56 protein-coding genes (2 of these 56 only partly in view) are annotated in these 55,777 nt (G+C 67.3%); 46 read left to right on the top strand and 10 right to left on the bottom strand.

The genetic code is table 11. The annotated features are described in order from the left end of the window. The 6 genes from PO78_RS21190 to PO78_RS21165 form a co-directional block, all read left to right on the top strand. Nucleotides 1-129: the end of an MmoB/DmpM family protein gene (locus PO78_RS21190; protein ID WP_004265988.1), read on the top strand. 141 nt of this gene lie to the left of the window's left edge; only the last 129 of its 270 coding nucleotides appear in the window; its start codon lies beyond the left edge, outside the window; it ends in the stop codon at nt 127-129. 20 nt (nt 130-149) lie between these two features. Then, nucleotides 150-1,703, top strand: coding sequence for an aromatic/alkene/methane monooxygenase hydroxylase/oxygenase subunit alpha (locus PO78_RS21185; protein ID WP_043746704.1), 1,554 nt, complete (start codon nt 150-152; stop codon nt 1,701-1,703). A gap of 62 nt (nt 1,704-1,765) precedes the next feature. Next, nucleotides 1,766-2,125, top strand: a complete 360-nt coding sequence (locus tag PO78_RS21180) for a phenol hydroxylase subunit P4 (RefSeq protein WP_004265975.1) — start codon at nt 1,766-1,768, stop codon at nt 2,123-2,125. Nucleotides 2,126-2,200: 75 nt separating this feature from the next. After that, nucleotides 2,201-3,256 carry an NADH:ubiquinone reductase (Na(+)-transporting) subunit F gene (locus tag PO78_RS21175; RefSeq protein ID WP_004265972.1) on the top strand — a complete coding sequence of 352 codons (1,056 nt, stop codon included), beginning with the start codon at nt 2,201-2,203 and terminating at the stop codon, nt 3,254-3,256. Nucleotides 3,257-3,275: 19 nt separating this feature from the next. Further along, a complete protein-coding gene (locus tag PO78_RS21170; protein ID WP_043746700.1) occupies nt 3,276-4,190 on the top strand; it encodes an alpha/beta fold hydrolase in 915 nt (304 codons plus the stop codon). Between the two features lie 127 nt (nt 4,191-4,317). Beyond that, nucleotides 4,318-5,247, top strand: coding sequence for a catechol 2,3-dioxygenase (locus tag PO78_RS21165; RefSeq protein ID WP_004265966.1), 930 nt, complete (start codon nt 4,318-4,320; stop codon nt 5,245-5,247). An 87-nt stretch (nt 5,248-5,334) separates the two neighbouring features. On the opposite strand, the gene PO78_RS21160 is transcribed toward PO78_RS21165, so the two are convergent. Further along, complete coding sequence (locus PO78_RS21160) at nt 5,335-6,054, bottom strand: GntR family transcriptional regulator (RefSeq protein ID WP_004265939.1); 720 nt, start codon at nt 6,052-6,054, stop codon at nt 5,335-5,337. A gap of 160 nt (nt 6,055-6,214) precedes the next feature. Between PO78_RS21160 and PO78_RS21155 the strand changes: the two genes are divergently transcribed. From PO78_RS21155 to PO78_RS21130, 6 genes are all read left to right on the top strand, one after another. Beyond that, entirely contained in the window at nt 6,215-6,652 is a 438-nt protein-coding gene (locus tag PO78_RS21155; protein WP_004265936.1) for a GlcG/HbpS family heme-binding protein, read from the top strand. A gap of 138 nt (nt 6,653-6,790) precedes the next feature. Next, nucleotides 6,791-7,714, top strand: coding sequence for an acetaldehyde dehydrogenase (acetylating) (locus PO78_RS21150; protein WP_004265933.1), 924 nt, complete (start codon nt 6,791-6,793; stop codon nt 7,712-7,714). Nucleotides 7,715-7,738: 24 nt separating this feature from the next. Further along, nucleotides 7,739-8,770, top strand: a complete 1,032-nt coding sequence (gene dmpG / locus PO78_RS21145) for a 4-hydroxy-2-oxovalerate aldolase (RefSeq protein ID WP_043746696.1) — start codon at nt 7,739-7,741, stop codon at nt 8,768-8,770. 98 nt (nt 8,771-8,868) lie between these two features. Beyond that, on the top strand, nt 8,869-9,060 hold the full coding sequence (locus PO78_RS21140) for a 2-hydroxymuconate tautomerase (RefSeq protein WP_043746693.1): 192 nt from the start codon (nt 8,869-8,871) through the stop codon (nt 9,058-9,060). 104 nt (nt 9,061-9,164) lie between these two features. Beyond that, a complete protein-coding gene (locus tag PO78_RS21135) occupies nt 9,165-10,091 on the top strand; it encodes a SphA family protein (RefSeq protein ID WP_043746689.1) in 927 nt (308 codons plus the stop codon). A 224-nt stretch (nt 10,092-10,315) separates the two neighbouring features. Next, complete coding sequence (locus PO78_RS21130; RefSeq protein WP_004265913.1) at nt 10,316-10,882, top strand: antibiotic biosynthesis monooxygenase; 567 nt, start codon at nt 10,316-10,318, stop codon at nt 10,880-10,882. A 71-nt stretch (nt 10,883-10,953) separates the two neighbouring features. Here the strand turns inward: PO78_RS21130 and PO78_RS21125 are convergent, their stop codons facing one another. The 6 genes from PO78_RS21125 to benA form a co-directional block, all read right to left on the bottom strand. After that, nucleotides 10,954-11,352, bottom strand: coding sequence for a RidA family protein (locus PO78_RS21125; RefSeq protein ID WP_004265912.1), 399 nt, complete (start codon nt 11,350-11,352; stop codon nt 10,954-10,956). Between the two features lie 106 nt (nt 11,353-11,458). After that, nucleotides 11,459-12,430 carry an AraC family transcriptional regulator gene (locus tag PO78_RS21120; RefSeq protein ID WP_043746979.1) on the bottom strand — a complete coding sequence of 324 codons (972 nt, stop codon included), beginning with the start codon at nt 12,428-12,430 and terminating at the stop codon, nt 11,459-11,461. Between the two features lie 306 nt (nt 12,431-12,736). Beyond that, on the bottom strand, nt 12,737-13,513 hold the full coding sequence (locus tag PO78_RS21115; protein WP_012585811.1) for a 1,6-dihydroxycyclohexa-2,4-diene-1-carboxylate dehydrogenase: 777 nt from the start codon (nt 13,511-13,513) through the stop codon (nt 12,737-12,739). 27 nt (nt 13,514-13,540) lie between these two features. Further along, nucleotides 13,541-14,551, bottom strand: a complete 1,011-nt coding sequence (benC, locus tag PO78_RS21110; RefSeq protein ID WP_043746686.1) for a benzoate 1,2-dioxygenase electron transfer component BenC — start codon at nt 14,549-14,551, stop codon at nt 13,541-13,543. Between the two features lie 68 nt (nt 14,552-14,619). Beyond that, nucleotides 14,620-15,108: a benzoate 1,2-dioxygenase small subunit gene (gene benB, locus PO78_RS21105; protein ID WP_043746683.1), complete on the bottom strand. Its 489-nt coding sequence runs from the start codon at nt 15,106-15,108 to the stop codon at nt 14,620-14,622. A 15-nt stretch (nt 15,109-15,123) separates the two neighbouring features. Next, the gene (gene benA / locus PO78_RS21100) at nt 15,124-16,458 is read right to left on the bottom strand and encodes a benzoate 1,2-dioxygenase large subunit (protein ID WP_043746680.1); all 1,335 of its coding nucleotides are present in this window, start codon (nt 16,456-16,458) and stop codon (nt 15,124-15,126) included. 273 nt (nt 16,459-16,731) lie between these two features. On the opposite strand from benA, the gene PO78_RS21095 reads away from it, so the two are divergent. From PO78_RS21095 to PO78_RS21040, 12 genes are all read left to right on the top strand, one after another. Further along, nucleotides 16,732-20,274, top strand: coding sequence for an indolepyruvate ferredoxin oxidoreductase family protein (locus PO78_RS21095; RefSeq protein ID WP_043746677.1), 3,543 nt, complete (start codon nt 16,732-16,734; stop codon nt 20,272-20,274). A 1-nt stretch (nt 20,275) separates the two neighbouring features. After that, nucleotides 20,276-20,635, top strand: coding sequence for a 2Fe-2S iron-sulfur cluster-binding protein (locus PO78_RS21090; RefSeq protein WP_004265891.1), 360 nt, complete (start codon nt 20,276-20,278; stop codon nt 20,633-20,635). A 97-nt stretch (nt 20,636-20,732) separates the two neighbouring features. Next, the gene (locus PO78_RS21085) at nt 20,733-21,662 is read left to right on the top strand and encodes a catechol 2,3-dioxygenase (RefSeq protein WP_004265889.1); all 930 of its coding nucleotides are present in this window, start codon (nt 20,733-20,735) and stop codon (nt 21,660-21,662) included. A 145-nt stretch (nt 21,663-21,807) separates the two neighbouring features. Continuing rightward, nucleotides 21,808-23,268 (top strand): 2-hydroxymuconic semialdehyde dehydrogenase, encoded by a 1,461-nt coding sequence (locus PO78_RS21080; RefSeq protein ID WP_004265886.1) that lies wholly within the window; start codon nt 21,808-21,810, stop codon nt 23,266-23,268. A 14-nt stretch (nt 23,269-23,282) separates the two neighbouring features. Next, on the top strand, nt 23,283-24,065 hold the full coding sequence (gene dmpE, locus PO78_RS21075) for a 2-oxopent-4-enoate hydratase (RefSeq protein WP_043746672.1): 783 nt from the start codon (nt 23,283-23,285) through the stop codon (nt 24,063-24,065). Nucleotides 24,066-24,094: 29 nt separating this feature from the next. Further along, nucleotides 24,095-24,883, top strand: a complete 789-nt coding sequence (gene dmpH, locus PO78_RS21070) for a 2-oxo-3-hexenedioate decarboxylase (RefSeq protein WP_004265878.1) — start codon at nt 24,095-24,097, stop codon at nt 24,881-24,883. A gap of 155 nt (nt 24,884-25,038) precedes the next feature. Continuing rightward, a complete protein-coding gene (locus PO78_RS21065) occupies nt 25,039-26,211 on the top strand; it encodes an ABC transporter substrate-binding protein (RefSeq protein ID WP_043746669.1) in 1,173 nt (390 codons plus the stop codon). A gap of 106 nt (nt 26,212-26,317) precedes the next feature. After that, complete coding sequence (locus PO78_RS21060; protein WP_004265873.1) at nt 26,318-27,184, top strand: branched-chain amino acid ABC transporter permease; 867 nt, start codon at nt 26,318-26,320, stop codon at nt 27,182-27,184. Between the two features lie 4 nt (nt 27,185-27,188). Then, nucleotides 27,189-28,154 carry a branched-chain amino acid ABC transporter permease gene (locus PO78_RS21055; RefSeq protein WP_012585808.1) on the top strand — a complete coding sequence of 322 codons (966 nt, stop codon included), beginning with the start codon at nt 27,189-27,191 and terminating at the stop codon, nt 28,152-28,154. Further along, nucleotides 28,151-28,927 carry an ABC transporter ATP-binding protein gene (locus PO78_RS21050; protein ID WP_004265868.1) on the top strand — a complete coding sequence of 259 codons (777 nt, stop codon included), beginning with the start codon at nt 28,151-28,153 and terminating at the stop codon, nt 28,925-28,927. Before PO78_RS21055 ends, PO78_RS21050 begins: the two co-directional genes overlap by 4 nt. Then, a complete protein-coding gene (locus PO78_RS21045) occupies nt 28,920-29,633 on the top strand; it encodes an ABC transporter ATP-binding protein (protein ID WP_004265867.1) in 714 nt (237 codons plus the stop codon). Before PO78_RS21050 ends, PO78_RS21045 begins: the two co-directional genes overlap by 8 nt. 20 nt (nt 29,634-29,653) lie before the next feature. Beyond that, on the top strand, nt 29,654-30,229 hold the full coding sequence (locus PO78_RS21040; RefSeq protein ID WP_004265854.1) for a hemerythrin domain-containing protein: 576 nt from the start codon (nt 29,654-29,656) through the stop codon (nt 30,227-30,229). Nucleotides 30,230-30,431: 202 nt separating this feature from the next. Here PO78_RS21040 and PO78_RS21035 read toward each other — a convergent pair whose 3' ends face one another. Next, entirely contained in the window at nt 30,432-31,145 is a 714-nt protein-coding gene (locus PO78_RS21035; protein ID WP_004265851.1) for a GntR family transcriptional regulator, read from the bottom strand. Nucleotides 31,146-31,446: 301 nt separating this feature from the next. On the opposite strand from PO78_RS21035, the gene PO78_RS21030 reads away from it, so the two are divergent. Next, complete coding sequence (locus PO78_RS21030) at nt 31,447-32,298, top strand: 3-hydroxybutyryl-CoA dehydrogenase (protein WP_004265849.1); 852 nt, start codon at nt 31,447-31,449, stop codon at nt 32,296-32,298. A 76-nt stretch (nt 32,299-32,374) separates the two neighbouring features. Here the strand turns inward: PO78_RS21030 and rho are convergent, their stop codons facing one another. Both rho and trxA read right to left on the bottom strand, forming a co-directional pair. Further along, the gene (gene rho / locus PO78_RS21025) at nt 32,375-33,634 is read right to left on the bottom strand and encodes a transcription termination factor Rho (protein ID WP_040828237.1); all 1,260 of its coding nucleotides are present in this window, start codon (nt 33,632-33,634) and stop codon (nt 32,375-32,377) included. A 178-nt stretch (nt 33,635-33,812) separates the two neighbouring features. Beyond that, nucleotides 33,813-34,139: a thioredoxin TrxA gene (gene trxA, locus PO78_RS21020; protein ID WP_004265846.1), complete on the bottom strand. Its 327-nt coding sequence runs from the start codon at nt 34,137-34,139 to the stop codon at nt 33,813-33,815. Nucleotides 34,140-34,513: 374 nt separating this feature from the next. Between trxA and fdxA the strand changes: the two genes are divergently transcribed. From fdxA to folC, 21 genes are all read left to right on the top strand, one after another. Continuing rightward, on the top strand, nt 34,514-34,837 hold the full coding sequence (gene fdxA, locus PO78_RS21015; protein ID WP_004265844.1) for a ferredoxin FdxA: 324 nt from the start codon (nt 34,514-34,516) through the stop codon (nt 34,835-34,837). Between the two features lie 92 nt (nt 34,838-34,929). Then, nucleotides 34,930-35,379 (top strand): CBS domain-containing protein, encoded by a 450-nt coding sequence (locus tag PO78_RS21010; protein ID WP_043746666.1) that lies wholly within the window; start codon nt 34,930-34,932, stop codon nt 35,377-35,379. 213 nt (nt 35,380-35,592) lie between these two features. Further along, nucleotides 35,593-37,254 (top strand): long-chain-fatty-acid--CoA ligase, encoded by a 1,662-nt coding sequence (locus PO78_RS21005; RefSeq protein ID WP_043746663.1) that lies wholly within the window; start codon nt 35,593-35,595, stop codon nt 37,252-37,254. 328 nt (nt 37,255-37,582) lie between these two features. Then, complete coding sequence (gene ilvB, locus PO78_RS21000; RefSeq protein WP_012585806.1) at nt 37,583-39,250, top strand: acetolactate synthase large subunit; 1,668 nt, start codon at nt 37,583-37,585, stop codon at nt 39,248-39,250. Further along, on the top strand, nt 39,250-39,567 hold the full coding sequence (gene ilvN, locus PO78_RS20995) for an acetolactate synthase small subunit (protein ID WP_004265834.1): 318 nt from the start codon (nt 39,250-39,252) through the stop codon (nt 39,565-39,567). The genes ilvB and ilvN overlap by 1 nt, the downstream gene beginning before the upstream one ends. 95 nt (nt 39,568-39,662) lie before the next feature. Next, nucleotides 39,663-40,793, top strand: coding sequence for a chorismate synthase (gene aroC, locus PO78_RS20990; protein WP_004265816.1), 1,131 nt, complete (start codon nt 39,663-39,665; stop codon nt 40,791-40,793). 87 nt (nt 40,794-40,880) lie between these two features. Continuing rightward, complete coding sequence (locus PO78_RS20985) at nt 40,881-42,050, top strand: MFS transporter (protein WP_004265815.1); 1,170 nt, start codon at nt 40,881-40,883, stop codon at nt 42,048-42,050. 7 nt (nt 42,051-42,057) lie between these two features. Continuing rightward, nucleotides 42,058-42,873, top strand: a complete 816-nt coding sequence (locus PO78_RS20980; RefSeq protein ID WP_004265813.1) for a M48 family metallopeptidase — start codon at nt 42,058-42,060, stop codon at nt 42,871-42,873. Nucleotides 42,874-42,949: 76 nt separating this feature from the next. Further along, nucleotides 42,950-44,356, top strand: coding sequence for a 3-isopropylmalate dehydratase large subunit (gene leuC / locus PO78_RS20975; protein WP_043746659.1), 1,407 nt, complete (start codon nt 42,950-42,952; stop codon nt 44,354-44,356). A 28-nt stretch (nt 44,357-44,384) separates the two neighbouring features. Continuing rightward, on the top strand, nt 44,385-44,513 hold the full coding sequence (locus PO78_RS20970) for an entericidin A/B family lipoprotein (RefSeq protein ID WP_043746653.1): 129 nt from the start codon (nt 44,385-44,387) through the stop codon (nt 44,511-44,513). Beyond that, nucleotides 44,513-45,151 (top strand): 3-isopropylmalate dehydratase small subunit, encoded by a 639-nt coding sequence (gene leuD / locus PO78_RS20965; protein ID WP_004265805.1) that lies wholly within the window; start codon nt 44,513-44,515, stop codon nt 45,149-45,151. The genes PO78_RS20970 and leuD overlap by 1 nt, the downstream gene beginning before the upstream one ends. Nucleotides 45,152-45,187: 36 nt before the next feature. Next, nucleotides 45,188-46,252 carry a 3-isopropylmalate dehydrogenase gene (gene leuB / locus PO78_RS20960; protein ID WP_004265802.1) on the top strand — a complete coding sequence of 355 codons (1,065 nt, stop codon included), beginning with the start codon at nt 45,188-45,190 and terminating at the stop codon, nt 46,250-46,252. Nucleotides 46,253-46,306: 54 nt separating this feature from the next. Next, the gene (gene asd, locus PO78_RS20955) at nt 46,307-47,440 is read left to right on the top strand and encodes an aspartate-semialdehyde dehydrogenase (protein ID WP_004265800.1); all 1,134 of its coding nucleotides are present in this window, start codon (nt 46,307-46,309) and stop codon (nt 47,438-47,440) included. Between the two features lie 206 nt (nt 47,441-47,646). Then, nucleotides 47,647-50,724, top strand: a complete 3,078-nt coding sequence (locus tag PO78_RS20950; RefSeq protein ID WP_043746650.1) for a FimV/HubP family polar landmark protein — start codon at nt 47,647-47,649, stop codon at nt 50,722-50,724. A 59-nt stretch (nt 50,725-50,783) separates the two neighbouring features. Continuing rightward, nucleotides 50,784-51,401, top strand: coding sequence for a CbiQ family ECF transporter T component (locus tag PO78_RS20945; protein WP_043746647.1), 618 nt, complete (start codon nt 50,784-50,786; stop codon nt 51,399-51,401). Next, the gene (gene truA, locus PO78_RS20940; RefSeq protein ID WP_043746644.1) at nt 51,398-52,195 is read left to right on the top strand and encodes a tRNA pseudouridine(38-40) synthase TruA; all 798 of its coding nucleotides are present in this window, start codon (nt 51,398-51,400) and stop codon (nt 52,193-52,195) included. Before PO78_RS20945 ends, truA begins: the two co-directional genes overlap by 4 nt. Beyond that, the gene (locus PO78_RS20935; protein WP_043746640.1) at nt 52,196-52,819 is read left to right on the top strand and encodes a phosphoribosylanthranilate isomerase; all 624 of its coding nucleotides are present in this window, start codon (nt 52,196-52,198) and stop codon (nt 52,817-52,819) included. Further along, on the top strand, nt 52,806-54,017 hold the full coding sequence (trpB, locus tag PO78_RS20930; protein WP_004323339.1) for a tryptophan synthase subunit beta: 1,212 nt from the start codon (nt 52,806-52,808) through the stop codon (nt 54,015-54,017). The genes PO78_RS20935 and trpB overlap by 14 nt, the downstream gene beginning before the upstream one ends. A gap of 55 nt (nt 54,018-54,072) precedes the next feature. Further along, a complete protein-coding gene (trpA, locus tag PO78_RS20925; RefSeq protein WP_004323341.1) occupies nt 54,073-54,894 on the top strand; it encodes a tryptophan synthase subunit alpha in 822 nt (273 codons plus the stop codon). After that, nucleotides 54,891-55,766 carry an acetyl-CoA carboxylase, carboxyltransferase subunit beta gene (gene accD, locus PO78_RS20920; RefSeq protein WP_004323343.1) on the top strand — a complete coding sequence of 292 codons (876 nt, stop codon included), beginning with the start codon at nt 54,891-54,893 and terminating at the stop codon, nt 55,764-55,766. Before trpA ends, accD begins: the two co-directional genes overlap by 4 nt. Then, nucleotides 55,766-55,777, top strand: partial view of a bifunctional tetrahydrofolate synthase/dihydrofolate synthase gene (gene folC / locus PO78_RS20915; RefSeq protein ID WP_004323345.1) — the 5' portion only. It continues 1,302 nt past the right edge of the window; the window shows 12 of its 1,314 coding nt (coding positions 1-12); the start codon lies at nt 55,766-55,768; its stop codon lies off the right edge, out of view. Before accD ends, folC begins: the two co-directional genes overlap by 1 nt.

Below are 55,777 nucleotides of genomic sequence, written 5' to 3'. Positions count from 1 at the left end.
CGTCGCGAGACCATCGAGGAGCTCATCGGCCGCGACTACGACCTGCAGGAGCTGCAGGTCAACATGATCACCATGTCGGGCAACCTCGATCAGACCGACGACGAAATCACCCTGTTCTGGAAATCCTGAGACCCCGAGGAGACACGAAAATGGACATGCAAGTCGCCAAGAAGAAGCTCGGCCTGAAAGAGCGCTATGCCGTGATGACGCGGGGCCTGGACTGGACCCCGTCCTACCAGAAGATGGAAGACATCTACCCCTACATCGCCTACGAGGGGATCAAGATCCACGACTGGGACAAGTGGGAAGACCCCTTCCGCCTGACCATGGACGCGTACTGGAAGTACCAGGCCGAGAAGGAGCGCAAGCTGTACGCGATCATCGACGCCTTCAATCAGAACAACGGCCACCTCAACGTCACCGACGCGCGCTACATCAACACCATCAAGCTCTTCATCAGCGGCATCAGCCCGCTCGAGTACGTCGCCCACCGCGGCTTCGCCCACGCCGGCCGCGCCTTCCCGGGCCCGGGGCCGCGCGTCGCCTGCCTGATGCAGTCGCTCGACGAGATCCGCCATGCGCAGACGCAGGTGCACTCGATCTCGAACTACAACAAGTACTACAACGGCATGCACGACTTCCACCACGCGCACGACCGCGTGTGGTTCCTGTCGGTGCCCAAGAGCTTCTTCGACGACGCGATCACCGCCGGCCCCTTCGAGTTCATGGTCTCGATCGGCTTCTCGTTCGAGTACGTGCTCACCAACCTGCTGTTCGTGCCCTTCGTCTCGGGCGCGGCCTACAACGGCGACATGGGCACGATGACCTTCGGCTTCTCGGCGCAGTCCGACGAGGCGCGCCACATGACGCTGGGCCTGGAGGTGATCAAGTTCATCCTCGAGCAGGACCCCGCCAACGTTCCGATCGTGCAGCGCTGGATCGACAAGTGGACCTGGCGCGGCTACCGCGTGCTGACGCTGGTCGCGATGATGATGGACTACATGCTGCCCAAGCGCACGATGAGCTGGAAGGAGGCCTGGGAGGTGTATTTCGAGGAGAACGGCGGCGCGCTGTTCAAGGATCTCGCGCGCTACGGCATCAAGATGCCCAAATGCGCCGAGCAGATCGCCCTGGAGAAGGATCACCTGTCGCACCAGGCCTGGAGCACCTTCTACAACTACGCCGCGGCCGCCAACTTCCACACCTGGATGCCGGACGAGGACGAGATGGCGTGGCTGGCGGCGAAGTATCCGGCGAGCTTCGACAAGCACTACCGTCCGCGCTACGAGTTCTGGCGCGAGCAGGCCGCCAAGGGCAACCGTTTCTACAACAAGACGCTGCCCATGCTGTGCCAGACCTGCCAGATCCCGATGATCTTCACCGAGCCGGGCGACGCGACCAAGATCTGCTACCGCGAGGTCGATTACAAGGGCGACAAATACCACTTCTGCTCCGACCACTGCAAGGAGATCTTCGAGCACGAGCCGGAGAAGTACGTCCAGGCCTGGCTGCCGGTGCACCAGATCTACCAGGGCAACTGCTTCCCCGAGGGCACCGACCCGACGGTGGAGGGCTTCGATCCGCTCGCCGCGGTGCTGGAGTACTACAAGCTCGAGCACGGTCGCGACAACCTCGACTTCGACGTGTCCGAGGACAAGAAGAACTTCGCCGAGTGGCGCGGCCAGGCCACGAAGAACATCTGAGCCAGCGGTGCCGCGGGCCGGCTCCGGCCCGCGGCCTTCGACAAGACACCAGGAGACAAGACATGAGCGTTGCCGCCCTCAAGGCCTACGATTTCCCCGCCGCCGACACCCAGGACAAGTTCCACGGCGCCCAGCTGCTGTACATCGGCTGGGAAGACCACCTGCTGTTCTGCGCGCCCTTCGCCTTCCCCTTCCCGCCGACCATGCGCTTCGGCGACGTCGTCGCCGGGCCGATGCAGGCCGCCTTCGGCTACCACCCCGACTACGCACAGATCGACTGGGCGAAGGCCGAGTGGTTCAAGTCGGGCAAGCCGTTCGCGCCCGACTTCGACAAGTCGCTGGCCGAGAACGGGCTCAGGCACAAGGACGTGATCCGCTTCCGCACGCCCGGCCTCACCGGCATCAAGGGCTCCTGCAGCTGATCGCCCCCCACGGGGTGCGGCGCGCGCCGCACCCCGCGCACCCCGCCAGAGAACGCACAAGAACGGAAGCGCACCATGAGCTACGAACTGACGATTGAACCGATCGGCCAGACGATCGAGGTGGAGGAGGGCCAGACCATCCTCGACGCCGCCCTGCGCGCGGGGATCTGGCTGCCCCACGCCTGCTGCCACGGCCTGTGCGCCACCTGCAAGGTGCAGGTGCTCGACGGCGAGATCGACCACGGCGAGGCCTCCAGCTTCGCGCTGATGGACTTCGAGCGCGACGAGGGCAAGACGCTGGCCTGTTGCGCCCGCCTCGAGTCCGACGTGACCATCGAGGCCGAGATCGAAGAAGATCCCGACGCCGAGTCGATCCCGGTGCGCGACTTCCCCGGCACCGTGACGCGGATCGAGGCGCTGACGCCGACGATCAAGGCGGTCTTCATCGAGACCGACGAGCCGATGCATTTCCAGGCCGGCCAGTACATCAACTTCTTCCTCGAGGGCGGGGAATACAGCCGCGCCTTCTCGCTCGCCAACCCGCCGTCCACCGGCCGCGAGGTCGAGCTCAACATCCGCATCGTGCCCGGCGGCCGCGGCACGACCTGGGTCCACGAGCAGCTTCAGGTCGGTGAGCGCGTGCGCCTGTCCGGTCCCTACGGACGCTTCTTCGTGCGCAAGTCGGCGCCCGAGGCGCTGCTGTTCATGGCCGGGGGCTCGGGTCTGTCGAGCCCGCGCTCGATGATCCTCGACCTGCTCGAGGCCGGCGACACACGGCAGATGACCCTGGTGTACGGCCAGCGCAACCGCGCCGAGCTCTACTACCACGACGAATTCCTCGCCCTCGCGGCGAAGCACTCCAACTTCACCTACGTGCCGGCGCTGTCCGACGAGCCCGCGGATTCGGGCTGGGAAGGCTTCCGCGGCTATGTGCACGAGGCGGCGACGGCACACTTCGACAACGACTTCCGCGGCCACAAGGCCTACCTGTGCGGCCCGCCGCTGATGATCGACGCCTGCATCACCGCGCTGATGCAGGGACGCCTGTTCGAGCGCGACATCTACATGGAGAAGTTCTTCTCCGCGGCGGACGTGCAGCAGGTACGCAGCCCGCTGTTCAAGAAGATCTGAGACGGGCGAGGACGGACGGATGAGCATCATGTCCAGCGCGCAACCGGCGGCGCCAGCGACCGCTGCGGACGATCCGGAGATCGGCCGCAGCATCCACGCGGCCGGCATCCTGACCAACTACCACGACCTCGGCGAGGGCTTTCCCGCGCTCTTCATCCACGGCTCGGGTCCCGGCGTCTCCGCCTGGGCCAACTGGCGCCTGGTGCTGGCGCCGCTCGCGCAGCGCATGCGGGTGATCGCGCCCGACATGGCGGGCTTCGGCTTCACCGAGCGGCGTGCCGACCTGCGCTACGACATCGACACCTGGGTCGCGCAGGCGCTCGGGCTGATGGATGCGCTCGGGCTGGAGCGGGCAGACGTGGTGGGCAACTCCTTCGGCGGCGCGCTCGCGTTGGCGCTGGCGATCCGCCACCCGCAGCGCGTGCGCCGGCTGGTGCTGATGGGCAGCGTGGGCGTGCACTTTCCGATCACGCCGGGGCTGGACGCGGTGTGGGGCTACACACCCTCGTTCGAGAACATGCGCCGGATCATGGACTGCTTCGCCTGGGACCGCAGCCTGGTGAACGACGAGCTCGCCGAACTGCGCTACCGCGCCAGCGTCCGCCCGGGCTTCCAGGAGTCCTTCGCGAGCATGTTCCCCGCGCCGCGCCAGCGCTGGGTCGATGCGCTCGCCAGTCGCGAGGAGGACATCCGCGCGCTGCCGCACGAGACCCTGATCATCCATGGCCGCGACGACCAGGTGATTCCGCTGCAGACCTCGGAGACCCTGCTACGCTGGATCGAGCGCGCACAACTTCACGTGTTCGGCCGCTGCGGGCACTGGACGCAGATCGAGCACTCCGCGCGCTTCGTGCGTCTGGTCGGCGACTTCCTCTGCGAGGAGGGCGAGCGCCGAGCCTGGCCGGCGGCAGGGCGGGCTGAAGGCGGTACTTGAAGGCTTCGTGGCGCGCCCGCAGGGCGGCACGGGCCACGGCAGGATCCGTCGAACGACGGATGAAGATCGAGCAAACCGACCCGGGCGGGCGTGCCGTCCCGGGCATATCAAGAGAGGAGCAGACAACATGGCAATGACAGGCGTACTTCGTCCGGGACACATCTCCCTGCGTGTCCTCGACCTCGAGGAAGGCATCAATTTCTACAAGAACACCCTCGGCCTGGTCGAAACCGGCCGCGACGGCCAGGGCCGCGTCTACTTCAAGGCCTGGGACGAGCGCGAGCACAACAGCGTACTGATCCGCGAGGCCGAGAGCGCCGGCGTGGACTTCTTCGCCTTCAAGGTCGCCGACAAGGCGACGCTCGACAAGCTCGACGCCGACCTGCAGGCCTTCGGCCTGAAGACCGAGCGCATCCCCGCCGGCGAGATGCTCGAGACCGGCGAGCGCGTGCGCTTCGAGGTGCCGTCGGGCCACCTGATCGAGCTCTATGCCGAGAAGACCGACATCGGCAACGGCCAGTCCTATGTGAACCCGGACCCGTGGATCCCGGATGCCGAGCGTGGCATCGCGCCCTCGCGCATGGACCACTGCCTGCTGTACGGGCCGGATATCGAGAAGGTGCAGGAGATCTTCGAGAAGGTGCTCGGCTTCTACCTCGTCGAGCACGTGGTGATGGAAGACGGCAAGACCGACCTGGCGATCTGGCTGTCGTGCTCGACCAAGGCCCACGACATCGCCTTCGTGCGCCACCCCGAGCCGGGCAAGCTGCACCACATCTCGTTCAAGCTCGACAGCTGGGAGAAGGTGCTGCGCGCGGCCGACATCATGTCGATGAACCGCATCTCGATCGACATCGGCCCGACCCGCCACGGCATCACCCGCGGCACCACGATCTATGCCTTCGACCCCTCGGGCAACCGCTTCGAGACCTTCTGCGGCGGCTACGACACCTACCCCGACTACAAGACCATCACGTGGACCTGGGACGAGGTGGGCGCCGGGATCTTCTATCACGACCGCAAGCTCAACGAGCGCTTCCTGAGCGTGGTGTCCTGACCGCGGCCGCGCCGGCGCTCCCTGCCGATCGGGCAGGGGCGCCGGTGGGCGCGCAGGCAGGTTGAACGGGGCGTGCGTCCGGCGAACTCAGGACTTGTGCTTGCCGGCGAAGAACTCCGCCGGAAGCAGCTTCACCGCGTCGAGCGTGCGCAGCACGTGCTCGGTGAGGATGGAGGTCGCGCGCGTGGTGTCGCGTGCCAGGCTGGCGTTGAACAAGGCCTGGTGCTCGGCGTGGATGTCGCGCGGGATCGGATGGCTGAACAGGCTCAGGCGCCGGTAGCGCTCGGACTGCTGGTAGAGGATGTGCTGGAAATGACGGATCCAGCGCGAGGGCGACGCGGCGATCAGTGCCTCGTGGAAGGCGCGGTTGCGCCGCTCCCACTCCTCGGCGGCCAGCGAGTCGTGGTCGCCGAGCTTTTGCTCGGCGCGAGAGAGGCGGTGGAAAGCCGCGACCACGGAGGCCTCCCAGTCCTCGCCGCCGAGCTGCAGCGACTGGCGCAGGGCTTCGGTCTCGAGCAGCAGGCGGGTGCGGGTGATGTCCTCGAAGTCCTCGATGGAAATCGGCGAGACGCGGAAGCCGCGTTGTCCCTGGGCGACCACCAGGGCGTCGGTGACGAGCAGGAGGAGGGCCTCGCGCAGGGTGCCGGCGCCGACCTCGTAGCGGTCCTTGAGATGTTCGACGCGAAGTTTCTCGCCGGGCGGGTGAACGCCCTCGATGATGTCCCGGCGCAGGCGCTGGTAGGCCCCCTCGACGAGGGTCTTGGGCTCGACGGCCTCCGGTGTTCTTTGCGGAACGGCTTCGTTCATGATTGCGAAAATGTTGGAAACACCCCGGTTCCCGATTCTATCCGAGCGGGATGGAATTAGCTTCTTCTATAAATCTCGAGAAAAATCCTTGACGTCGACATTGCCCTGGCCTATCTTCAAAAACATTACAAATCAAACCTGAACCACAGGAGCTCACCCGATGAAAGTCGCTGTTCCTCAGGCCACCATCAGCTGGGAGGCGGCACATGCCGCCGTCGCCGCCGCGGTCGAGAAGGCCGAGGCGCTCGGGGTGCGGATCAACGTCGGTGTTGCCGACGCCTCCGGCAACCTCGTCGCTTTCCTGCGCATGCCCGGCGCCTTCCCGCAGTCGATCGCGATCGCCATCGACAAGGCCTACACCGCCGGCGGCTTCGGCTTCCCGACCGGGAAGTGGATGGACGTGTGCGCCGGCAACGAGGGCATGAAGCTGGGCTTCTCGGCACAGCCGCGGCTGGTCGTGTTCGGCGGCGGCCTGCCGATCCGCGTCGGCGGCGAGCTGGTCGGCGGCATCGGCGTTTCGGGTGCCTCCGAGGACCAGGATGGCATCTGCGCACGCGCAGGGCTGCTCGCGATCGGCGCCGACGACGTCGAGCCCTGAGCGGCGAGTTCTTTTTTTCGTCCGCACTGCGGGCATCTCCCGGTTGCAGTCGTGCGGCGGTCCGTCTCTCTCCCCTCTCCCCGGACCGTCGCGCGGCCTGCATTCCTGGAAACGACTCAACCCCAAAGGAAGACAGGCATGAACAAGATCAAGTGTGCGCTGATCGGACCGGGCAACATCGGCACCGACCTGCTCTACAAGTTGAAGCGTAGCCCGGTGCTCGAGCCGGTGTGGATGGTGGGCATCGACGCCACCTCCGAAGGCCTCGCGCGCGCGCGCGAGCTCGGCCTCAAGACCACCGCCGACGGCGTCGACGGGCTGCTGCCGCATGTGAAGGCCGACGGCGTGCAGATCGCCTTCGACGCCACCTCGGCCTATGTGCATGCCGAGAACAGCCGCAAGCTCAACGAGCTCGGCGTGCTGATGATCGACCTCACCCCGGCCGCGATCGGCCCCTTCTGCGTGCCGCCGGTGAACCTCGTCGAGCACGTCGGCAAGGGTGAGATGAACGTGAACATGGTCACCTGCGGCGGCCAGGCCACGATCCCGATGGTCGCGGCGGTGTCGCGCGTGCAGCCGGTGGCCTACGGCGAGATCGTCGCCACCGTGTCCTCCAAGAGTGCCGGGCCCGGCACGCGCAAGAACATCGACGAATTCACCCGCACCACTGCCGGCGCGGTCGAGAAGGTGGGCGGCGCCAGGAAGGGCAAGGCCATCATCATCCTGAATCCGGCCGAACCGCCGCTGATCATGCGCGACACGGTGCATTGCCTCACCGAAACCGAACCCGACCGCGAGAAGATCACCGCCTCGATCCACGCCATGATCCAGGAAGTGCAGAAGTACGTGCCCGGCTACCGCCTGGTCAATGGCCCGGTGTTCGACGGCAACCGCGTCTCCGTCTTCCTGGAAGTCGAAGGCCTGGGCGACTACCTGCCCAAGTACGCCGGCAACCTCGACATCATGACTGCGGCCGGCGCGCGCACCGCCGAGATGTTCGCCGAGGAGATCCTCGCCGGGCGTCTGCAGCTCGAATCCAACCGCGCCACGATGGTGGCCTGAGCGCCCCGGCACAAGGAGATGAACATGGAACTTCGCGGCAAGAAGATCACCGTCCACGACATGACCCTGCGGGACGGCATGCACCCCAAGCGCCACCTGATGACGCTCGAGCAGATGAAATCGATCGCCACCGGGCTCGATGCGGCGGGCGTACCGCTGATCGAGGTCACCCACGGCGACGGCCTCGGTGGCAGCTCGGTCAATTACGGCTTCCCGGCGCACAGCGACGAGGAATACCTCGGCACCGTGATCCCGCTGATGAAGCAGGCCAAGGTCTCGGCGCTGCTGCTGCCGGGCATCGGCACCGTCGATCACCTCAAGATGGCGCACGAGCTCGGCGTGTCTACCATCCGCGTCGCCACCCACTGCACCGAGGCCGACGTCTCCGAGCAGCACATCGGCATGGCGCGCAAGCTGGGCATGGACACCGTCGGCTTCCTGATGATGGCGCACATGAACAGCCCCGAAGGCCTGGTCACGCAGGCCAGGCTGATGGAGAGCTACGGCGCCAACTGCATCTACGTCACCGACTCGGCCGGCCACCTGCTGCCCGACACGGTGAAGGCACGCCTGTCCGCGGTGCGTGACGCGCTCAAGCCCGAGACCGAACTCGGCTTCCACGGCCACCACAACCTCGCCATGGGCGTGGCCAACAGCCTGGCCGCGCTGGAGGTGGGTGCCACCCGCATCGACGCGGCCGCCGCGGGCCTGGGTGCCGGCGCGGGCAACACCCCGCTGGAGGTCTTCATCGCGGTGTGCGACCTGATGGGCATCGAGACCGGCGTGGATGTGTTCAAGATCCAGGACGTGGCCGAAGACCTGGTGGTGCCGATCATGGACTTCCCGATCCGCATCGACCGCGATGCGCTCACGCTCGGCTACGCCGGGGTGTACGGCTCCTTCCTGCTGTTCGCCAAGCGCGCCGAGAAGAAGTACGGCGTGCCGGCGCGCGAGATCCTGGTCGAGATGGGCAGGCGCGGCATGGTCGGCGGCCAGGAAGACATGATCGAGGACACCGCGCTCAACCTCGCCAAGGCGCGCGGCCTGGCGGTGTGAGTCGCCGCCGGTGCGGCGCGGGCCGCACCGGTCGTTTTCCGCGGGCCGGACGCCGGGGGCGCCGGCTCGCAATAGTTCGACAACCGGAGGAAGAGACCATGCCGCTGGCAGAAATCACCATGATGGAAGGCCGTACCGAAGACCAGAAGCGCGCAATGATCCAGAAGGTGACCCAGGCGATCGTCGAGGCCGTCGGCGCTCCGATCGAGAGCGTGCGCGTCGTCATCCGCGAGGTGCCCAAGACCAACTGGGGCATCGGCGGGGTGTCGGCGAAGGACCTCGGGCGCTGACGGTCGTGCACCCGCGAGAATGAGATTCACCGAGCGCTCCGCAGAGGGCGCCGGTCCAGGAGCAGCACACTCGTCGCAAGACCAATCAAGGAGGAATTCAAGGGATGAACATCAGCAAGATTGCGGCTGCGGTCGCGCTCGGTACGCTCGCGATCGGCGGCGCGCACGCCAAGGAAGGCGGGGACCAGTATCCGAACGGGGCCGAGACCTGGCTGGCCGGCGCGGTGCCGCCGCCGGGGAACTATTTCATCAACTATTTCGGCTACTACGGTGGCGATCTGGTCGACGGTAATGGCAAAAAGGCGCCGACTGGGGAGGTGGATGCCTGGTTCAACGCTTTCCGCTTCGTCCATACCAGTGAGCACAAGATTCTCGGCGGCAACTGGGGCTGGCATGTGATTGTGCCGGTGGTGCACCAGGAGGTCGACCTGGGTGGCTCGAAGTCGGTCAGTGGGCTCGGCGACGTTACCGTCAATCCCTTCATCGTCTCCTGGCATGAGAAGAACTGGCACTGGGCGATCGGGCTGGACGTCAACCTGCCGGTCGGGCGCTATAAGGAAGGCGATGCGCGCCAGAGCATCGGCGCCAACTACTGGAGCTTCGAACCGCTCTTCGCTTTCACCTACATGGGCGACACGGGCTGGGAGGTGTCGGCCAAGGTGATGTACAACATCAAGACCGAGAACAGCGATTTCCGGAGCGTACCGGGTGGCGCGAAGATGGATTACCAGTCGGGCGACGAATTCCACTTCGACTATCTGGTCGGGAAACGCTTTGGTCCGTGGGGTGTGGGTCTGTCCGGCTACTACCTGAAGCAGACCACGGACGACGAGATCAACGGTCAGACGATTGCCGCGAATCCTGGATTCTGGTCCGAGGGACGCAAGGGTGAGGTCTTCGCCATCGGCCCCACCGTCAGCTACACGACCAAGGGCGGCGTGCATTTCACTGGCCAGTGGAACCGCGAAACGGGCGCGGAGAACCGCTTCGAGGGCGACAAGTTCATCCTCAAGCTGATCATGCCGCTGTAAGAGGCGGCGGGGCCTTTCCCGGAGCTGCGCGCACAACCCCGGCACACCGTCCTGGTGGCCGGGGTTTTTCGTCTGCCGTGTGCGCGGAGCGGCCGATCGTGACCATGCAAAATATTAATCACGATTATTTATAAAAATCTCGAGAATTATGCGTTAGAGTAGAGCTCTACCCGCGGTGATGCGCAATCCGGCTTCACCGCCCCGTCAGAACAGGAGAGTCCTCGATGAATGCACCTGCCGCCGCTCCCGCCCGCATCACCCGCATCGCCCGCCGCCGCGCGCGCCCGGGGCATGAGGCCGAGTACGAAGTGATGCTGCGTGAAATGCTCGCCAAGATGCGCGAGCACAAGGGTTTTCTGGGCGGCGATCTGATTCCGCCCGAGGCGGCGGGCGAGGAGTATCAGCTCGTGATCCGCTTCGCCTCGGAGGCCGAGTTGCAGGCCTGGGACATGAGCGAGGCACGACACGAGCTGCTCGAGCGCATGAAGGCGGTGGCCGAGGGCGAGCCTGAATTCCGCAAGCTGAGCGGGCTCGAAGCCTGGTTCGAGCCCGCGGTGGTGCCCGCGACGATGCATCCGCCGCGCGTGCGCATGGCGGTGGTGACCTGGCTGGGGATCTTCCCCACCGTGTCCTTCTTCCTGTGGTTCGTGCTGCCGTGGATCCAGCCGCTGCCCTTCCTGCCGCGCACCGCGGTGCTCACTGCGCTGATCGTGGTGACGATGACCTGGGTGGTGATGCCGCGCCTCACCCGCCTGATGCGCGGTTTCCTGAATCCGCCGCGCAAGGGCTGATCGCGCGCCGACGGCATGCGCGTGCCCTGCCTGCCCGGCGGCGCCGGAGCGCGGCGCGCCGGGCCTTTGCGTCACTGCGCCGCGATGATGTCGATCTCGACGCGCAGCCCGGGGAAGGCGAGGCGCTCGATGCCGAGCAGGGTCACCGCCGGCGGGCGCTCGGCGTCGAAGTAGGCGGAGCGGATCTCGCGGATGCGCGTGGTGTCCTCGGGGCGCAGCCCGACGACGTAGATCGTCACCTGCACCAGGTCGCGCATGCTCGCGCCTTGCGCGCGCAGTGCGATCTCGAGGTTGTCGAGCGTGCCTTTCAGTTGCGCCTCGAGGTCGTCGGGGTTGCGCACCTTGCCCTCGCGGTCGCAGTCGACCTGGCCGGACACGAAGATCAGCCGTTGCGGCGTGCTGATCGAGAATGTCTGGCTGAAGGCCTTGCCGCTGAAGAGCTCGGGGGGATTGATCGCGATGCGTTCCATGGCGCATTTCTCCAGGTGGGGTCGTGACCGCGCCCCGCCCGGAGGAGGGCGGGGGCAGGCTGGGGTACGGAAGATGCGGCGCCCGGCTGCGGGCGCCGGTCGCTGTTCAGCGCCCGGGCTGGGGCTGGCGGCAGCGGATCGACTGCGAGGGCAGCACGCCGTAGGTGGACTTGTAAAGTTCGGAGAAGCGGCCCAGGTGCGAGAAGCCGTACTCGAGCGCGACCGCGGTGACGTTCGGACAGGCCTGGCCCGGGTCGCTCAGGATCGAATGCACCTTCTCGAGCTTCTTCTGGCGCACGAAGTTCTTCGGCGTCGTCTTCACGTTCTTCTCGAACAGCAGGTAGAGCGAGCGCAGGCTCAGCCCGGCGTAGTGGGCGAGATCCTCGGCGCTGAGATCGAGCTTGATGTTGCGCTCGATGTAGTTCACCAGGCGCTCGAAGCTGGGCGCGTGCCGGGTGGGGGCGACCATGCTGACGTTGTGCTTGAGCATCACCATCAGCTTGGTGGTGACCACGCGACAGTAGTGCTGCAGCATCTGCGGCGTCGCCAGCTCGGATTCGGCCTCCTCGCAGAGCAGGCGCAGCAACAGCAGCAGGCTGTCGATGTCCTCGAAACGCTGCGGCTCGGGGCTGAACTTGATGCGCTCGTTGGGCTTGAACCAGCGGTGCTCGGTGCAGGCGTCGTCGAGCATCGCCGAGGGGATGCGGACGATGAACTTCTCGCAGTTGTCCGAGTAGGTGAGGTCCACCGGCTCGTCCGGGTTGAGCACCAGCACGTGGCCGGCGGGCAGGTCGAGCGTGCGGTTGGCGAGCGTGTAGCTGCAATAGCCTTGCAGGATGAACTGGGCGTGGTAGATGTCGCCGAGGCTCTCGGACAGCACGCGGGCCTGCGCGCCGTAGCTGAGACGGCACAGGTCGAGGGTGCCGGCGCGGCGGTGGCTGAGCGAGGCGCTGGCGTCGCTGGCGCGCGGCAGGCGCAGGCTGTGCGAGCCCACGTTGGCGCGCACGTACTCGGAGACCTCGAAGGGGTTGGCGGCGGCGAAGACGTTGCTCTGGCCATTGAGGAAGCGGATGGGCATCACGCGGTCCTCCATTCGGGCTTGCTCACGTGCGTCTGAAACCGGCGTTCCTTGCTCATGCGCTTCTCCTCTCCGCCTGGCGTGCAGGCTGTCTCGCTCTCTGTCGGACGAAGTCGGCTTCTTGATCGGCCATTCTTCGAGAAACTTAAGAATCTCGATTTTATTGGGAAGCAAAAGCGCTGTCTATGGTTCTATGGATAAAGTTTTTTAATTCTGAGGCCGCAAGACAGGGGGACGAAAAAAAGCCGCGCTGCATCGCTGCAGCGCGGCCGAGGCGTCCGAGGGGAGGGAGAGGACGCGGGAAAATCAGCCCAGGTCGCCACCGCCCACCGGCACGATGGTGCCGGTGATGTAGGCGGCGTCGTCGGAGGCGAGGAACAGGATCGGGTCGGCCTGCTCGTCGAGCGTGCCGTAGCGCTTCATCAGGCTGCTGTCGATCGACTGGGTGTAGATCTGCTTGTACCAGAGCTTCTCCTGCTCGCTCTGTTCCTTGGTGTTGCGCGGGATCAGACGCGGCGGGGCCTCGGTGGCGCCGGGCGCGGTGGCATTGACGCGGATGCCGCGCTCGGCGTTCTCGAACGCCAGGCAGGCGGTGAGCGCATTGACGCCGCCCTTGGCCGCGCCGTAGGGCACGCGGTTGACGCCGCGGGTGGCGATCGAGGACACGTTCACGATCGCACCCTTGCCCTGTTCCTGCATGTAGGGCAGGGCGGCGCGGCAGCACCACAGCGTGGGGAAGAGCGAGCGCCGCACCTCGGCCTCGATCTCGTCCTCCTCGTAGTGCTCGAAGGGCTTGGTCCAGATCGTGCCGCCGACGTTGTTGATCAGGATGTCGATGCGGCCGAACTTCTCGACCGCGGCCTCCATGACCCGCTTGCAGTCGGCGAACTTCTCCAGGTCGGCGGTGAGGCTGAGGACTTCGACCTTGCCGGACAGCTCCTTGGCCACCTCATGCACGAGCTCGGAGCGGTCGACCAGCACCAGGGTGCCCTTCTCCTTGGCCATCTTCTCGGCGACGCGCTTGCCGATGCCCTGCGCGGCGCCGGTGATGACGGCCACTTTCTTCTTGAAACGGTTTGCCATTGTCGCTCCTGACGGGGTGGGCAGCGCTCAGACGCTGGCGGCGAACTTCTCGTAGTGGAAGCTGTTCGGTTCGACCTTGCGCTCGCGCAGGTCGTGGGCGACGGCCTCGACCATGGGCGGGGGGCCGCACAGGTAGATGTCCACGTTGCCTTCGTCGAGGTGGGCGGGCTCGATGTGGGCGGTGACATAGCCCTTCTTCGGCCAGCTGCTGTCGTCGGCCACCACGCAGACGTCGTAGGTGAAGTTGGGCAGTGCGGCCTTGAAGGCGTCCAGGCGCTGGAGCTCGACCACGTCGGCATCGGTGTTCACGCCGTAGATCAGGTGCACCGGGTGCGCGCTGCCGCCGGCCGCGACGAGCTTGTCGAGCATGGCGAGGAAGGGCGCGAGGCCGGTGCCGCCGGCGAGCATCAGCACCGGGCGGGCGACGTCGCGCAGGTAGAAGCTGCCGATCGGGCCGGCGAGCTTGATGGTGTCGCCGGGCTTCGCGGCGCCGGTGAGGTAGCCGCTCATCAGGCCGTTGGGCACGTTGCGGATGAGGAAGCTCACCTTGCTGTCGGCGGGCATGGAGCTGAACGAGTAGGCGCGCGTCTGCTCGGTGCCGGGCACGGTGAGGTTGGCGTACTGGCCGGGCAGGAAGGCGAGCTTGCCGATGCCTTCGCCCTGCAGCACCAGGGAGAGCGTGCTTGGCGAGAGCTGGCGCACTTCGGCCACGGTGGCGGTGAGGGTGGCGTGCTTGATCTTGCACACCTCGGACGAGGCGGGCACGTTCACCACGCAGTCGCTCTTGGGGTGCATCTGGCAGGTGAGGACGTAGCCGAGCTTGGCCTCTTCCTCGCTCATGGCGTCGTCGATGTAGAAGCCGAGCTCGTACTTGCCCGATTCGGCCTTGCACTTGCAGGCGCCGCAGGCGCCGTCGCGGCAGTCGATGGGGACGTTCACGCCCTGGCGGTAGGCCGCATCGGCCACGGTCTCGGTGGCGTTGCAGTCGATGAAGCGGGTGACGCCGTCCTCGAAGTTCAGCGCGATCTTGAATGTCATGGTTGTCTCTCCCGGTTGGGGCGGGGTCGCCCGCGCCCTTGCCGGCGCGCGACGCCCCGCCCTCGTTGTCAGACGTGGTAAACGTCGATGACGTGGCGGATGTAGTCGGTCTTCAGGACGACCTTCTTTTCCTTGATCAGCGGGCTCGCACCGGACACGTCCAGGGTATAGAAGCTGGTGCCGCAGAAGTGGTCGGTGTGGTGGTAGCGCACGCTCATGGTGTGCCAGTTGAAGCGCAGCTTGACCGTCTTGTCGTTCTGCTCGACCACCTCGATGTTGCTGATGTGGTGGTTCGTGCGGGTGTCGGGGATGGTCGCGCTCGAGCGCTCGGTGCGGATGCGGAACACGCGGTCTTCCAGGCCGGCACGGCGGCCGTACCAGATCAGCGAGATCTCGCTCTGCGGGTCTTCGGTCAGCTCGCCGTCGTCGTCCCAGGCCGGCATCCAGAAGGTGCAGCTCTCGTCGTACATCGCCAGCCACTCGTCCCACTCGCGGTCGTCGAGGTGACGCGCCTCGCGGTACAGGAAGGCGCACAGGTTCTCGTAGGAAATGCTCATCTCTTGGGTCTCCGGTTATGCGTTCTTGGCCGCGACAGCCTTGCGAATCTCTTCAAGCCAGTAGGTGTGCTGGGCGACGTACAGGCCCTCGTCCTCGGTCTTCACGCCCGACAGGATGGGCTTGAGGTCGATCTTGTCGGCTTCCTCGTCCGGGCCTTCGACCCAGTGCGTGGCGCCGCGCGACATGTCGTTCCATTCCAGCGCACGACCCATGAAGCCTTCCTGGCAGGCGCGGAATTCCTCGAGGTCGTCCGGCGTGGCCATGCCCGAGGCGTTGAAGAAGTCCTCGTACTGGCGGATGCGGCGGGCACGCGCCTCGGCCGACTCGCCCTTGGGCGCGATGCAGTAGATGGTGACTTCGGTGCGGTTGACGTCGAGCGGGCGGAACACGCGGATCTGCGAGCTGAACTGGTCCATCAGGTACACGTTCGGGTACAGGCACAGGTTGCGCGAATTGCCGATCATCCAGTCGGCCTTGGCTTCGCCGAATTCCTTGACCAGACGGTCGCGCTGTTCCATCAGCGGACGGTCTTCGGGGTTGTCCCAGCGCGTCCACAGCAGCAGGTGGCCGTTCTCGAACGAGTACGAGCCGCCGCCCTTCTTGGCCCAGCCGCCGGCGCTCATGGCCTTGATGTCGTCGCCGGCGTCGCGGCTCTTGCGCTGCGCCTGGGTGGCGGCGTAGTTCCAGTGCGTGGCGGTGACGTGGTAGCCGTCGGCGCCGTTCTCGGCCTGCAGCTTCCAGTTGCCTTCATAGACGTAGGTCGAGGAGCCGCGCAGCACTTCCAGGCCCTCGGGCGACTGGTCGACGACCATGTCGATGATCTTCTTCGACTCGCCGAGGAAGTCTTCCAGCGGCTGCACGTCGGCCTTCAGGCTGCCGAACAGGAAGCCGCGGTAGGACTCGAAGCGCGCGATCTTCTTGAGATCGTGCGAGCCCTCGCAGTTGAAGCTCTCGGGGTAGCCGGTCTCGGACGGGTCCTTGATCTTCAGCAGCTTGCCCGAGTTGTTGAAGGTCCAGCCGTGGAACGGGCAGGTGTAGGTGGCCTTGTTGCCGTGCTTGAAGCGTGCCAGCGTGGCGCCGCGGTGGGCGCAGGCGTTGATGAAACAGTTGAGCTGGTTGTCCTTGTTGCGGGTGATGAACACCGGCTGACGACCGATCTTGGTCGTGTAGTAGTCGTTGATCTTCGGCAGCTGGCTCTCGTGGGCGAGGTAGATCCAGTTGCCCTCGAAGATGTGTTCCATCTCGAGGTCGAACAGCTCCCTGTTGGTGAACATCTCACGCTTGCAGCGGAAAAGGCCCTTTTCCTTGTCCTTTTCGATGAGTGAGTCCAGATATTCCGTGGTGATCATCGCCAGAGTCTCCTGTGTTGTCTGATGCGCGGAGTTCGCATCGTAGGGAGGTCAAAAGGCGCGAAATATCCAGTTCTTGCAACATCAGTATCCACTCTCTGCAGGGTGGTCCCGGCTGCACAAAGCGGATAGCGGTTGTGCACGAAGTGGATATTGCCGTATGGCCGCTCCCCCTAATCTGCGCCCCAGATCGTTCCGCCATGCCGCCCGGCGCGTGGGGGACGAGACGGACAAAACGCCCGGAGACGGGCTGATAAAAGGGGAAGGACACTCATGTCATCCGGCAAGCAAATCTCCAACACGTTCACCCAGGAAGAAGGAGACATCCACCTCGGCGGCATCGACGCGATCGTCCGTCTGACCCTCGATCAGGTGCGCACCGACGCCCGTCGCGGGCTCAAGACGGGCATGTTCGTCTCCGGCTACCGCGGCTCTCCCGTCGGCATGCTCGACGCCGCGCTGATCAAGCAGCAGAAGCTGCTGGTGCAGAACCACATCCACTTCGTGGACGGCATCAACGAGGATCTCGCCGCCACCGCGGTGTGGGGCACGCAGATGCTGCACACCGTCGGCAAGCAGAAGTTCGACGGCGTCACCGGCATGTGGTACGGCAAGGCGCCGGGCGTGGACCGCTCCGGTGACGCGCTCAAGCACGCCAACTACACCGGCATCGCCAAGAACGGCGGCGTGCTCGCGATCGCGGGCGACGACCCGAGCTGCAAGAGCTCCTCGCTGTGCTCGCAGTCCGAGCCCATGCTGTTCCACGTCGGCATCCCCTCGCTGTACCCGGGCAACGTGCAGGAGATCCTCGACTACGGCCTGCACGGCTACCAGATGTCGCGTCTGGCGGGCGTGTGGATGGGCATGAAGATCGTCACCAACGTCGCCGACGGCACCGGCACCGCCAGCGTGTCGCCCGAGCGCCTGAACTTCGTCACCCCCGACCTCGAGTTCGATGGCAAGCTGTTCACGCCCAACATGAACCTGGGCATGAACGTGCGCGTCGAGGCGCTGGAGATGGAGCAGTCGCTGTACACCCGCCGCCTCGAGGTGGTGAAGCGCTACGCCCGCGCCAACAACCTCAACAACGTCGTCTTCCCCAACCCCGACGCCTGGATCGGCATCCTCACCGCGGGCAAGACCTACAACGACCTCAACCAGGCCTTCCTCGAGATGGGCCTGGACGATGCCGCGCTGCGCCGCTACGGCATCCGCATCCTCAAGATGGGCATGCTGTTCCCGATGGAGCCGAGCATCGTGCGCGAGTTCGCGCAGGGACTGGAAGAGATCTTCGTCATCGAGGAAAAGCGTCCCTTCCTGGAGATGTTCGCCAAGCAGGTGCTCTACGGCATGGCCAACGCGCCGCGCATCGTCGGCAAGTTCGACGAGGAAGAGAAGGAGCTGCTGCCGCACTACGGCGAGTTCGAGTCCGACGTCATCGTGCGCGCGCTGCTGAAGCGCCTGTCGCGCAAGACCCGCATCGAGTCGGCCGAGAACTGGCTCAAGCGCCTGGACGAGATCCACTCGCGCAACAAGCTGCCGACCGCGGTGCGCACCGCCTGGTTCTGCTCGGGCTGTCCGCACAACTCCTCGACCCAGGCCCCCGACGGCAGCATCGTGTCGGCCGGCATCGGCTGCCACACCATGGCGATGTGGATGGGCCGCAACGTGGTCATGGGCACCCACATGGGCGCCGAGGGCACGCAGTGGATCGGCATGGCGCCCTTCACCGAGGCGCAGCACATCTTCCAGAACATGGGCGACGGCACCTACGCGCACTCGGGCAGCCTGGCGATCCGCTATGCGGCTTCGACCGGGGTGAACATCACCTTCAAGCTGCTGCGCAACGCGCACACCTCGATGACCGGCGGCCAGGCCATCCAGGGCGAGGTCCCGGTGACCAACATGGTCTCCGACCTCCTCGCCAACGGCGTCAAGAAGATCATCGTCACCACCGACGACCCCTCGCGCTTCAACGGCGTGCAGCTGCCCGGTGGCACCGAGGTCTGGCACCGCGACCGCATCGAGGAGGCGCAGCGCGAGCTTGCCGCCACCCCGGGCTGCACCGTGCTGCTGCACGACCAGGAGTGTGCCGCCGAGCTGCGCCGTGCGCGCAGCCGCGGCAAGGCCGACGAGCCGGTCGAGGTCACCGTCATCAACGAGCGCGTCTGCGAAGGCTGCGGCGACTGCGGCGAGAAGTCGAACTGCATGTCGGTCGAGCCGGTGCAGACCGAGTTCGGTCGCAAGACCCGCATCCACCAGTCCTCGTGCAACAAGGACTTCAGCTGCGTGAAGGGCTTCTGCCCGTCCTTCCTGACCATCACCCCGCATCCGGCCCCGGCCGCCGAGGGCGCGCCCAAGAAGAAAAAGGGTCGCATCCCGGCGCTCGAGCGCGAGCTGCCGCCGCCGGTCAAGAAGGTCGATGACAGCCTGGGCTTCGGCATCCACGTCATGGGCATCGGCGGCACCGGCTCGGTGACCGTCGTGGCGACGCTGGCGCGTGCCGCCCGCCTCGAAGGCAAGCACGTGATCGGCCTCGACCAGACCGGTCTGGCGCAGAAGGGCGGCGCGGTGATCTCCGACATCAAGATCACCCACGCCCCGTTCAAGGGTTCGAACAAGATCTCCGACGGCCGTGCCGACCTGTATCTGGGCTTCGACATCCTCAACGCCACCGACCCGAAGAACCTCGACAAGTGCAATCCGGAGCGCACCATCGCGATCGTGTCCACCACCCAGACCCCGACCGGTCAGATGGTGACCAACCGCAAGGCGCTGTTCCCGGCCACCAGCGGCCTCACCGGCGGCATCGACCGCGTCACCCGCAAGGAGCACAACGTGTTCCTCGACGGTGAGGCGCTGGCGGCGGGCCTGTTCGGCGATGCGATGGCGACCAACAACTTCATGGTCGGCGTGGCCTTCCAGGCCGGCACGATCCCGCTCCGGGCCGAGTCGATCGAGGACGCCATCCGCCAGTCCGGCGTCGCGGTGGACATGAGTCTGGCCGCCTTCCGCTGGGGCCGCATGGCGGTGGTCGATCGCGCCTTCGTCGAGGCCGAGGTCGCGCGCCAGAAGACCGGTGGCCAGGTGGTCGTGCTGAACAAGGCGCCGCAGCTGTCGCCGGCTGCGCGTGCGATCGTCGATTCGATCGGCGCCAGCGGCGAGGTCAAGCGCCTGGTCGAGATCCGCGTGCCCGAGCTCATCGCCTTCCAGGACGAGGCCTACGCCAGGCGCTACGCCGAGGTGATCAAGCGCGTGGTTGCGGGCGAGCAGAAGGCGGTTTCCTCCTCCGCGCTCGCCGAGGCGGCCGCCCGCTACCTGTACAAGCTGATGGCCTACAAGGACGAGTTCGAGGTCGCCCGCCTGCACACCGACCCGGCCTTCCTCGCCGAGCTCGATGCGCAGTTCCCGCATGGCTACTCGGTGAAGTACAACCTTGCGCCTCCGCTGCTCTCCAAGACCGATCCGGTCACCGGCCACCCGCAGAAGAAGCAGTACGGCGAGTGGATGTTCAAGGCCTTCAAGCGCTTGTCCGGCCTGAAGCGCTTCCGTGGCAGCGCGCTCGATGTCTTCGGCAAGACCGAAGAGCGCCAGACCGAGCGCAAGCTGATCGAGGAGTACATCCAGCTGCTCGACCAGGTCCTCGCCAGGCTCAACCCGGTGAATCACGCTGCGGCGGTGGCGCTGGCGAGCGTGCCCGACGAGATCCGCGGTTTCGGCCACGTCAAGGAGAAGAACCTCGCCGCGGCCCGCGAACTGCAGGCCGCGCGCCTGAAGGCCTTCAACGAGGCGCAGCAGGAACGGCAGGTGGCCTGACATGAACGCCCCCGCGCCGAAGGTCTTCCACCAGGTGACGATCGTCGAGACCGGCGAGGTTTACCGCTGCCGTGAGGACGAGACCCTGCTCGCGGGCATGGAGCGGCTTGGCAAGCGCGGCATCCCGGTGGGCTGTCGCGGCGGCGGTTGCGGCGTGTGCAAGGTGCAGGTCGAGGCCGGCGAGTACAGCAAGCGCGTGATGAGCCGGGCCTACGTCAGTGCCGAGGAGGAGGCCGCCGGCATCGTCCTCGCCTGCCGCGTGAAGCCGCTGTCGGACCTCCGCCTGGCGGTGCTCGGCAAGATGAAGAAGAACGTGTGCGCGACGCCGTCAGCGGCGGCCGCGGACGCAAGGCAGTCGTAGAAACAGGCGGGCGCGACCCGCCGCATGAGAACCCGGGGAGCGCGGGTCGCACGAGGCGCCCGCAACCCCGTCCGTGACCCCTGAGAGGAGATGCAAGATGGCAACTACCGGAGTGATGCGTCCTGGCCACATCCAGCTGCGCGTGCTGGATCTGGATGAAAGCGTGGCCTTTTACAAGGACGTGCTCGGGCTCGTCGAGACCGGCCGCGATGCAGCCGGCCGTGTGTATTTCAAGGCCTGGGACGAGCGCGACCACAATAGCGTGATCCTGCGCCAGGCCGACCGTGCCGGCGTGGACCTGATCGGCTTCAAGGTCAAGGACAAGGCGACGCTCGAGCAACTCGACAAGGACCTGCAGGCCTACGGCGTCGCCACCGAGCGCATCCCGGCCGGCGAACTGCTCGAGACCGGCGAGCGCGTGCGCTTCACCATCCCGACCGGCCACGTCATGGAGCTGTATGCCGAAAAGACCGACGTCGGCAACGGCCAGCCCTACACCAACCCGGATCCGTGGATCGCCGCCTCCGAGCACGGCATCGCTCCGCACCGCTTCGACCATTGCCTGCTCTACGGCCCGAACCTCGAGGAGAACCTCAAGCTGTTCACCGAGGTGCTCGGCTTCCACCTCGTCGAGCGCGTGCTGCTCGAAGACGGCAAGTCCCTGCTCGCCACCTTCATTTCCTGCTCGCACAAGGCGCACGACCTGGCCTTCGTCGCCCACCCCGAGCCGGGCAAGCTGCACCACCTGTCCTTCCTGCTCGACAGCTGGGAGAAGGTGCTGCGCGCGGCCGACATCATGTCGATGAACCGGGTGTCGATCGACATCGGCCCGACCCGCCACGGCATCACCCGCGGCTCGACGATCTACGCCTTCGACCCCTCGGGCAACCGCTTCGAGACCTTCTGCGGCGGCTACGAGACCTATCCCGACCACGCGCCGATCACCTGGACCTTCGACGAGGTCGGCGCCGGCATCTTCTACCACGACCGCAAGCTCAACGAGCGCTTCCTGACCGTCGTGACCTGACCTGGTCCGCATGCCCGGCGCATCGCGCCGGGCATGCGCCAGGACGCACCCCCCGACCCCATCCCCGACGCCGCCCGCCCGACGAGGCCACGACGAAAAGCGGCAACACAATCCAGCAACGTTCGAAAACGTAACGGGAGAAATCATGATCGCTGACAAGATCCTCAACTTCATCGACGGCGAATACGTCGCCACCGACAAGTGGTACGAGAACCGCAACCCGATCAACAACAAGGTGATCGGCATGGTCGCCGAAGCCGGCGAGAAGGAAGTCGACGCCGCCGTCAAGGCCGCCAAGGCCGCGCTGAAGGGCCCCTGGGGTTCGATGTCGCTGCAGAAGCGCATCGAGTTGCTCGAGGCCCTGGTGGTCGAGATCAACAACCGCTTCGACGACTTCCTCGAGGCCGAGTGCGCCGACACCGGCAAGCCCAAGAGCATGGCCTCGCATGTGGACATCCCGCGCGGTGCGGCCAACTTCAAGGTCTTCGCGGACATGGTCAAGAACGTTCCGACCGAGTTCTTCGAGATGACGACGCCCGACGGCGGCAAGGCGATCAACTACGGCTATCGCCGTCCGGTCGGCGTGGTCGGCGTGATCTGCCCGTGGAACCTGCCGCTGCTGCTGATGACCTGGAAGGTCGGCCCGGCGCTGGCCTGCGGCAACACCGTGGTCGTCAAGCCCTCGGAAGACACCCCGCGCACCGCCGCGCTGCTCGGCGAGGTGATGAACAAGGTCGGCATCCCCAAGGGTGTCTACAACGTGGTCAACGGCTTCGGCGCCAACTCCGCCGGCGCCTTCCTGACCGCCCACCCGGACGTCGACGCGCTCACCTTCACCGGCGAGACCCGCACCGGCGAGGTCATCATGAAGGCGGCGGCCAACGGCTCGCGCCCGGTGTCGCTGGAAATGGGCGGCAAGAACGCCGCGATCGTGTTCGCCGACTGCGACTTCGACAAGGCCATCGAAGGCACCCTGCGCTCCGTCTTCCTGAACTGCGGCCAGGTCTGCCTGGGCACCGAGCGTGTGTATGTCGAGCGCCCGATCTTCGACAAGTTCGTCGCCGCCCTGAAGGCCGGCGCCGAAGGCATGAAGATCGGCGTGCCGGACGATCCGGCCGCCAACTTCGGCCCGCTGGTCAGCAAGAAGCATCAGGAGAAGGTGCTGTCCTACTACAAGGTCGCCGTGGAAGAAGGTGCGACCGTGGTGACCGGTGGCGGCGTGCCCCAGATGCCGGGCGAACTCGCCGATGGCTGCTGGGTGCAGCCGACCATCTGGACCGGCCTGCCGGAAACCGCCCGCGTGATCAAGGAAGAGATCTTCGGGCCGTGCTGCCACATCGCCCCCTTCGATACCGAGGAGGAAGTGCTGGAGAAGGCCAACGACAACAAGTACGGCCTGGCCTGCGCGATCTGGACGCAGGACGTCTCGCGCGCCCACCGCGTCGCGCAGAAGATGGAAGTGGGCATCTCGTGGGTGAACAGCTGGTTCCTGCGCGACCTGCGCACCCCCTTCGGTGGCTCCAAGCAGTCGGGCATCGGCCGTGAAGGCGGCGTGCACTCGCTCGAGTTCTACACCGACCTCAAGAACGTCTGCATCAAGCTGTAATAGGAAGATCGTACATGGACCAGAAAACCATCGAAGCCCTGGGCGATTCGCTCTACGACGCGCTCGTCGCGCGCACGCCGATCGCGCCGCTGAGCGCCGCGCATCCCGACATGACGATCGAGGACGCCTACCACGTGCAGCAGCGCATGATCGCGCGCCGCCTCGAGAACGGCGACCGCGTCATCGGCAAGAAGATCGGCGTCACCAGCAAGGCGGTGATGAACATGCTGGGCGTGCATCAGCCCGACTTCGGCTACCTGCTCGACAGCATGGTCTTCAACGAGGGCGAGTCGGTCGACATGGACACGCTCATCCAGCCCAAGGCCGAGGGCGAGATCGCCTTCCTGCTCAAGAAGGACCTGCAGGGTCCGGGCGTCACCGCGGCCGACGTGCTCGCCGCGACCGAAGGCGTGATGGCCTGCTTCGAGATCGTCGATTCGCGCATCCAGGACTGGAAGATCAAGATCCAGGACACCGTGGCCGACAACGCCTCGTGCGGCGTGTTCGTGCTCGGCGACCAGCTGGTCGACATCGCCGACCTCGACCTCGCGCTCGCCGGCATGGTGCTGGAGAAGAACGGCGAGATCGTCGTCACCGGCGCCGGCGCGGCCACCATGGCCCATCCGGTCAACGCCATGGTGTGGCTGGCCAACATGCTCGGCTCGCTCGGCATCGCGCTCAAGGCCGGCGACATCGTGCTCTCGGGTGCCATGGGCGCCATGGTCCCGGTGGCGCGCGGCGACAACCTGCGCATGACGATCGGCGGCATCGGCGGCTGCTCGGTGCGCTTCGTCTGACCCGCCCCCAATCCAACAGGAAACTTCCAATGAAACTGAATCAGCAAACCATCGAACAACTGGCCGAACACCTCGAGAACGCCGAACTGCAGGCCTTCGAAGTGGTGAAGATCACCGAGGCCCATCCCGACATGGACTGGGACGACGCCTACGCGATCCAGGCCGAGATCCTGCGCCGCAAGCTGGCGCGCGGCAACCGCGTGGTCGGCCTCAAGGCCGGCCTGACCTCGCGCGGCAAGATGAAGCAGATGGGCGTCGACACCCCGGTGTTCGGCTGGCTCGTCGACTACTTCAGCGTGCCGGACGGTGGCGAGATCAAGACCAGCGAGCTGATCCACCCGAAGGTCGAGCCCGAGATCGTGTTCGTCACCAAGCGCGCGCTCAAGGGCCCCGGCTGCCACATCGGCGCGGTGCTCGCGGCGACCGACTTCGTCATGCCCGGCATCGAGATCATCGATTCGCGCTACAAGGACTTCAAGTTCGACCTCAAGAGCGTGATCGCCGACAACTGCTCGTCGACCCGCTTCGTGCTCGGCGGCCAGGCGGCGCCGGTCGCCGGCCTGGATCTGCGCACCCTGGGTGTGGTCCTCGAGAAGAACGGCGAGCCGGTGGCGGTCGGTGCCGGCGCCGCGGTGCTCGGTCACCCGGCGGCGGCGATCGCGGCCCTGGCCAACCACCTCGGCGCGCGCGGCGAGGAGATCCCCGCGGGCACCATGATCCTGTCGGGCGGCGTCACCGAGGCGGTCTCGGTGCAGGCCGGCGACAGCGTCAACCTGCGCATCCAGTCGCTCGGCAGCGTCAGCACCCGTTTCATCTGAGGCCTCCGCCCTCGTCGGCGCGCGGCCGCCGAGGCGGCCGCGTTTCCAGCCCCGTCGCGGCACAGCCCGTGCCGCGACGGGGCCGATCGAATCCGCAAGACGATGCGTCGTCCAGAAGACGCACGAATCCAACCCACCTGCAAGGAAGAGACATCATGAAGAGCACGTTCAAACTCGCCGGCAACCTCGCCCTGACCCTCGCGCTGGCCGCTGCCGGCATCGGCGCCGCGAACGCGGCCGACAAGGTCAAGGTCGGCCTGATGCTGCCCTACACCGGCACCTACGCCGCGCTCGGCACCGCGATCACCAACGGCTTCAAGCAGTTCGTCGACGAGAACGGCGGCAAGCTCGGCGGCCGCGAGGTCGAATACTTCACCGTCGACGACGAGTCCAACCCGGCCAAGGCGACCGAGAACGCCAAGAAGCTGGTCTCGCGCGACAAGGTCGACGTGCTGGTCGGTACCGTCCACTCCGGGGTCGCGCTCGCCATGGCCAAGGTGGCCCGCGACACCAAGACCCTGATGATCGTCCCCAACGCCGGCGCCAACGAGCTGACCGGCCCGCTGTGCTCGCCCTACATCTTCCGCTCGTCCTTCTCGGCCTGGCAGCCGTCCTACGCGATGGGCGAGGCGCTTGCGAAGAAGGGCATCAAGAACGTCGCCACGGTGACCTGGAAGTACTCCTTCGGCGAGGAGTCGGTCGCCGGCTTCAAGGAAGCCTTCGAGAAGGGGGGCGGCAAGCTCGTCAAGGAAATGACCTTGCCGTTCCCCAACGTCGAGTTCCAGCCCTTCCTGACCGAGATCGCCGCGGCCAAGCCCGATGCGGTGTTCGTCTTCTTCGCCGGCGCCGGCGCCGCCAAGTTCGTCGCCGATTATGCCGCGGCCGGTCTCAAGAACAGCATCCCGCTGTACGGCCCGGGCTTCCTCACCGACGGCAACCTCGGTGCGATGGGCGGAGCGGGCGAGGGCCTGCTCACCACACTGCACTACGCCGACGGCCTGACCCACGCCAAGGATGCGGCCTTCCGCACCAAGTACGCCACGACCTACAAGCTCCAGCCCGACGTCTATGCGGTGCAGGGCTACGACGCCGCGCAGATGTACGAGGCCGGCCTGAAGGCCGCCGGCGGCGATCCGGAGAAGCAGGGAGAGATCATCAAGGGCATGGAGTCCGCCAAGATCGACAGCCCGCGCGGCGCCTTCACGCTGTCCAAGGCGCACAACCCGGTGCAGGACATCTACATGCGCCAGGTCAAGGGTGATCAGAACGTGATGCTCGAGGTCGTCTCCAAGGGCCTCGAGGATCCCGCCCGCGGCTGCAAGATGTAAGCCTTCAGCCTCGCAGGGGCGGCCGCTCGGGCCGCCCCCCAATCCCGTTCCTTCTTGAACCCTGATCGATCCTGACAGGCGCATGCCTGCCGGGAGGGGGAGTGTCATGGATTTCGCAAGCTTCCTGATCCAGACGCTGAACTCGCTGCAGTACGGATTGCTGCTTTTTCTGGTGGCAAGCGGACTGACGCTGGTGTTCGGCATCATGGGCATCATCAACCTGGCGCACGGCAGTTTCTACATGATCGGCGCCTACCTGGCCTTCGTGCTCACCAGCGCGACCGGCAGCCTGGTGCTGGCGGTGGTGCTCGGCATCCCGCTGGCGCTGGCCTTCGGCGCCTTCCTGGAGTGGGCGCTGTTCTCCCACCTGTACAAGCGCGACCACCTCGAGCAGGTGCTGCTCACCTACGGCCTCATTCTCATCTTCGAGCAGCTGCGCAGCCTGCTCGTGGGCGACGATGTGCACGGGGTGGCGATTCCCGCCTTCCTCGACGCCTCGATCCAGCTCACCGAGGTCATGAGCTATCCGGTATACCGGCTGGCCATCTCGGCGATCTGCATCGTGCTCGCGGTCGCGCTCTACTACCTGATCCAGCGCACCCGCCTGGGCATGATGATCCGCGCCGGCAACGACGACCGCGGCATGGTCGAGGCGCTCGGCATCAACATCAACATGATCTACCGGGTCGTGTTCGCGCTCGGCGTCGCGCTCGCCGCGCTCGCCGGCATGCTGGCCGCGCCGATCTCGTCGGTGTTCCCGAACATGGGCAGCCACGTGCTCATCATCTCCTTCGTGATCGTGGTCATCGGCGGCATCGGCTCGGTGTGGGGCGCGCTCGTCGCCGCGCTGATCGTGGGCTTCGCCGACACCTTCGGCAAGGTCCTGGTCCCCGAGCTCTCCGGCATCGTGGTGTATGTGGTCATGGCGGTGGTCCTGCTGTGGCGCCCCGAAGGCATCCTGAAGAAGGGCTGAGACCATGAACGCAAATGCTTCCCTGATTCCCAAGCTGGTCGCGCTCGCGATCGTGGCCTGCGTGCCGCTGTCGGGCGAGTCCTTCTACATCGAGATGGTCGGCAAGGTGCTGGTGATGGCGATCTTCGCCATGAGCCTGGACCTGCTGGTGGGCTTCACCGGCCTGGTCAGCTTCGGCCATGCGGCCTACTTCGGCATCGCCGCCTACGCGGTGGCGATCCTGAGCCCCGAGTACGAGGCGGCCAGCCTGTGGTACGTGCTGCCCGCCTCGGTCGGCCTGTCCGCGCTCGCCGCCTTCGTGATCGGGCTCTTCGTGCTGCGCACCAAGGGCATCTATTTCATCATGGTGACGCTGGCCTTCGCGCAGATGGCCTACTTCATCTTCCACGACACCCCGCTCGGCGGCGGTTCGGACGGCAAGTACCTCAACAACAAGCCCTCTGCGTCCATCTTCGGCTGGGAGCCGTTCGACCTCACCAACGAAGTGCACATGTTCTATTTCGTGCTCGCGGTGCTGGTGCTGGTGTATCTGTTCCTGGCGCGCGTGCTGCAGTCGCCCTTCGGCCGCGTGCTGGTGGGCATCAAGAGCAACGAGCACCGCATGCAGTCGCTCGGCTACTACACCTTCCGCTACAAGCTCGGCGCCTTCACGCTGGCCGGCGCGCTCGGCGGGCTGGCGGGCTTTCTGTACGCCGTGCTGTCCGGCTTCGTGACCCCGGAGCTGCTGTCCTGGCACGAGTCGGGCAACGTGCTGCTGATGGTGATCCTGGGCGGCATGGGCAATCTCGCCGGCGCGATCGCGGGGGCCTTCGCCTTCGAGGCGATGCGCGAGATCTTCGCCGACATCACCAAGTACTGGCAGCTGCTGATGGGTGGCGTGATCGTCGCGGTCGTGCTGTTCCTGCCGGGTGGCCTGGCCGGCGTTCCGGGCCGTATCAAGCGCGCCCTGCAGGGAGGAGAGGCCAAATGAGCGTGACGACGAAGAACGAAGTCCTGCTGCAGGCGGACAAGCTGACCCGCCGCTTCGGCGGTCTGGTGGCGAACCAGGACATCAGCGTGACGCTCGAGCGCCAGATGATCCATGTGCTGCTCGGCCCCAATGGTGCCGGCAAGTCGACCTGCATCAACATGCTTTCGGGCGACCTGCCGCCGTCCGAGGGGCGCATCCACTACCTCGGCAGGGACATCACGGCGCTTACCGCGGCGCAGCGCTCGCAGGTGGGGATCGGGCGCAGCTACCAGCGCACCAACATCTTCCCGCAGTTCACCGTGCTCGAGAACGTGCGCCTGGCCGCGCAGTCGCGCCGCCAGCAACCGTGGCGCCTCTTCAGCAAGGCGATGGAGCAGAAGTGGGCGCTGGAGAAGGCGCGCGCCTGCATCGAGGAGGCCGGCCTGGGCAAGCGCGTCGACTGGGTGTCGGGCGTGCTCAGCCACGGCGAGCAGCGCCAGCTCGAGATCGCCATGGTGCTGGCCACCGACGCGCAGGTGCTGCTGCTCGACGAGCCGCTCGCCGGCATGGGTTCGGAGGAGTCGGCGAGCATGGTCGAGGTGCTCAAGCGCCTGCGCCAGACGCGCGGCATCCTGCTCGTGGAGCACGACATGGATGCGGTGTTCGCGGTCGCCGACATGATCACGGTGATGGTCAACGGCCAGCTGCTGGAGTGCGGGCCGCCCGCGCAGATCAAGGCCAGCGTGGCCGTCCAGCAGGCCTATCTGGGTACGGAGGACAGCTTCCATGTCTAACATGCTGCTCGAAGCCAAGGAGATCCACACCTACTACGGTGCGAGTCACATCCTGCACGGCATCGACTTCAACATCCGCGAAGGCGAGGGCATCGCCCTCATGGGCCGTAACGGCATGGGCAAGTCCACGCTGATCAAGAGCATGCTCGGGATCGTCCGCCCCAGGCACGGTCGGGTGCTCGTGCGCGGCGACGACTACACCAGGGCGCGCACGTTCCAGACCGCGCAGCAGGGCATCGCCTACGTGCCGGAAGGGCGCGGCATCTTCAAGAGCCTGAGCGTGCGCGAGAACCTGCTGATGTCGGCGCGCGCCGGCGTCGATGGTCGCCGCGAGTGGACCTTCGACCGCGTGATGGAGACCTTCCCGCGCCTGGGCGAACGCATCAACAACGGCGGCTGGCAGCTCTCGGGCGGCGAGCAGCAGATGCTCACCATCGGCCGTGCGCTGATGACCAACCCCGATCTGCTGATCCTCGACGAGGCCACCGAGGGCCTCGCGCCGCTGATCGCGATGGAGATCTGGCGCATCGTCAAGGAGATCCGCAAGACCGGCATCGCCACCGTGATCGTGGACAAGAACCACGGCGCAGTCACCAGCATCTGCGACCGCGCGATGATCCTGGTCAAGGGGCAGGTCGTATTCGACGGCACCAGCGACGAGATCCGCGCCCAGCCGGAGCTGATCCAGAAGCATCTCGGCGTCTGAGAGCAAGGAGGAAACCAAGCATGAGCAACAAGTCGCTGGACATCATCCATGACGAGCACCGCGCCCTCGCCGCGATGCTGAGCGGGTTGCGCGGGCTCGTCGCCTCGATCGAGGCGGGGCGGCTGAAGCCCGATTTCGAGCTGATGGCGTCGATGATCGAGTACATCGAGATGGTCCCGGAGAAGGTGCACCACCCCAAGGAGGACAGCTACCTCTTCGCCCGCCTGCGCGAGCGCAGCGCGGAGGCGCTGCCGATCATCGAGCGCCTGGAGGCCGAGCACCGCGAGGGCGATGCGCGCATGGCCACCTTGCGTGCGGCGCTCGAGGCCTACCGGCGCGAAGGCGAATCCGGCCTGGCGGGCTTCCAGGGCGCGCTCAAGACCTACATCGAGCACGAGTGGCAGCACATGAACACCGAGGAGCACCTGATCTTCCCGCTCGCCCGGAAGCACCTGAGCGCGGAGGACTGGGCGCACATCGACGCCGCCTTCCTCGCCAACGACAACCCCTGGCAGGGACCGGCGGGCAAGTACGCGGCGCTGTTCACCCGCATCGTCAACACCGCCCCGGCGCCGGTCGGGCTGGGCGGCGGTTGAGCACACGCTCCGGCGGAGATGGCCGCAGGCTTCGCGCGCCCCGCGGCCCTCTCCATCCCAGGCTCTCCCTCCCCGAAATCGAGCAGTTCGTCGTGGTTGCCTTCTGCGCGCCCGCGCAGAGGTGATTTCGGGTTTGGCCCGCTTCGGCGGGCCATTTTTTTGACTGTTCGCCGCTGTGCGGCGGCAAGCCCGGGTGGCCGGCTCAGTGGCTGGCGGTGGCGGCCTTGTCGAGGCTGACCGACTGCAGCGTCAGGCGGATGTGTTCGCCGAGCAGGCGGGTGGCAGTCTCGGCGTCACGCCCCATCGCGGCCTCGAACAGGGCGGCGTGCTCGTCGTGCAGCCGGCGCGTACCGTCGCTGCGACGCAGCGAGAGGTGGCGGTAGCGCTCGGCCTGGTGATAGAGGATGGACAGGAAGTGCTTGGTCCAGCGCGAGGGGCAGGCGGCGATCAGCACCTCGTGGAAGATGCGGTTGCGCTCTTCCCACTGCTCGCGATTGTTGCCTTCGGCGAGCTTCTCCTCCGCGCGCGTGAGGCGGTGGAAGGCGGCGGTGAGCTCGGCCTCCCAGGCCTCGTCGCCGAGCGTGATCGACTGGCGCAACGCGCTGCACTCGAGCATCACCCGCGTCTCGGTGATATCGGCGAGGTCCTCGAGCGAGACCGGGGCGACGCGGAAGCCGCGCTGGCCCTGCGACACCACGAGCGCATCCGAGGTGAGCAGCGAGAGGGCCTCGCGCAGCGTCGCGCCCCCCACGCCGTAGTCGTTCTTGATGTGCTCGATGCGCAGCTTCTCGCCCGGCGACAGGCGGCCCTCGATGATGTTGCGGCGCAGGCTGCGATAGGCCGCCTCGACCAGCGTCTTCGGTTCGGCGACCTCGGTTTCTTGGCGGACGGCGTAGGGAGGCGAGGTGTGGAGCATGATCTTGGAGAGGAAGGGGGACGGATGGAGGCCTCTCTAATGTAGCCGCTGCCCCGGGGGACTCACAAGAAAAATATCGAGAAATGATCGAAAAGCCGGCTTGCTTGCAGCGCTTCGCCCGAGCTGCCGAGCATCGAGAAACGCTTGGGTGGAGCGCCTTTCGATCCTCCCGCTGTGCGGCCGCGCGACGCTGGCACCCGCCCGCGGAATCCGCTAAAGTCCCCGCGCATACGCAGCGGTATGGAGACCGTCGTCCGGCGGCCGTTGCGTCGACCAAAATCCTGTGCGGAGAACGAAGGCGATGAGTATCGGCAAGATCGGAGTGGTGGGTGCGGGCACGATGGGTAACGGCATCACCCAGGCGTTCGCGGTCGCGGGGCGCAAGGTGGTGATGATGGACGTCGCCGAGGCGCAGGTGCAGCGCGGGCTCGCGACCATCTCGGCCAGCCTCGACCGCCTCATCAAGAAGGACAGGATGAGCGCGCCGCAGAAGGACGCCGCGATGGCCTGCATCACCACCGTGAGCTCGCTCGATGCGCTCGCCGACTGCGACCTGGTGATCGAGGCGGCGACCGAGAATGTCGATCTCAAGCTGCGCATCTTCGCCGACCTCGACCGTATCGTGAAGCCGGAGGCGATTCTCGCCAGCAACACCTCGTCGATCTCCATCACCCGCCTGGCCGCCGGCACCCAGCGTCCCGGCCAGGTGATCGGCATGCACTTCTTCAACCCGGTGCCGGTGATGGCGCTCGTCGAGCTGATCAACGGCCTGCAGACCTCGGCGGCGACCTACTCCGCGGTCGAGGACGTCGCGAAGGCGATCGGCAAGACGCCGATCAAGGTCAAGAACAGTCCGGGCTTCGTGGTCAACCGCATGCTGTGCCCGATGATCAACGAGGCGGTGTTCGCGCTCGGCGAGGGCCTGGCGACCGCAGCCGAGATCGACGAGGCGATGAAGCTCGGCTGCAACCACCCCATCGGCCCGCTCGCGCTGTGCGACCTCATCGGCCTGGACGTCGAGCTCGCGGTCATGCAGGTCCTCTATGAAGGCACCAAGGACCCCAAGTACCGCCCGGCGCCGCTGCTGGTCGAGATGCTCGAGGCGGGCTACCTCGGTCGCAAGAGCGGCAAGGGCTTCTACGACTACAAGTGAGCGTCGGCCGCGCACGGCGCGGCCGCACAAGAAAAAACGCCACCTCCAAGGTGGCGTTTTGCTGTCGAGCGCGGAATCAGCCGCGGCCGGTGCGCATCGCGTCGAAGAACTCGGCGTTGCTCTTGGTGGCCTTGACCTTGTCGAGGAGGAATTCCATCGCGTCGATGTCGTCCATGCCGTACAGCAGCTTGCGCAGGATCCACACCTTCTGCAGCACGTCGGCCTTGAGCAGGAGCTCCTCGCGGCGGGTGCCGGAGCGGTTGACGTTGATCGCCGGATACACGCGCTTCTCCGCCATGCGGCGGTCGAGGTGGAGCTCCATGTTGCCGGTGCCCTTGAATTCCTCGTAGATCACGTCGTCCATGCGGCTGCCGGTGTCGACCAGCGTGGTGGCGATGATGGTCAGCGAGCCGCCTTCCTCGATGTTGCGCGCCGCACCGAAGAAGCGCTTGGGCTTCTGCAGCGCGTTGGCGTCGACACCACCGGTGAGCACCTTGCCGGAGGCCGGCACCACGGTGTTGTAGGCGCGCGCCAGACGGGTCAGCGAGTCGAGCAGGATCACCACGTCGTACTTGTGCTCGGTCAGGCGCTTGGCCTTCTCGATCACCATCTCGGCGACCTGCACGTGACGGGTGGCGGGCTCGTCGAAGGTGGAGGCCACGACCTCGCCCTTCACCGATCGCAGCATCTCGGTCACTTCCTCCGGGCGCTCGTCGATCAGCAGCACGATCAGCTTGACGTCGGGATGGTTGGCCGTGATCGCGTGCGCGATGTGCTGCAGCATGACCGTCTTGCCGCTCTTGGGCGGGGCGACGAGCAGGCCGCGCTGGCCCTTGCCGATCGGCGCGATCATGTCGATGATGCGGCTGGTGACGTTCTCCTCGCCACGGACCTCGCGCTCGAGCTTCAGGCACTCCTGCGGATGCAGGGGCGTGAGGTTCTCGAAGAGGATCTTGGTCTTGCACTCTTCCGGCGGCCGCCCGTTGATCTTGTCGAGCTTGGTCAACGCGAAGTAGCGCTCGCCATCCTTGGGCGTGCGGATCTCGCCCTCGATGGTGTCGCCGGTGCGCAGGTTGAAGCGCCGGATCTGCGAGGGCGACACGTAGATGTCGTCCGTCCCCGCGAGATACGAGGTGTCGGGAGAGCGCAGGAAGCCGAAGCCGTCAGGCAGCACTTCGAGTGCGCCGTCGCCACAGATCGGTTCGCCCCTGCGGGCACGGTTGCGCAGCAGCGCGAAGACGAGTTCCTGCTTGCGCAGCCTGTTCGCGCCCTCGACACCGGCGTCCATCGCCATCTGCAGCAGCTGGCTGACGTGCAGGGCCTTGAGTTCGGACAGGTGGAGCGCGGGCGCGTCGGGGTCGCGCGGCGTGGAAGAACCTTCCTCGCCGCCGTTCTCGACGTCGAACAGATCGTCTTCGGTCTGCGGATTCTGGGGGGAATTGCCGTCCCGGTTGCGCGCGCCGCGGCGACGGGCGCGCGAGGAACCGCGGGAACGGGCCGGAGCCTGGTCCGGCTTAGATGTTGCTGTCAATGAAGGCGGTCAGTTGAGATTTGGAAAGGGCGCCCACTTTGGTCGCCTCGACATTGCCGCCCTTGAACAGCATCAGCGTCGGGATGCCGCGGATGCCGTACTTCGCGGGCGTCTCCTGGTTGTCGTCGATGTTGAGCTTGGCGACCTTGAGCTTGCCCGCGTAGTCCTTGGCGACGTCGTCCAGGATCGGCGCGATCATCTTGCAGGGGCCGCACCACTCGGCCCAGTAATCGACCAGGACAGGGGTCTGGGACTGCAGCACTTCATCGTCGAAGTTGCCGTCGGTCACATGGTGGATGTGCTCGCTCATGATTCCTCACTAAGGCTGGCAGGGGGTGGTGACGAAGGCGGAAGCCCTCGTTGCCGGGTAACGGGTGCTGCGGGGTATGGGGTGTTGCGGGGTAATGCGAACGGATGCTGCGTGCGGGAAGGGGCGGACCCCCTGCGATCTCGCCGCGAGCGGGAGGCGCTGCTGCGATGCACGACGATCCAGCGGAAGGAGAGGCCTTCCGTAAAGAAATTTTTCCGAAACTTATGCGATGCCGGGGGCGCCGTCAAGGAAATCGCTGCTGGCGGACGGGCAAGCGCCTGCTTGCCGTGGCAAAAAAGCCAAGGGCTGGTCTATATTGTCCCCCCTTCGGCCAGCCGCAGCGGGTGGCGGCCGATCCTGCCTGGAGAGTCGAGATGACCTACGTCGTTACCGAGCGCTGCATACGCTGCAAATACACCGACTGCGTGGACGTCTGTCCGGTCGACTGTTTCCGCGAGGGGCCCAACTTCCTTGTCATCGATCCGGAGGAGTGCATCGACTGCACCTTGTGCGTGGCCGAGTGTCCGGTCGAGGCGATCTATTCCGAGGACGACGTGCCGGACGACCAGAAGGGTTACATCGCGCTCAACGCCGAACTGGCCAAGCAATGGAAGCCGATCGTCGAGCGCAAGGATCCTCTGCCGGATGCCGACCACTGGGCCCGCATCAAGGGCAAGCTCGGCGAGCTGAAGCGCTGAAGGCACGCCGCGGCTGGCTTTGCGCGCACGCGGCGATGCACTAAGATGGTGAGCGTCATCAAACCTGTAAGTGCAACGGCACGGAGACCGACATGCTGGTGAGCGAGATTCTCGCGATCAAGGGCAAGGTGTTATTCACCATCGGCCCCAACCGACCCATCGCCGAGGCGGTCGAGATCATGAACGAGCAGGACGTCGGCTCGCTGGTCGTGTTCTCGCGTGGCGAGATGGTCGGCATGCTCACCTTCCGGCAGGTGTTGCAGGCGGTGCAGCAGGGCGGGGCGGACTGGCAGGCGCTGCAGGTCGAGGCGGTCATGCTGCGCGAGCCGCGCGTGGCCGCGCCCGACATGGAGATGGACGAGCTGCGCCGGCTGATGGTCGAGCACCACCAGCGCTACCTGCCGGTGATGGACGGCAACACGCTGCTCGGTGTGGTGAGTTTCCACGACGTCGCCAAGGCGGTGCTCGAGGAGCAGAGCTTCGAGAACCGCATGCTCAAGAACTACATCCGCAACTGGCCCGCGGGCGAGGGCGAGGAATAAGCAGCATCGCCGGGCCCCGCGCCCGGCAGCGGCGGTCGAACCGCCGCACCTCCAGGAACGGGCTGCGCCCGTTCGGTCGACACCCACACCAAGATCGGGTGCGGCATGGTTGGAATGAACGGAAGGGCCGCTTGCCCGTCCGACGCCTTGGGAGGGCGGAGCCGGGGCGCCATCGCGGCGCTCCGGCGGTATTTCCAGCAAAAGGAGGAGACCATGGAAAAAATCTGGCTGAAGAGCTACCCCCCGGGCATTCCGGCGGAAATCGACGTCGACGAATTCCGTTCCCTGGGCGACCTGTTCGAGCGCAGCGTGGCGCGCTATGCCGACAAGACCGCCTATCACTGCATGGGCAAGTCGATCACCTACGCGGAGCTCGACGCGCTCAGTGCGCGCTTCGGCGCCTGGCTGCAGGGCGCGCTGGAGCTGCCCCGCGGTGCGCGCGTCGCGCTGATGATGCCCAACGTGCTGCAGTACCCGATCGCGCTCTTCGGCACGCTGCGCGCGGGCTACACGGTGGTCAACGTCAATCCGCTCTACACCGCGCGCGAGCTCGAGCACCAGTTGAAGGACTCCGGCGCCGAGGTCATCGTGATCCTGGAGAACTTCGCCCACACGCTCGAGCATGTGCGGGCGCAGGTGCCGATACGCCAAATCGTGGTCACCAGCCTGGGCGAGATGCTCGGCCTGGTCAAGGGCGCGATCGTGAACTTCGTCGTGCGCAAGGTGCGCAAGCTGGTGCCGCCGTGGCGGCTCGACGGCCACGTGCGCTTTTCCACGGCCTTGCAGCGCGGCGCTGCCCACGAGCTGCAGCCGGCGCAGGTGGGCCATGAGGACGTCGCCTTCCTGCAATACACCGGCGGCACGACCGGAGTGGCCAAGGGGGCCATGCTCACTCATCGCAACGTCATCGCCAACCTGCAGCAGGCGCATGCGTGGATCGCCCCCTACGTGGGCGAGGGCAAGGAAATCATCATCACCGCGCTGCCGCTCTACCACATCTTCTCGCTCACCGCGAACTGCCTCACCTTCCTGAAGATCGGCGCCAAGAACGTGCTGATCCCCAACCCGCGCGACATCCCGGGCTTCATCAAGGAGCTCGGCCAGCACCGCTTCACCGCGATCACCGGGGTCAACACGCTGTTCAACGCACTGCTCAACAACCCCGAGTTCGCCAAGCTCGACTTCTCCACGCTGCGGGTGAGCCTGGGCGGCGGCATGGCGGTGCAGCAGGTGGTCGCCGAGAAGTGGAAGAAGGTCACCGGGGTGTCTCTGGTCGAGGCCTACGGCCTCACCGAGACCTCGCCGGCGGTGACGATCAACCCGCTCGATCTCGCCGAGTTCAATCATTCGATCGGCCTGCCGGTGTCCTCCACCGAGATCAGCATCCGCGACGATGCCGGGCATGAGGTGCCGCTCGGCCAGCGCGGCGAACTCTGCGTGCGCGGTCCGCAGGTCACGCCGGGCTACTGGCAGCGCCCCGAGGAGACCGCGCGAATCTTCACGCACGACGGTTTCCTGCGCACGGGCGACATCGCCACCGTCGAAGAGCGCGGCTTCGTGCGCCTGGTCGATCGCAAGAAGGACATGATCCTGGTGTCCGGCTTCAACGTGTACCCGAACGAGGTCGAGGACGTGGTCGCCGCTCATCCGGGCGTGCTCGAGGTCGCCGCGATCGGCGTACCCGACGAGCGCAGCGGGGAGGCGGTGAAGGTCTTCGTGGTGCGCAAGGATCCGAAGCTGACGGCCGAGGCCCTGATCGCCTTCTGCCGCGAGAACCTCACCGGCTACAAGGTGCCGCACCACGTCGAGTTCCGTGACGAACTGCCCAAGAGCAACGTCGGCAAGATCCTGCGCCGCGAGCTGCGGCCGAAGTGAGCGCGCGCGGGGAGGGCGCAGGCGCCTCCCCGCGCGCGGTCCGGCACGCGAAAATTTTCTTGTGCAGTGCAGCTTTTCGTGATTAAACTCGCCGTCACGTTGTTTACGCTTTCTTGCAGATCCGTTCCAATGTCCGTTTCCGGCCGTCCCTCGCTCCTGTCGCTGGTCGTTGTAGTACGCGTAGTAGGCGTAGGCATGCGCGCGACGTAACGGGACCGGACACTCGAGAATCAGGAATACCAGACCCCCGTCGGCGCGCAAGCCCGGCGGGGGTCTTGCTTTTGTGCCCGCCGGTCCGGCCGTCGAACCCGAAGCCAAGGAGAGCAACATGATGCAAATGACCGGCGCGCAACTGATGGTGCGCCTTCTCGAGCGCCAGGGCGTGCGCACCGTCGCCGGCATTCCCGGCGGCGCGATCCTGCCCTTCTACGATGCGCTCTCGGGCAGCGAGCACATCCACCACGTGCTCGCCCGCCACGAGCAGGGCGCGGGCTTCATCGCCCAGGGCATGGCGCGCGTCTCGGGCGTGCCGCAGGTGTGCATCGCCTCGAGCGGTCCGGGCGCGACCAACCTGGTCACCGCGATCGCCGACGCCTGCCTGGATTCCATCCCGATGGTCGTCATCACCGGGCAGGTGCCGCAGGCGATGATCGGCACCGACGCCTTCCAGGAGGTCGACATCTATGGCATCACGGTGCCGATCACCAAGCACAACTTCCTCGTCCGCTCGGCGCAGGAGCTGCTCGAGGTCATTCCGGACGCCTTCCGCATCGCCATGTCCGGCCGTCCCGGCCCGGTGCTGATCGACGTGCCCAAGGACGTGCAGAACCAGCTCGTCGCCGTCGCGGAGTTTCCCGCCCCGGCGGTCGCCGATCCGGCCCCGCAGCTCGACCTGGCGGCGGTGGAGCTGGCGGCGAAGATGATCAACGAGGCCGAGCAGCCGGTGCTCTACCTCGGCGGCGGGGTGGTCGCCTCCGGCGCCGCGCCGCTGGCGGTGCAGCTGGCCGAGCAGGCCGGCCTGCCCACCACGATGACGCTGATGGCGCTCGGTGCGATGCCGATGGACCACCCGCTGTCGATCGGCATGCTCGGCATGCACGGCGCGCGCTACACCAACTTCGTGCTCGAGGAGGCCGATGTGCTGGTGTGCGTGGGCGCACGCTTCGACGACCGCGCGATCGGCCGCGCCGCGCAGTTCTGCCCGAACGCGAAGATCGTCCACATCGACATCGACCGCTCCGAGCTGCACAAGATCAAGAACGCCCACGTCGCCATCCACGCCAACGTCAAGTGCGCGCTCGAGGCGCTGCTGCCGCGCGTGCAGGCGACCTTGCGCAAGCGCTGGCTGTCGCATGTCGACAGCCTGAAGACGCGCTTCCCGATGCAGTTCCCCGGCCAGGACGACCCGCGCACCCACTACGGCCTGATCCAGGCGGTCGCCGCCGCGCTCGACGACCGCGCCATCGTCGCCACCGACGTCGGCCAGCATCAGATGTGGGTGGCGCAGGCCTATCCCTTCCGTCGGCCGCGCCAGTGGCTCACCTCGGGCGGCCTGGGCACGATGGGCTTCGGCCTGCCGAGCGCGCTCGGCGCCGCGCTCGCCGAGCCCGGGCGCACCGTGGTCTGCTTCACCGGCGACGGCAGCTTCAAGATGAACATCCAGGAGCTTGCGACGCTGGCCGAGGAGGGTCTGAACGTCAAGATCGTGCTGATGAACAACAACGCGCTCGGCCTGGTGTACCAGCAGCAGACGCTGTTCTACGGTCAGCGCCTGTTCGCTTCGAAGTACCGCACCGAGCCCGACTTCGTGAAGATCGCCGAGGGCTTCGGCGTGCCGGCGGTGGATCTCGATCTCGCCGACAATCCGCGCGCCGCGCTCGCCGAGGCGCTGCACCGCCCCGGTCCGTGCCTGATCCACGCGACGATCGACCGCGAACAATTCGTCTACCCCATGGTGCCGCCGGGTGCCGCCAACACCGAGATGATCGGAGGCTGATGATGATCGAACAGGTTTCCGACCCGCTGCCGCAAGCCGGCTATGCCAAGGTCGTTCTGGAACTGGATGTGAACAACCACCCCGGGGTGATGAGCCACATCTGCAACCTCTTCGCGCGTCGCGCGTTCAACGTCGAGGGCATCCTGTGCATGCCGGTGTCCGACGGCAAGCGCTCGCGCATCTGGCTGCTGGTGTTCGAGGACCAGCGCCTCGAGCAGATGGTGCGCCAGCTCGAGAAGCTCGAGGACGTGCTCAATGTGCGCCGGCATGGCGCCGAGCACGAGGTCTTCGAGCGCCTGGAGGGCTTCTTCCACTGAGGGGCGGCGCTCCGGCGCCCAAGCAGAAGGGGACGGCACGCGTGCTAGACTCGCGACCCGTCCCCGTTCCGTCATCGCGATCAGGCAGGAAATCCATGTCCGGCAACACCCTCGGCACGCTCTTCACCGTCACCTCCTTCGGGGAATCCCACGGCCCGGCGATCGGCTGCATCGTCGATGGCTGCCCGCCGGGACTGGCGATCTGCGAGGCAGACATCCAGGCCGAGCTCGACCGCCGCAAGCCGGGCACCTCGCGCCACGTCACCCAGCGCCGCGAGCCCGACACCGTCGAGATCCTCTCCGGCGTGTTCGAGGGCGTCACCACCGGCACCCCGATCTCGCTGCTGATCCGCAACCAGGACCAGCGCAGCAAGGACTACGGCAACATCGCCGACACCTTCCGCCCCGGCCACGCCGACTACGCCTACCTGCAGAAGTACGGCCTGCGCGACCATCGTGGCGGCGGGCGCTCGTCGGCGCGCGAGACCGCGGTGCGGGTGGCGGCCGGCGCGATCGCGAAGAAGTGGCTGAAGGAGCGCCACGGCATCGTCATCCGCGCCTGCATGGGTGCGCTCGGCCCGATCGAGATTCCCTTCGTGTCCTGGGACGAGGTCGACGGCAACCCCTTCTTCGCGCCCAACGCCGCGATCGTGCCCGAGCTCGAGGCCTTCATGGACGCGCTGCGCAAGTCGGGCGACTCGATCGGCGCGCGCATCGACGTGGTCGCCAGCGGCGTCCCGGTCGGCTGGGGCGAGCCGGTGTATGGCCGCCTGGACGCCGACATCGCCTATGCGATGATGGGCATCAACGCGGTCAAGGGCGTGGAGATCGGCGCCGGGTTCAAGTCGGTCGCGCAGCGCGGCACCGAGCACGGCGACGAGATGACGCCCGCGGGCTTCCTGTCCAATCATGCGGGCGGCGTGCTCGGTGGCATCTCCACCGGGCAGGACATTCTCGCCAGCATCGCGATCAAGCCGACCTCGAGCATCCGCCTCGAGCGTCGCTCGATCGACCGCGCAGGCAATCCCGTCATGGTCGCCACCGAGGGTCGCCACGACCCCTGCGTGGGCATCCGCGCGACGCCGATCGCCGAATCCATGCTCGCACTGGTGCTGATCGACCACGCGCTGCGCCATCGCGCGCAGTGCGGCGACGTGCGCACCGACACCCCGCGCATCCCGGCGCTCGCGCCCGCAGGGAGCCAGCGCCTGCCTTCGCCGCGCTGAGGCGATGCGGGCAGGGCGGGGCGGTGCGGGGCGCCGCCCGGACGCAGGGGCTGGAGGGGGTGAGCGCGCGTACCCGGAGTGGGCGCGATGATTCCCTACTGGCGCCTGTCGGCGTACTACTTCTTCTACTTCGCCTTCGTCGGCGCGTTCTCGCCCTACTTCACGCTCTACCTGCAGTCGATCGCGCTGTCGGCCACCGACATCGCGCTGCTGATGTCGCTGATGCAGCTGATGCGCGTGCTGGCTCCCAACCTGTGGGGCTGGCTGGCGGAACGCCTGGGGATGCGCATCGCGATCGTGCGTCTGTCGGCGCTCGCCAGCCTGGCGGGCTTCTCGGTGTTCTTCCTGACCACCGAGTTCGCCGGGCTGTTCGCCGCGATGGCGCTGATGGCCTTCTTCTGGAGCGCGGTGCTGCCGCTGATCGAGGGTCTCGCCTTCGCCCACCTCGGCGAGGCTTCGCACCGCTATGGCCGCATCCGCGTGTGGGGCTCGGTCGGCTTCATCGTCGCCGTGCTCGCGCTCGGGCATTCGCTCGACCGCCTGCCGATCGAGGCGGTGCTGTGGATCACCATGTCCATCCTCGTCGGCATCGTGCTGTGCAGCTTCATCGTCCCCGAGGCGCCGCGCCCGCCGCTGCAGCGCGACGCCGCGAGCTTTGGCGACACCCTGCGCCGTCCCGAGGTGCGTGCCCTGCTCGGCGCCTGCTTCCTGATGTCGGCGGCACACGGCGCGCTCTACGTGTTCTATTCGATCCACCTGGTCGGCATGGGTTACGACAAGGGCGTGGTGGGCTGGATGTGGACGCTGGGGGTGCTCGCCGAGATCGGGGTCTTCATGTGGATGCCGCGCATCTCGGTGCGCTTTTCGCTGCGTGCGATCCTGCTGTTCTCCTTCGCCTGCGCGGTGGCGCGCTTCCTGATGATCGGCTGGGGCGCGCACAGCCTGGCGCTGCTGCTGCTCGCCCAGGTTCTGCACGGCGCCACCTTCGGCGCCTACCACGCCGCGGCGATCGCGGTGGTCAACGAGTGGTTTCCGGGCCGCCTGCAGTCGCGCGGCCAGGCGCTCTACGGCAGCATCTCCTTCGGGGCCGGCGGCATGCTGGGCGGCTTGCTGAGCGGTTACACCTGGGAGGGCATCGGGCCGGCGTGGACGTATACGATCGGCTCCGGCTTCGCGCTCGCCGGCCTGCTCTGGTTGCTGCTGGGCTGGAAAGGGGAACCCCGCCCCGCGCACGCACTCCACGAACCGAGGAGGTAATCGACCCATGCAATCCATCTTCAAGATCGCCCTGCCGGTGCTGCTCGCCGGCACCATCGCCACCGCCTGCCAGACCGTGCAGACCACGCACGGCGGCGCGGTCGGCGTGCAGCGCTCGCAGCTGATGATGGTCTCGGCGCAGGAGGTCGAACAGGCCTCGAACCAGCAGTACCAGCAGATGGTCGCCGAGGCGCGGAGCAAGAACGCGCTCGATCGCGACCCCGCCACCGTGCAGCGCGTGCGCCGCATCGTCTCGCGGCTCGCCGCGCAGACCGGCGCCTTCCGCACCGATGCCCCGTCGTGGTCCTGGGAGGTGCATGTGTTCAGCTCGAGCGAGCTCAACGCCTGGTGCATGGCCGGCGGCAAGATGGCGATCTACACGGGGCTGATCGAGCGCCTCGCGCTCACCGACGACGAGATCGCCGCGGTGATGGGCCACGAGATCGCGCATGCGCTGCGTGAGCACGCGCGCGAGCGGGTGTCGAAGTCGATGGCGACCGGGCTGGGCATCTCGGTCGCGGGCGCCCTGCTCGGCGTCGGCCAGCTCGGCCAGGACCTCATGGGCCAGGTTGCCAAGGTGACCTTCGAGCTGCCCAACTCGCGCGAGCACGAGACCGAGGCGGACCGCATGGGCGTGGAACTCGCCGCACGCGCCGGCTACGATCCGCGTGCCGCGGTGACGCTGTGGAACAAGATGGCCGGACAGTCGGCCGGCGCGCCGCCGCAGTGGCTGTCCACCCACCCCTCGCATGCGACGCGGCAGCGCGACCTGGCAGAGTACGCCGCACGCGTGATCCCGCTCTACGAGGGCGCGCGGCGCTGAGGGCGGGGCGTGCCTACACAGTTTTGCAGGCTTTGTGAAATAATCGATCCCTTTTTCAGACGCGGAACACTCCGGGATGAAAGCTCAAACGCTGTATGAAAAGCTCTGGTCCAGCCACGTGGTCCACGAGGAGGCCGACGGCACGGCGCTGATCTACATCGATCGCCACCTGGTGCACGAAGTGACCAGCCCGCAGGCCTTCGAAGGCCTCAAGCTCGCCGGGCGCAAGCCCTGGCGCGTCGGCTCCATCGTCGCCACCGCCGACCACAACACGCCCACCGACCACTGGGACCTGGGCATCCAGGACCCGGTGTCGCGCCAGCAGGTCGAGACGCTGGACGCCAACATCCGCGAGGTCGGCTCGCTCGCCTATTTCCCGTTCAAGGACGCGCGCCAGGGCATCGTGCACGTGATCGGGCCGGAGAACGGCGCCACGCTGCCGGGCATGACCGTCGTCTGCGGCGACTCCCACACCTCCACGCACGGCGCCTTCGGCTGCCTTGCGCACGGCATCGGCACCTCCGAGGTCGAGCACGTGCTCGCCACCCAATGCCTGCTGCAGAAGAAGTCCAGGACCCTGCTGATCCGCGTCGACGGCCAGCTCGGCCGCGGCGTCACCGCCAAGGACGTGGTGCTCGCCATCATCGGCAGGATCGGCACCGCCGGCGGCACCGGCTACGCGATGGAGTTCGGCGGCAGCGCCATCCGCGCGCTGTCGATGGAAGGCCGCATGACGATCTGCAACATGGCGATCGAGGCGGGCGCGCGCGCCGGGCTGGTCGGCGTGGACGAGACCACCATCGAATACCTGAAGGATCGCCCCTTCTCGCCCAAGGGCGCGCAGTGGGAGCAGGCGGTCGACTACTGGCGCAGCCTGCACAGCGACGAGGGCGCCGAGTTCGACAAGATCATCGAACTCAAGGCCGAAGACATCCTGCCGCAGGTCACCTGGGGCACCTCGCCCGAGATGGTCACCACGGTCGACGGCCGTGTGCCCGATCCCGCCGCCGTCACCGACCCGGTGCGCCGCGAGGGCATCGAGCGCGCGCTCAAGTACATGGGCCTCACGGCCAACACCCCGATCACCGACATCCCGGTCGACCAGGTCTTCATCGGCTCGTGCACCAACTCGCGCATCGAGGATTTGCGTGAGGCTGCCGCGGTGGCCAAGGGCCGCAGCAAGGCCGCCAGCGTCAAGCGCGTGCTGGTGGTGCCGGGCTCCGGCCTGGTCAAGCGCCAGGCCGAGGCGGAGGGCCTGCACGAGATCTTCCTCGCCGCCGGCTTCGAGTGGCGCGAGCCGGGCTGTTCGATGTGTCTGGCGATGAACGCCGACCGCCTCGAGCCTGGCGAGCGCTGCGCCTCGACCTCGAACCGCAACTTCGAGGGCCGTCAGGGCGCGGGCGGGCGTACTCACCTGGTGAGTCCGGCGATGGCCGCCGCCGCCGCGGTCACCGGCCGCTTCACCGACGTGCGCGCGCTCTGAGCGGGCGTTCCGGACAGAGGAGAAGGCAATGAAGAAACTCGCATTGGTCGCCGCCGCGCTCGTCGCCGGCTTCGTCTCCATGGCCTGCAACACGGTGCAGGGCGTCGGCAAGGACATCGAAAGGGGTGGCGAGGCCATCCAGAGGGCAGTCAAATAATGAAGCCGTTTACCCAGCTCGACGGGCTGGTCGCGCCGCTCGACCGCGCCAACGTCGATACCGACGCGATCATCCCCAAGCAGTTCCTCAAGTCGATCAAGCGCAGCGGCTTCGGCCCCAACGCCTTCGACGAGTGGCGCTACCTCGACGTCGGCCAGCCCGGCGCGGACAACAGCAAGCGTCCGCTCAACCCCGACTTCGTGCTCAACCAGGCGCGCTACCAGGGCGCGCAGATCCTCCTCACCCGCGACAACTTCGGTTGCGGCAGCTCGCGCGAGCACGCGCCGTGGGCGCTCGAGGACTACGGCTTTCGCGTGCTGATCGGGCCGAGCTTCGCCGACATCTTCTTCAACAACAGCTTCAAGAACGGCCTGCTGCCGATCAAGCTGGATGCCGCAGAGGTCGACGAGCTGTTCCGCCAGTGCGAGGCCAGCGAGGGCTACCGCCTGAAGGTCGACCTCGCCGCGCAGACGATCACCCGCCCGGACGGCAAGTCGATCGCCTTCGACATCGACCCCTTCCGCAAGGAATGCCTGCTCAACGGCTGGGACGACATCGGCCTCACGCTGCGCCACGCCGACAAGATCCGCGCCTTTGAAGAGCAGCGCCGCGCCCAACACCCTTATTACTTTGCCTGAGCCGGCCTGGCTCACCGAACCGAGGAAAACGATCCGATGAAGATTTGCGTGCTGCCGGGTGACGGCATCGGCCCCGAGATCATGGCGCAGGCCGTGCGCGTGCTGAACGCGCTCGATCTCCAGTTCGAGATGGAAGAGGCCCTGGTGGGCGGCTGCGCTGTAGATGCCACCGGCAATCCGCTGCCCGAGGCCACCCTCCAACTGGCGCGCGCAGCCGACGCCATCCTGCTCGGCGCGGTCGGCGGCCCGAAGTGGGACAGCCACCCGCGCAACCAGCGCCCCGAGCTCGGTCTGCTCGGCATCCGCAAGGAGCTGGCCCTGTTCGCCAACCTGCGCCCCGCGATCCTGTATCCGGAACTGGCCAACGCCTCGACGCTCAAGCCCGAGATCGTCGCCGGCCTGGACATCCTGATCGTGCGCGAACTGACCGGCGACATCTACTTCGGCCAGCCGCGCGGCATCGAGCTGCGCGAGGTCAATGGCGAATCGCAGCGCGTCGGCTGGAACACCATGATTTATGCCGAGTACGAGATCCGCCGCATCCTGCGCGTGGCCTTCGAGGCCGCGATGAAGCGCGGCAAGCGCCTGTGCTCGGTCGACAAGATGAACGTGCTTGAGACCACCCAGCTGTGGCGCGACATCGCGATCGAGGTGAGCAAGGAGTTCCCCGAGGTCGAGCTCACCCACATGCTGGTCGACAACGCCGCGATGCAGTTGGTGCGCAACCCCAAGCAGTTCGACGTGATGGTCACCGGCAACATGTTCGGCGACATCCTGTCCGACGAGGCCTCGATGCTCACCGGCTCGATCGGCATGCTGCCCTCGGCCTCGCTCAACGCCGACAACAAGGGCATGTACGAGCCCTCGCACGGCTCCGCGCCCGACATCGCCGGCAAGGATCTCGCCAACCCGCTCGCCACCATCCTGTCGGCGGCGATGATGCTGCGCTATACCTTCAATCAGGAGGCCGCTGCCCAGCGCATCGAGCGCGCGGTCAAGAAGGTGCTGGCCCAGGGCTATCGTACCGGCGACATCTACGAGCCGGGCACGAAGCGCGTCGGCACCCGCGAGATGGGCGACGCCGTGCTCGCAGCGCTGTAAGCTCGCGCGCTGGCAAGGCTTTTTCGAAGAACGTTTTTGTTGAGAGTGATGAACATGAATCGAGTCGGTCTGGTTGGCTGGCGTGGCATGGTCGGTTCCGTGCTGATGCAGCGGATGGTGGAGGAGGGCGACTTTGCCTTCATCGAGCCGGTTTATTTTTCCACCTCGAACGCCGGCGGCAAGGCGCCGTCCTTCGGCGGCAAGGAAGCGGCCGCGCCGCTGCAGGACGCCAGCAACATCGACGCGCTGAAGTCCTGCGATATCGTGATCACCTGCCAAGGCGGCGACTACACCAAGGAAGTCTTCCCCAAGCTGCGCGCCACCGGCTGGAACGGCCACTGGATCGACGCCGCCTCGGCGCTGCGCATGAACGACGACGCGGTGATCATCCTCGACCCGGTCAACCGCAACGTCATCGATGCCGCGCTCGCCAAGGGCGGGCGCAACTGGATCGGCGGCAACTGCACCGTGTCGCTGATGCTGATGGGCCTGGGCGGCCTGTTCAGGCACGGCCTGGTGGAGTGGATCTCGGCGATGACCTACCAGGCGGCCTCGGGCGCCGGCGCGCAGAACATGCGCGAACTCATCAGCCAGATGGGCACCATCCACGACTCGGTCAAGGACCTGCTCGCCGACCCGGCCTCGGCCATCCTCGAGATCGACCGCAAGGTTGCCGAAACCATGCGCTCGGACGCCTTCCCGAAGAAGAACTTCCGCAACACCCCGCTCGCCGGCAGCCTCATCCCGTGGATCGACGTCCCGGTCGAGCACGGCCAGAGCAAGGAAGAATGGAAGGGCGGCGCCGAGTGCAACAAGATCCTCGGCAACCCGGCCTTCCGCACCCCGGGCTCGATCCCGATCGACGGCCTGTGCGTGCGCATCGGGGCGATGCGCTGCCACTCGCAGGCGCTCACCATCAAGCTCAAGAAGGACGTACCGCTCGACGAGATCACCGAGATCATCGCCGGTGCCAACCCGTGGGTGAAGGTGGTGCCCAACGACCGCGAGATCACCGAGCGCGAGCTCACGCCGACCGCTGTCACCGGCACGCTCACCGTCCCGGTCGGCCGCCTGCACAAGATGGCGATGGGTCCCGAGTACCTCGGCGCCTTCACCGTCGGCGACCAGCTGCTGTGGGGGGCGGCAGAGCCGCTGCGCCGCATGCTGCGCATCCTGCTCGAGCGCTGAGCGTTTCGCGGCAGTCTGGCAAGGGGGGCGAAAGCCCCCCTTTTTGTTGCGAACTCGTGTCGAAAGGCGGTATTTCGTCACACCGGACGGGTACGAATCAGGCCCGGCTAATGCGATGCAAGCCGGGAAATGCTAGATTCCTAGGCCAGACGCGGTGAAATCGACCGTGATGCTCCGTTGCGGGGGAACGAGTTTTGAGATCCAAAATGACAAAATCGGTCCGGGCTTCCCTGCTCGCCCTCTCCATCGCCGCGCTTCCGCTGTCCGTGCAGGCGGCCGGGCTCGGTCAGATCAACGTCCTCAGCGGATTGGGTCAGCCGCTGCGCGCCGAGATCCAGATCTCCGCCAGCGCGCAGGAACTGCAGTCGCTGAGCGCCCGCATCGCCTCGGCAGACGCGTTCCGGCGTGCGAACCTGAGCTACGGCTCCGCGGTGAGCACGATCCGCGTCAGCGTGGATACGCGCGCCGCGCGTCCCGTCGTCCGTCTCACCAGCGACCGGCCGATCAACGATCCCTTCGTCGACCTGCTCGTCGAGCTCGACTGGGCGGGCGGCAATCTGGTGCGCGAATACACCTTCCTGCTCGATCCGGTCGAGCTCTCCGCCCCGCGACCGCTTGCGGCGGCGATCGAGACTCCAGCGGCGCGGCCCGTGCGCGGCGCGCCACGCGCCGCCGTGGCGGCGCCCGCGCCGATGCGTGCCGCGCCCGTCGCGCCCGCGCCCGCCGACACCTGGACGGTGCGGCGCGGCGACACCATGCACCGCATCGCGAGCGCGAATGCGCACCCCGGCACCACGCTCGACCAGATGCTGATCGCGCTGCTGCGCGCGAACCCCCAGGCCTTCGACGGCGGCAACATCAACCGTTTGCGCGCCGGAACGGTCCTCAATGTCCCCGGCGCCGATGCGGTGCGCGCCATCGACGCCGGCGAGGCGCGCCGCGAGATCCGCGCCCAGGCCGCCGACTTCGACGCCTACCGGCGCGGCCTCGCGACTTCGGTCGCGGCACGCGCGCCCGAACCCGCCGCTGTACAGGAGAGCGGCGGACGTATCGTGCCGCGCGTCCAGGAGCCCGCCGCGGCGACCGAGGCGGGCGACAAGGTGACGGTCTCGCGCAGCGACACCGGTGCGGACGCGGGCGGAGAGGCGCGCCTGCAGGTGTTGGAAGAAGAACTCACCACGCGTTCGAAGGCGCTCGAGGAGGCCAACGAGCGTCTTGTCCGGCTCGAGCGCAGCATTCGCGACCTGCAGCGCCTGCTCGAGGTGCAGAGCGGCACCATGGGCCAGTTGCAGGCCTCGTCCGGCGCGCCCGCCCAGAGCGTGGCGGCGGCCGAAGCACCCGTCGTGACCCCGCCAGTCGAGGCGGCCAAGGCACTACCGGCCCCTGCGGCCGTGCCGGGCCCTGTGGCCGAATCCGCCCCGGCGCCTGCGCCGGCCGCGCCTCCGGTGTCGGCGCCTGCGCCTGCGCCGGCTCCGGCGCCCGCGCCCAAGCCGCCCGCCGCGCCGGCCGCGGCAGTCGAGCCCGCAGCCGCACCCGGCTTCGTCGATACCCTGATGGAGGATCCGACCCTGCTCTACGGCGGTGGTGGCATCCTCGCGCTGTTGCTCGCCTACGCAGGCCTGAAGGCGCGCCAGCGCCGCAAGGAAGAAGAGATCCGTGCTGCCGAGGCCGCCCTCGGTGCCGCCTCGGTGGGCAGCAGCGGCCAGAGCGTGTTCGCGGGCACCGGCGGCCAGAGCGTCGATACCGGTGCCACCAGCATCATGCACACCGACTTCAGCCATTCCGGGCTGTCCTCGATCGATACCGACGAGGGCGTGGACCCGGTGGCCGAGGCGGACGTCTACATGGCCTACGGTCGTGACGCGCAGGCAGAGGAAATCCTGCAGGATGCCCTCAAGGCCGATCCGGGCCGGGCCGCGATCCATCTCAAGCTGCTCGAGATCTATGCCCAGCGCCGCAGCACGCGCCAGTTCGAGACCGTGGCGAGCGAGCTTTTCGCACGCTCCGGCGGCCAGGGGCGCGACTGGGAGAAGGCTGCTGCGCTGGGGCGCCGGCTCGATCCGGAGAATCCGCTCTACGCTGCGGAGCGTGGCGACACGGGTGCGCAGCGCGCGCCGCAGGGCGAGCCCGCGGTGGCGCCGACGGTCGCTGCGGCAGCGGGCGTCGCTGTCGCAGGCGCCGTCGCGACCGCAGCCGAGGCCGCACCGACCGGGCCGGAGCTGGCCTCGCTCGATTTCACCGCGGCGGCCGCTGCGCAGCCCAGCCACTCGCAGATGCGCGACACGTGGACATTGCCGGGAGAGCTGAACAAGTTCGCCTCGGGCGAGCGTGAGGGTCCGGCAGGCGAGCCAGCCGGAGAGGGGGCGCCGGCTGCGCCCCTGGCCGACGAGATCCCCTTCGACACCGGTGCGCTCGACTTCGAGCTCGACCTCGCGGATGACACGCCCACCGCGATGCCCGACCTGTCGGCGACCACGCCCGGCCTCGGTCGCGAGTTCGATCTCACCCTGGAAGCCGCGGACGAGGAGCCGCCTCCCCCGGCCCCAGCTTTCATTCCCGTTTCCGAGCCGGCCACTGATGGCGGTCTGACCTTCGACCTCGATCTCGGCGAGCCCGACGAGCCCTTCGAGGCCGCGGCGCGCGAGCCGCAGCCGGCCAGCCCCGCCGCGATCGAAGCCGCATCCGCACCCGAGGCGTTCGCCTCCGCGCCGACGATCTCGGTGGAAGACTCCGGCACGATCAGCAACCTCGACTTCGAGCTCCCCGGCATGGAGGCTCCGGGCGGCGAGGCCTTCGATCTCGATGCGACCGTGGTCAGCGCCACCGGCACGCTCGACGACGAGCTCGCGCCGCCGCCGGCGGCCCCTGCGGGCACGGCCGACGAGGCCGTGGTCGACCTCGAGAAGACCGCCTTCGACTCCAGCCTGCTCGACTTCGACTTCGAGCTCGACGCACCGGCGACCCCGACCCAGGCCGCGGTGCCGGCCGGGCTCGACCTGACCTCGATCGATCTCGACCTCGAGGCGCTGCCCGCCGAAGCCGGTGCCGCGTTCGATGCGGTGCCGTTCTCGGTGGCCGACACCCAGTTCGACCAGCCGGCCGCAGGCGGCGCGGAAGCGCCGGGGTCGATGAACGAGGAGGCCGAGACCAAGCTCGAACTGGCCCGCGCCTACGAGGAGATGGGCGACAAGGAAGGTGCGCTCGAATTGCTCGAGGAAGTGGTCGCCGAGGGGACGCCGCGACAGCAGACCACGGCCCGCGATATGATCGCGCGCCTGGGCTGAACGCCCCCGCCGGCAGGCCGCCACGAGCGCGGGCTCGCGGCGGCCTTTTCCGTTTACCGATGCACTCCGGCCTTGTCCTGCTCCTCTGGCTCGCGGCGGTCGCCGCCGTCCAGCTCCTGCCGTCCGCTGCGCTCGGCGTCGCGGTCGCGGCCTGTGCGCTCGCGGCCGCCGTCTTCGCGCGCGCGCGCACCTGGCGCCTCGTGCGGCGGATCCGCGTGCTGCTGATCGCGATCGCCATCCTCTTCGCCTGGTTCACCCCGGGCGAGGCGGTGCTGCTCGACTGGCCGCGCCTGGGGCCGACACGCGAGGGGCTTGCGCTCGCGGCGCTGCATGCCGGGCGGCTGCTCGCCGTGGTGTGCGCGGTCGGCATCCTGCTCGAGCGCCTGCCGCTCGCGCGCCTGGTCGGTGGCCTGTACGCGCTGTCGCGCCCGCTGCGCCTGGTCGGCGTGGCGCCCGAACGCCTCGCCCTGCGCCTCTTGCTGGTGCTGCGCTACGTCGAGGCCTCGCCGCGCGGGCAGGGGCCGGCCGACTGGCGACACTGGCTGGCAGACGAGTCTCCGTCCGACGCGGCCGCCGAAGCGGCGCCGGTGGTGCTGGCGCGCGAGCGCCTCGGACTGGGCGAGGGGCTGCTGGCGGGTGCGCTCTTCGGCGCGCTGCTGTGGTGGAGCCTGGCATGAGGCGCATCGTGCTCGGCCTCGAATACGCCGGCGACGCCTTCTGCGGCTGGCAGAGCCAGGCCCATGGCCGCACCGTGCAGGACGTGCTCGAGCGCGCGCTCGCGCAGATCGCGGGCGAGCCGGTGCGCACCCACTGCGCCGGACGCACCGACACCGGCGTGCATGCGAGCGCGCAGGTGGCGCATTTCGACACCCGCGCCGTGCGCCCGGCCTCGGCCTGGGTGCGCGGTGTCAACGCGCTGCTGCCGCCGGCCGTGGTGGTGCGCTGGTCGACCGAGGTGGACGACGACTTCCACGCCCGCTTCCTGGCCTGCGAGCGGCAGTACCGCTACATCCTGCACAATGCGCCGACGCGGCCGGCGATGCTGGCCGGGCGGGTGGGCTGGTACCACCCGGCGCTCGACGTGGAGCGCATGGCCGCCGCCGCGCAGTGCCTGGTCGGCACCCACGACTTCTCCAGTTTTCGCGCTGCCGGCTGTCAGGCGAAGACTCCGGTGCGGGTGATGCACGAGGCCCGCGTGGTCCGCCAGGGCGAGTACCTGCTGTTCGATTTCCGCGCCAACGGCTTCCTCCACCACATGATCCGCAACCTGGTCGGCGCGCTGGTGTACGTCGGCAAGGGGCGTTATCCGGTGGCGTGGATGCGCGAGCTGCTCGAGGCCCGCGACCGCGCGCGCGCGGCGCCGACCTTCTCCCCGGACGGGCTCTACCTGTGCGGCGTGGCCTACCCGCCGCGCTGGTCGCTGCCGGGTGATGGGCGTATCATCGCGCTGCCCCAGCTACCCCTCGTCTGAATGTTCCGTACCCGAATCAAGATCTGCGGCCTGACCCGGTCGCAGGACGTGCGCGCGGCTGTGGATAGCGGTGCCGACGCGATCGGCTTCGTGTTCTACCCGCCCAGCCCGCGTGCGGTCTCCATAGAGCAGGCTGCCGAGCTCGTCGCGCTGCTGCCCCCCTTCGTCGTCTCGGTCGGCCTCTTCGTCAATCCCGCTCCCGGCGAGGTCGAGGCGGTACTCGCGCGCGTTCCGCTGCAACTTCTGCAGTTCCACGGTGACGAAAGCGAGTCCGACTGTGCCCGTCACGGGCGCGCGTGGATCAAGGCGGCGCGAATGCGGCCCGGGGTCGATCTGCTAGAATTCGCGGCTTCGTACCCGCGCGCGAGCGGCATCCTGGTCGACGCCTTCGTCGACGGCTATGGCGGCGGGGGCAGGACCTTCGACTGGACGCTGATCCCCGCAGGCTTCAAGCGTCCGCTCGTGCTTTCGGGCGGACTCGACGCGGACAACGTGGGCGACGCCGTGCGCCGCATCCGCCCGTGGGCGGTGGATGTGTCGAGCGGGGTCGAGAGTGCCAAGGGAATCAAGGACGCGGACATGATCGCCGCGTTCATCGCCGGAGTTCGACATGCAGATGGCTGACACGCCTTACCAGTTTCCCGACGCGAGCGGGCATTTCGGGCCCTACGGCGGCATCTTCGTCGCCGAAACCCTGATGCCGGCGCTCGCCGAGCTGCGCGAGGCCTACGCGGCCTGCCAGAACGATCCGGCGTTCGTCGCCGAGTTCGAGTACGAGCTCAAGCACTACGTCGGCCGCCCGAGCCCGATCTACCATGCCAAGCGCTGGTCGGAGCTCCTAGGCGGCGCGCAGATCTACCTCAAGCGCGAGGATCTCAACCACACCGGCGCGCACAAGGTGAACAACTGCATCGGCCAGGCCATGGTCGCCCGCCGCATGGGCAAGCCGCGCGTGATCGCCGAGACCGGTGCCGGCCAGCACGGTGTGGCCACCGCCACCGTGGCCGCACGCTACGGCATGGAGTGCGTGGTCTACATGGGTTCGGAAGACGTCAAGCGCCAGGCCGCCAACGTCTACCGCATGAAGCTGCTCGGCGCCACCGTGGTGCCGGTCGAGTCGGGCTCGAAGACGCTCAAGGATGCGCTCAACGAAGCCATGCGCGACTGGGTGACCAACGTCGCCGATACCTTCTACATCATCGGCACCGTCGCCGGCCCGCACCCGTATCCGATGATGGTGCGCGACTTCCAGTCGGTGATTGGCAAGGAATGCCTGGTGCAGATGCCCGACATGGTGGGCCGCCAGCCCGACTACGTGATCGCCTGCGTGGGCGGCGGCTCCAACGCGATGGGCATCTTCCATCCCTACATCGGCGTGCCGGGCGTCAGGCTTGTCGGCGTCGAAGCCGCCGGCGACGGCCTGGACACGGGGCGCCACTCGGCCTCGCTGACCGCCGGCCGCCCCGGTGTGCTGCACGGCAACCGCACCTACCTGCTGCAGGACGAGGACGGGCAGATCATCGAGACGCACTCGGTCTCCGCCGGACTCGACTACCCGGGCGTCGGTCCCGAGCACGCCTGGCTGAAGGACACCGCACGCGCCGAGTATGTCGGCATCACCGACGCCGAGGCGCTCGAGGCCTTCCACAAGCTGTGCCGGCTGGAGGGCATCATTCCGGCGCTCGAGTCCTCGCACGCGCTCGCCTACGCCGCCAAGCTGGCGCCCTCCCTGCCCAAGGACAAGATCCTGCTGGTCAACCTCTCCGGGCGCGGCGACAAGGACATGCACACCGTCGCCGAGCGCTCCGGCATCCAGTTCTGAACCTGAATCCGAACCTGAAGCGGGCCGCTGATGCGGCCCGCAGTGTGATCGAGACATGTCGAGAATCCAGACCGTTTTCCAGCGCCTCCAGGCCGATGGCCGCAAGGCGCTGATTCCCTTCGTCACCGCCGGCTTCCCGGCGCCCGCGCTCACCCTGCCGCTGATGAACGCGCTGGTCGAGGGCGGCGCCGACATCCTCGAGCTCGGCGTGCCCTTCTCCGACCCGATGGCCGACGGCCCCACCATCCAGCGCGCCTCCGAGCGCGCGCTCGCGCAGGGCATGAGCCTGCGCAAGGTGCTCGAGACCGTGCGCGCCTTCCGCGCCGCCAATGCCGATACCCCGGTGGTGCTGATGGGCTACGCCAACCCGATCGAGGCCATGGGCCAGGAGCGCTTCGTCGCTGCCGCGCATGAAGCCGGCGTCGATGGCGTGCTGGTGGTCGATTACCCGCCAGAGGAGTGCGTGAGCTTCGCCGCTACCGCCAAGGCCGGCGGCCTCGATCCCATCTTCCTGCTCGCGCCCACCTCGGGCGAGCAGCGCTTCGCCGATGTCGCGCGCGCCGGCAGCGGCTATATCTACTACGTCTCGCTCAAGGGCGTGACCGGCAGCGCCAAGCTCGACGTCGACGAGGTCGCCCGCCGCATTCCCGAGATCCGCGCCGCGGTCGGCATGCCGGTGGGCGTGGGCTTCGGCATCCGCGACGCCGAGAGCGCGCAGCGCATCGGCGCGGTGGCCGACGCGGTCGTGATCGGCAGCCGGATCATCGAGGAGATCGAGAACAACCCGGGTGACGAGGTGGCGCGTGTGCGCGACTTCATGCGCCCGATCCGCGCCGCGCTGGACGCGCTGGCGACGGGCAGGGGGGTACAGGCATGAGCTGGTTCGAGAAACTGATCCCGCCGCGCATCAAGCGCGGCGACTCGTCGCGCAGCAAGTCGATCCCGGAAGGGCTGTGGAGCAAGTGCGAGGGTTGCGAGTCGGTGCTCTACCGCTCCGACCTCGACAGCAACCTCGGCGTGTGCCCGAAGTGCGGCCATCACCATCGCCTGCGCGCTCGCCGTCGCCTCGACCAGCTGCTCGACCCCGAGGGCCGCGTCGAGATCGGCGCCGAGGTCACGCCGGTCGATGCGCTCAAGTTCAAGGACTCGCGCAAGTATCCCGATCGCCTGTCCGCGGCCGCTGCCGACACCGGCGAGGCCGACGCGATGGTGGTGATGCGCGGCGCGATCAAGACCGTCCCGGTGGTGGTCGCCTGCTTCGAGTTCGAATTCCTCGGCGGCTCGATGGGTTCGGTGGTCGGCGAGCGCTTCGTGCGCGGTGCGCGTGCGGCCTTCGAGGAGCGCCTGCCCTTCATCTGCATCACCGCCTCGGGCGGCGCGCGCATGCAGGAAGGCCTGCTCTCGCTGATGCAGATGGCCAAGACCACCGCCTCGATCACCCGCCTGGCCGAGCGCCGCCTGCCCTTCATCACCTTGCTGACCGACCCCACCATGGGCGGCGTGTCGGCGAGCTTTGCATTCATGGGCGACGTGGTCGTCGCCGAGCCCAACGCGCTGATCGGCTTCGCCGGCCCGCGCGTGATCGAGCAGACCGTGCGCGAGAAGCTGCCCGAAGGCTTCCAGCGCGCCGAGTTCCTGCTCGAGAAGGGCGCGATCGACCTGATCGTCGACCGTCGCGAGCTGCGCGACCGTCTCGCGGTGCTGCTCGCCATGCTCAACCGCCAGCCCGCGGACGTGGTCGTCGGGTGATGGCGGAGCAA

The organism is Thauera sp. SWB20 (genome assembly GCF_000831325.1).
GTDB classification, from domain to species: domain Bacteria; phylum Pseudomonadota; class Gammaproteobacteria; order Burkholderiales; family Rhodocyclaceae; genus Thauera; species Thauera aminoaromatica.
Note: the sequence above shows the minus strand (reverse complement) of the source record. Positions and strands in the feature narration are given on the sequence as shown.

Excerpts from the sequence above, each read along its gene's own strand:
- PO78_RS21185 (WP_043746704.1), top strand. The coding sequence starts at position 150 with ATGGACATGCAAGTCGCCAAGAAGAAGCTCGGCCTGAAAGAGCGCTAT.
- PO78_RS21180 (WP_004265975.1), top strand. The coding sequence starts at position 1,766 with ATGAGCGTTGCCGCCCTCAAGGCCTACGATTTCCCCGCCGCCGACACC.
- PO78_RS21175 (WP_004265972.1), top strand. The coding sequence starts at position 2,201 with ATGAGCTACGAACTGACGATTGAACCGATCGGCCAGACGATCGAGGTG.
- PO78_RS21170 (WP_043746700.1), top strand. The coding sequence starts at position 3,276 with ATGAGCATCATGTCCAGCGCGCAACCGGCGGCGCCAGCGACCGCTGCG.
- PO78_RS21165 (WP_004265966.1), top strand. The coding sequence starts at position 4,318 with ATGGCAATGACAGGCGTACTTCGTCCGGGACACATCTCCCTGCGTGTC.
- PO78_RS21160 (WP_004265939.1), bottom strand. The coding sequence starts at position 6,054 with ATGAACGAAGCCGTTCCGCAAAGAACACCGGAGGCCGTCGAGCCCAAG.
- PO78_RS21155 (WP_004265936.1), top strand. The coding sequence starts at position 6,215 with ATGAAAGTCGCTGTTCCTCAGGCCACCATCAGCTGGGAGGCGGCACAT.
- PO78_RS21150 (WP_004265933.1), top strand. The coding sequence starts at position 6,791 with ATGAACAAGATCAAGTGTGCGCTGATCGGACCGGGCAACATCGGCACC.
- dmpG (WP_043746696.1), top strand. The coding sequence starts at position 7,739 with ATGGAACTTCGCGGCAAGAAGATCACCGTCCACGACATGACCCTGCGG.
- PO78_RS21140 (WP_043746693.1), top strand. The coding sequence starts at position 8,869 with ATGCCGCTGGCAGAAATCACCATGATGGAAGGCCGTACCGAAGACCAG.
- PO78_RS21135 (WP_043746689.1), top strand. The coding sequence starts at position 9,165 with ATGAACATCAGCAAGATTGCGGCTGCGGTCGCGCTCGGTACGCTCGCG.
- PO78_RS21130 (WP_004265913.1), top strand. The coding sequence starts at position 10,316 with ATGAATGCACCTGCCGCCGCTCCCGCCCGCATCACCCGCATCGCCCGC.
- PO78_RS21125 (WP_004265912.1), bottom strand. The coding sequence starts at position 11,352 with ATGGAACGCATCGCGATCAATCCCCCCGAGCTCTTCAGCGGCAAGGCC.
- PO78_RS21120 (WP_043746979.1), bottom strand. The coding sequence starts at position 12,430 with ATGCCCATCCGCTTCCTCAATGGCCAGAGCAACGTCTTCGCCGCCGCC.
- PO78_RS21115 (WP_012585811.1), bottom strand. The coding sequence starts at position 13,513 with ATGGCAAACCGTTTCAAGAAGAAAGTGGCCGTCATCACCGGCGCCGCG.
- benC (WP_043746686.1), bottom strand. The coding sequence starts at position 14,551 with ATGACATTCAAGATCGCGCTGAACTTCGAGGACGGCGTCACCCGCTTC.
- benB (WP_043746683.1), bottom strand. The coding sequence starts at position 15,108 with ATGAGCATTTCCTACGAGAACCTGTGCGCCTTCCTGTACCGCGAGGCG.
- benA (WP_043746680.1), bottom strand. The coding sequence starts at position 16,458 with ATGATCACCACGGAATATCTGGACTCACTCATCGAAAAGGACAAGGAA.
- PO78_RS21095 (WP_043746677.1), top strand. The coding sequence starts at position 16,732 with ATGTCATCCGGCAAGCAAATCTCCAACACGTTCACCCAGGAAGAAGGA.
- PO78_RS21090 (WP_004265891.1), top strand. The coding sequence starts at position 20,276 with ATGAACGCCCCCGCGCCGAAGGTCTTCCACCAGGTGACGATCGTCGAG.
- PO78_RS21085 (WP_004265889.1), top strand. The coding sequence starts at position 20,733 with ATGGCAACTACCGGAGTGATGCGTCCTGGCCACATCCAGCTGCGCGTG.
- PO78_RS21080 (WP_004265886.1), top strand. The coding sequence starts at position 21,808 with ATGATCGCTGACAAGATCCTCAACTTCATCGACGGCGAATACGTCGCC.
- dmpE (WP_043746672.1), top strand. The coding sequence starts at position 23,283 with ATGGACCAGAAAACCATCGAAGCCCTGGGCGATTCGCTCTACGACGCG.
- dmpH (WP_004265878.1), top strand. The coding sequence starts at position 24,095 with ATGAAACTGAATCAGCAAACCATCGAACAACTGGCCGAACACCTCGAG.
- PO78_RS21065 (WP_043746669.1), top strand. The coding sequence starts at position 25,039 with ATGAAGAGCACGTTCAAACTCGCCGGCAACCTCGCCCTGACCCTCGCG.
- PO78_RS21060 (WP_004265873.1), top strand. The coding sequence starts at position 26,318 with ATGGATTTCGCAAGCTTCCTGATCCAGACGCTGAACTCGCTGCAGTAC.
- PO78_RS21055 (WP_012585808.1), top strand. The coding sequence starts at position 27,189 with ATGAACGCAAATGCTTCCCTGATTCCCAAGCTGGTCGCGCTCGCGATC.
- PO78_RS21050 (WP_004265868.1), top strand. The coding sequence starts at position 28,151 with ATGAGCGTGACGACGAAGAACGAAGTCCTGCTGCAGGCGGACAAGCTG.
- PO78_RS21045 (WP_004265867.1), top strand. The coding sequence starts at position 28,920 with ATGTCTAACATGCTGCTCGAAGCCAAGGAGATCCACACCTACTACGGT.
- PO78_RS21040 (WP_004265854.1), top strand. The coding sequence starts at position 29,654 with ATGAGCAACAAGTCGCTGGACATCATCCATGACGAGCACCGCGCCCTC.
- PO78_RS21035 (WP_004265851.1), bottom strand. The coding sequence starts at position 31,145 with ATGCTCCACACCTCGCCTCCCTACGCCGTCCGCCAAGAAACCGAGGTC.
- PO78_RS21030 (WP_004265849.1), top strand. The coding sequence starts at position 31,447 with ATGAGTATCGGCAAGATCGGAGTGGTGGGTGCGGGCACGATGGGTAAC.
- trxA (WP_004265846.1), bottom strand. The coding sequence starts at position 34,139 with ATGAGCGAGCACATCCACCATGTGACCGACGGCAACTTCGACGATGAA.
- fdxA (WP_004265844.1), top strand. The coding sequence starts at position 34,514 with ATGACCTACGTCGTTACCGAGCGCTGCATACGCTGCAAATACACCGAC.
- PO78_RS21010 (WP_043746666.1), top strand. The coding sequence starts at position 34,930 with ATGCTGGTGAGCGAGATTCTCGCGATCAAGGGCAAGGTGTTATTCACC.
- PO78_RS21005 (WP_043746663.1), top strand. The coding sequence starts at position 35,593 with ATGGAAAAAATCTGGCTGAAGAGCTACCCCCCGGGCATTCCGGCGGAA.
- ilvB (WP_012585806.1), top strand. The coding sequence starts at position 37,583 with ATGATGCAAATGACCGGCGCGCAACTGATGGTGCGCCTTCTCGAGCGC.
- ilvN (WP_004265834.1), top strand. The coding sequence starts at position 39,250 with ATGATGATCGAACAGGTTTCCGACCCGCTGCCGCAAGCCGGCTATGCC.
- aroC (WP_004265816.1), top strand. The coding sequence starts at position 39,663 with ATGTCCGGCAACACCCTCGGCACGCTCTTCACCGTCACCTCCTTCGGG.
- PO78_RS20985 (WP_004265815.1), top strand. The coding sequence starts at position 40,881 with ATGATTCCCTACTGGCGCCTGTCGGCGTACTACTTCTTCTACTTCGCC.
- PO78_RS20980 (WP_004265813.1), top strand. The coding sequence starts at position 42,058 with ATGCAATCCATCTTCAAGATCGCCCTGCCGGTGCTGCTCGCCGGCACC.
- leuC (WP_043746659.1), top strand. The coding sequence starts at position 42,950 with ATGAAAGCTCAAACGCTGTATGAAAAGCTCTGGTCCAGCCACGTGGTC.
- PO78_RS20970 (WP_043746653.1), top strand. The coding sequence starts at position 44,385 with ATGAAGAAACTCGCATTGGTCGCCGCCGCGCTCGTCGCCGGCTTCGTC.
- leuD (WP_004265805.1), top strand. The coding sequence starts at position 44,513 with ATGAAGCCGTTTACCCAGCTCGACGGGCTGGTCGCGCCGCTCGACCGC.
- leuB (WP_004265802.1), top strand. The coding sequence starts at position 45,188 with ATGAAGATTTGCGTGCTGCCGGGTGACGGCATCGGCCCCGAGATCATG.
- asd (WP_004265800.1), top strand. The coding sequence starts at position 46,307 with ATGAATCGAGTCGGTCTGGTTGGCTGGCGTGGCATGGTCGGTTCCGTG.
- PO78_RS20950 (WP_043746650.1), top strand. The coding sequence starts at position 47,647 with ATGACAAAATCGGTCCGGGCTTCCCTGCTCGCCCTCTCCATCGCCGCG.
- PO78_RS20945 (WP_043746647.1), top strand. The coding sequence starts at position 50,784 with ATGCACTCCGGCCTTGTCCTGCTCCTCTGGCTCGCGGCGGTCGCCGCC.
- truA (WP_043746644.1), top strand. The coding sequence starts at position 51,398 with ATGAGGCGCATCGTGCTCGGCCTCGAATACGCCGGCGACGCCTTCTGC.
- PO78_RS20935 (WP_043746640.1), top strand. The coding sequence starts at position 52,196 with ATGTTCCGTACCCGAATCAAGATCTGCGGCCTGACCCGGTCGCAGGAC.
- trpB (WP_004323339.1), top strand. The coding sequence starts at position 52,806 with ATGCAGATGGCTGACACGCCTTACCAGTTTCCCGACGCGAGCGGGCAT.
- trpA (WP_004323341.1), top strand. The coding sequence starts at position 54,073 with ATGTCGAGAATCCAGACCGTTTTCCAGCGCCTCCAGGCCGATGGCCGC.
- accD (WP_004323343.1), top strand. The coding sequence starts at position 54,891 with ATGAGCTGGTTCGAGAAACTGATCCCGCCGCGCATCAAGCGCGGCGAC.